At 68.9% G+C, this 55,014-nt stretch carries 56 protein-coding genes, 3 tRNA genes and 1 pseudogene (2 of these 60 only partly in view); 33 read left to right on the forward strand and 27 right to left on the reverse strand.

Going from position 1 to position 55,014, the window contains the following annotated elements:
* A protein-coding gene (locus tag ACZ3HL_RS18790; protein ID WP_465532502.1) for an alpha/beta hydrolase family protein crosses the window boundary here: on the forward strand, window positions 1–4 show its final stretch. 1,085 nt of this gene lie to the left of the window's left edge; only the last 4 of its 1,089 coding nucleotides appear in the window; its start codon lies off the left edge, out of view; the stop codon is at window positions 2–4.
* Here ACZ3HL_RS18790 and ACZ3HL_RS18795 read toward each other — a convergent pair.
* Window positions 1–957, reverse strand: a complete 957-nt coding sequence (locus tag ACZ3HL_RS18795) for an SDR family NAD(P)-dependent oxidoreductase (protein WP_465532504.1) — start codon at window positions 955–957, stop codon at window positions 1–3. The genes ACZ3HL_RS18790 and ACZ3HL_RS18795 overlap by 4 nt on opposite strands.
* A 57-nt stretch (window positions 958–1,014) precedes the next feature.
* Between ACZ3HL_RS18795 and ACZ3HL_RS18800 the strand changes: the two genes are divergently transcribed.
* Together ACZ3HL_RS18800 and ACZ3HL_RS18805 are read left to right on the forward strand one after the other, a co-directional pair.
* The gene (locus ACZ3HL_RS18800) at window positions 1,015–1,407 is read left to right on the forward strand and encodes a MerR family transcriptional regulator (protein WP_465532506.1); all 393 of its coding nucleotides are present in this window, start codon (window positions 1,015–1,017) and stop codon (window positions 1,405–1,407) included.
* 222 nt (window positions 1,408–1,629) lie between these two features.
* On the forward strand, window positions 1,630–2,616 hold the full coding sequence (locus tag ACZ3HL_RS18805; RefSeq protein ID WP_465532508.1) for an MCE family protein: 987 nt from the start codon (window positions 1,630–1,632) through the stop codon (window positions 2,614–2,616).
* Between the two features lie 250 nt (window positions 2,617–2,866).
* Here ACZ3HL_RS18805 and ACZ3HL_RS18810 read toward each other — a convergent pair whose 3' ends face one another.
* A complete protein-coding gene (locus ACZ3HL_RS18810) occupies window positions 2,867–3,277 on the reverse strand; it encodes a hypothetical protein (protein WP_465532510.1) in 411 nt (136 codons plus the stop codon).
* Entirely contained in the window at window positions 3,270–3,635 is a 366-nt protein-coding gene (locus ACZ3HL_RS18815; protein WP_465532512.1) for a hypothetical protein, read from the reverse strand. Before ACZ3HL_RS18815 ends, ACZ3HL_RS18810 begins: the two co-directional genes overlap by 8 nt.
* 426 nt (window positions 3,636–4,061) lie before the next feature.
* Between ACZ3HL_RS18815 and lanKC the strand changes: the two genes are divergently transcribed.
* The 4 genes from lanKC (at window position 4,062) to ACZ3HL_RS18835 (ending at window position 10,301) form a co-directional block, all read left to right on the forward strand.
* Entirely contained in the window at window positions 4,062–6,605 is a 2,544-nt protein-coding gene (gene lanKC, locus ACZ3HL_RS18820) for a class III lanthionine synthetase LanKC (protein WP_465532514.1), read from the forward strand.
* Window positions 6,606–6,644: 39 nt separating this feature from the next.
* Window positions 6,645–6,788, forward strand: a complete 144-nt coding sequence (locus ACZ3HL_RS18825; RefSeq protein ID WP_091598068.1) for a SapB/AmfS family lanthipeptide — start codon at window positions 6,645–6,647, stop codon at window positions 6,786–6,788.
* 112 nt (window positions 6,789–6,900) lie between these two features.
* Window positions 6,901–8,568 (forward strand): ABC transporter ATP-binding protein, encoded by a 1,668-nt coding sequence (locus tag ACZ3HL_RS18830; RefSeq protein WP_465532516.1) that lies wholly within the window; start codon window positions 6,901–6,903, stop codon window positions 8,566–8,568.
* Window positions 8,565–10,301: an ATP-binding cassette domain-containing protein gene (locus tag ACZ3HL_RS18835; protein WP_465532518.1), complete on the forward strand. Its 1,737-nt coding sequence runs from the start codon at window positions 8,565–8,567 to the stop codon at window positions 10,299–10,301. Before ACZ3HL_RS18830 ends, ACZ3HL_RS18835 begins: the two co-directional genes overlap by 4 nt.
* On the opposite strand, the gene ACZ3HL_RS18840 is transcribed toward ACZ3HL_RS18835, so the two are convergent.
* Together ACZ3HL_RS18840 and ACZ3HL_RS18845 are read right to left on the reverse strand one after the other, a co-directional pair.
* Window positions 10,257–10,676: an acyl-CoA thioesterase gene (locus ACZ3HL_RS18840; RefSeq protein WP_465532520.1), complete on the reverse strand. Its 420-nt coding sequence runs from the start codon at window positions 10,674–10,676 to the stop codon at window positions 10,257–10,259. The two genes, ACZ3HL_RS18835 and ACZ3HL_RS18840, sit on opposite strands and share 45 nt — an antisense overlap.
* Complete coding sequence (locus tag ACZ3HL_RS18845) at window positions 10,670–11,902, reverse strand: hydroxyacid-oxoacid transhydrogenase (RefSeq protein ID WP_465532522.1); 1,233 nt, start codon at window positions 11,900–11,902, stop codon at window positions 10,670–10,672. Before ACZ3HL_RS18845 ends, ACZ3HL_RS18840 begins: the two co-directional genes overlap by 7 nt.
* 171 nt (window positions 11,903–12,073) lie before the next feature.
* Here ACZ3HL_RS18845 and ACZ3HL_RS18850 point away from each other — a divergent pair, with 171 nt between their 5' ends.
* From ACZ3HL_RS18850 to ACZ3HL_RS18865, 4 genes are all read left to right on the forward strand, one after another.
* Window positions 12,074–13,735: a thiamine pyrophosphate-binding protein gene (locus ACZ3HL_RS18850; protein ID WP_465532785.1), complete on the forward strand. Its 1,662-nt coding sequence runs from the start codon at window positions 12,074–12,076 to the stop codon at window positions 13,733–13,735.
* Window positions 13,736–13,991: 256 nt separating this feature from the next.
* Window positions 13,992–14,162 carry a hypothetical protein gene (locus tag ACZ3HL_RS18855; RefSeq protein ID WP_192747631.1) on the forward strand — a complete coding sequence of 57 codons (171 nt, stop codon included), beginning with the start codon at window positions 13,992–13,994 and terminating at the stop codon, window positions 14,160–14,162.
* A gap of 249 nt (window positions 14,163–14,411) precedes the next feature.
* On the forward strand, window positions 14,412–14,615 hold the full coding sequence (locus ACZ3HL_RS18860; protein WP_005163378.1) for a cold-shock protein: 204 nt from the start codon (window positions 14,412–14,414) through the stop codon (window positions 14,613–14,615).
* 212 nt (window positions 14,616–14,827) lie between these two features.
* The gene (locus ACZ3HL_RS18865; RefSeq protein ID WP_465532524.1) at window positions 14,828–15,538 is read left to right on the forward strand and encodes a hypothetical protein; all 711 of its coding nucleotides are present in this window, start codon (window positions 14,828–14,830) and stop codon (window positions 15,536–15,538) included.
* Here the strand turns inward: ACZ3HL_RS18865 and ACZ3HL_RS18870 are convergent.
* Complete coding sequence (locus tag ACZ3HL_RS18870; RefSeq protein ID WP_465532526.1) at window positions 15,508–16,170, reverse strand: response regulator; 663 nt, start codon at window positions 16,168–16,170, stop codon at window positions 15,508–15,510. The two genes, ACZ3HL_RS18865 and ACZ3HL_RS18870, sit on opposite strands and share 31 nt — an antisense overlap.
* A complete protein-coding gene (locus ACZ3HL_RS18875) occupies window positions 16,167–17,426 on the reverse strand; it encodes a sensor histidine kinase (protein WP_465532528.1) in 1,260 nt (419 codons plus the stop codon). Before ACZ3HL_RS18875 ends, ACZ3HL_RS18870 begins: the two co-directional genes overlap by 4 nt.
* A 132-nt stretch (window positions 17,427–17,558) precedes the next feature.
* On the opposite strand from ACZ3HL_RS18875, the gene ACZ3HL_RS18880 reads away from it, so the two are divergent.
* From ACZ3HL_RS18880 to ACZ3HL_RS18915, 8 genes are all read left to right on the forward strand, one after another.
* Window positions 17,559–18,242: a DUF998 domain-containing protein gene (locus tag ACZ3HL_RS18880; RefSeq protein ID WP_465415856.1), complete on the forward strand. Its 684-nt coding sequence runs from the start codon at window positions 17,559–17,561 to the stop codon at window positions 18,240–18,242.
* Entirely contained in the window at window positions 18,193–19,065 is an 873-nt protein-coding gene (locus ACZ3HL_RS18885; RefSeq protein WP_465415853.1) for an ATP-NAD kinase, read from the forward strand. Before ACZ3HL_RS18880 ends, ACZ3HL_RS18885 begins: the two co-directional genes overlap by 50 nt.
* A 71-nt stretch (window positions 19,066–19,136) precedes the next feature.
* Entirely contained in the window at window positions 19,137–20,396 is a 1,260-nt protein-coding gene (locus ACZ3HL_RS18890; RefSeq protein WP_465532530.1) for a GAF domain-containing protein, read from the forward strand.
* Between the two features lie 67 nt (window positions 20,397–20,463).
* Window positions 20,464–20,586: a hypothetical protein gene (locus ACZ3HL_RS18895; RefSeq protein WP_255432088.1), complete on the forward strand. Its 123-nt coding sequence runs from the start codon at window positions 20,464–20,466 to the stop codon at window positions 20,584–20,586.
* An 8-nt stretch (window positions 20,587–20,594) separates the two neighbouring features.
* Window positions 20,595–21,722 (forward strand): sensor histidine kinase, encoded by a 1,128-nt coding sequence (locus tag ACZ3HL_RS18900; protein WP_465532532.1) that lies wholly within the window; start codon window positions 20,595–20,597, stop codon window positions 21,720–21,722.
* Window positions 21,719–22,357 (forward strand): response regulator, encoded by a 639-nt coding sequence (locus ACZ3HL_RS18905; protein ID WP_465532534.1) that lies wholly within the window; start codon window positions 21,719–21,721, stop codon window positions 22,355–22,357. Before ACZ3HL_RS18900 ends, ACZ3HL_RS18905 begins: the two co-directional genes overlap by 4 nt.
* Window positions 22,358–22,463: 106 nt before the next feature.
* Window positions 22,464–23,858 (forward strand): hypothetical protein, encoded by a 1,395-nt coding sequence (locus ACZ3HL_RS18910; protein WP_465532536.1) that lies wholly within the window; start codon window positions 22,464–22,466, stop codon window positions 23,856–23,858.
* Complete coding sequence (locus ACZ3HL_RS18915) at window positions 23,858–24,823, forward strand: glutamate ABC transporter substrate-binding protein (RefSeq protein ID WP_465415842.1); 966 nt, start codon at window positions 23,858–23,860, stop codon at window positions 24,821–24,823. The genes ACZ3HL_RS18910 and ACZ3HL_RS18915 overlap by 1 nt, the downstream gene beginning before the upstream one ends.
* A 43-nt stretch (window positions 24,824–24,866) precedes the next feature.
* On the opposite strand, the gene ACZ3HL_RS18920 is transcribed toward ACZ3HL_RS18915, so the two are convergent.
* The 4 genes from ACZ3HL_RS18920 to ACZ3HL_RS18935 form a co-directional block, all read right to left on the reverse strand.
* The gene (locus ACZ3HL_RS18920; protein WP_465532538.1) at window positions 24,867–26,345 is read right to left on the reverse strand and encodes a hypothetical protein; all 1,479 of its coding nucleotides are present in this window, start codon (window positions 26,343–26,345) and stop codon (window positions 24,867–24,869) included.
* Window positions 26,346–26,364: 19 nt separating this feature from the next.
* On the reverse strand, window positions 26,365–26,919 hold the full coding sequence (locus tag ACZ3HL_RS18925; RefSeq protein ID WP_465415838.1) for a DUF3558 family protein: 555 nt from the start codon (window positions 26,917–26,919) through the stop codon (window positions 26,365–26,367).
* An 11-nt stretch (window positions 26,920–26,930) separates the two neighbouring features.
* Window positions 26,931–27,347 carry a hypothetical protein gene (locus ACZ3HL_RS18930; RefSeq protein ID WP_465415836.1) on the reverse strand — a complete coding sequence of 139 codons (417 nt, stop codon included), beginning with the start codon at window positions 27,345–27,347 and terminating at the stop codon, window positions 26,931–26,933.
* A gap of 94 nt (window positions 27,348–27,441) precedes the next feature.
* Complete coding sequence (locus tag ACZ3HL_RS18935; RefSeq protein ID WP_465532540.1) at window positions 27,442–28,194, reverse strand: ESX secretion-associated protein EspG; 753 nt, start codon at window positions 28,192–28,194, stop codon at window positions 27,442–27,444.
* A 134-nt stretch (window positions 28,195–28,328) separates the two neighbouring features.
* On the opposite strand from ACZ3HL_RS18935, the gene ACZ3HL_RS18940 reads away from it, so the two are divergent.
* Window positions 28,329–31,004, forward strand: a complete 2,676-nt coding sequence (locus ACZ3HL_RS18940) for a serine/threonine-protein kinase (protein WP_465532542.1) — start codon at window positions 28,329–28,331, stop codon at window positions 31,002–31,004.
* Between the two features lie 66 nt (window positions 31,005–31,070).
* Here ACZ3HL_RS18940 and ACZ3HL_RS18945 read toward each other — a convergent pair whose 3' ends face one another.
* From ACZ3HL_RS18945 to ACZ3HL_RS18970, 6 genes are all read right to left on the reverse strand, one after another.
* A complete protein-coding gene (locus tag ACZ3HL_RS18945) occupies window positions 31,071–31,655 on the reverse strand; it encodes a PaaI family thioesterase (protein WP_465532544.1) in 585 nt (194 codons plus the stop codon).
* A gap of 9 nt (window positions 31,656–31,664) precedes the next feature.
* Entirely contained in the window at window positions 31,665–33,080 is a 1,416-nt protein-coding gene (locus ACZ3HL_RS18950; protein WP_465415828.1) for an MFS transporter, read from the reverse strand.
* A gap of 213 nt (window positions 33,081–33,293) precedes the next feature.
* A complete protein-coding gene (locus ACZ3HL_RS18955; RefSeq protein ID WP_465415826.1) occupies window positions 33,294–33,746 on the reverse strand; it encodes a hypothetical protein in 453 nt (150 codons plus the stop codon).
* A 4-nt stretch (window positions 33,747–33,750) separates the two neighbouring features.
* Window positions 33,751–34,308, reverse strand: coding sequence for a SigE family RNA polymerase sigma factor (locus ACZ3HL_RS18960; RefSeq protein WP_465415824.1), 558 nt, complete (start codon window positions 34,306–34,308; stop codon window positions 33,751–33,753).
* Window positions 34,309–34,662, reverse strand: coding sequence for a hypothetical protein (locus tag ACZ3HL_RS18965; protein WP_465532546.1), 354 nt, complete (start codon window positions 34,660–34,662; stop codon window positions 34,309–34,311).
* Between the two features lie 257 nt (window positions 34,663–34,919).
* On the reverse strand, window positions 34,920–36,158 hold the full coding sequence (locus ACZ3HL_RS18970; protein WP_465532548.1) for a L,D-transpeptidase: 1,239 nt from the start codon (window positions 36,156–36,158) through the stop codon (window positions 34,920–34,922).
* A gap of 421 nt (window positions 36,159–36,579) precedes the next feature.
* On the opposite strand from ACZ3HL_RS18970, the gene ACZ3HL_RS18975 reads away from it, so the two are divergent.
* Complete coding sequence (locus ACZ3HL_RS18975) at window positions 36,580–36,783, forward strand: cold-shock protein (RefSeq protein ID WP_003097368.1); 204 nt, start codon at window positions 36,580–36,582, stop codon at window positions 36,781–36,783.
* Between the two features lie 118 nt (window positions 36,784–36,901).
* Here ACZ3HL_RS18975 and ACZ3HL_RS18980 read toward each other — a convergent pair whose 3' ends face one another.
* Window positions 36,902–37,321 (reverse strand): hypothetical protein, encoded by a 420-nt coding sequence (locus tag ACZ3HL_RS18980; RefSeq protein ID WP_034310430.1) that lies wholly within the window; start codon window positions 37,319–37,321, stop codon window positions 36,902–36,904.
* Between the two features lie 537 nt (window positions 37,322–37,858).
* Here ACZ3HL_RS18980 and ACZ3HL_RS18985 point away from each other — a divergent pair.
* From ACZ3HL_RS18985 to ACZ3HL_RS19000, 4 genes are all read left to right on the forward strand, one after another.
* Window positions 37,859–38,116, forward strand: coding sequence for a hypothetical protein (locus ACZ3HL_RS18985; RefSeq protein WP_020633070.1), 258 nt, complete (start codon window positions 37,859–37,861; stop codon window positions 38,114–38,116).
* 234 nt (window positions 38,117–38,350) lie between these two features.
* Window positions 38,351–38,423: transfer RNA gene (locus ACZ3HL_RS18990), tRNA-Glu, on the forward strand.
* Between the two features lie 28 nt (window positions 38,424–38,451).
* A tRNA-Asp gene (locus ACZ3HL_RS18995) sits at window positions 38,452–38,525 on the forward strand.
* Window positions 38,526–38,556: 31 nt separating this feature from the next.
* Window positions 38,557–38,630: transfer RNA gene (locus tag ACZ3HL_RS19000), tRNA-Phe, on the forward strand.
* Between the two features lie 136 nt (window positions 38,631–38,766).
* Here ACZ3HL_RS19000 and ACZ3HL_RS19005 read toward each other — a convergent pair.
* Window positions 38,767–39,546, reverse strand: coding sequence for a S1 family peptidase (locus ACZ3HL_RS19005; protein WP_465532550.1), 780 nt, complete (start codon window positions 39,544–39,546; stop codon window positions 38,767–38,769).
* A gap of 157 nt (window positions 39,547–39,703) precedes the next feature.
* On the opposite strand from ACZ3HL_RS19005, the gene ACZ3HL_RS19010 reads away from it, so the two are divergent.
* A complete protein-coding gene (locus ACZ3HL_RS19010; RefSeq protein ID WP_465532552.1) occupies window positions 39,704–40,525 on the forward strand; it encodes an arylamine N-acetyltransferase family protein in 822 nt (273 codons plus the stop codon).
* A 4-nt stretch (window positions 40,526–40,529) separates the two neighbouring features.
* On the opposite strand, the gene ACZ3HL_RS19015 is transcribed toward ACZ3HL_RS19010, so the two are convergent.
* Window positions 40,530–40,829, reverse strand: coding sequence for a GNAT family N-acetyltransferase (locus tag ACZ3HL_RS19015; RefSeq protein WP_465532554.1), 300 nt, complete (start codon window positions 40,827–40,829; stop codon window positions 40,530–40,532).
* Window positions 40,826–43,603, reverse strand: coding sequence for an EAL domain-containing protein (locus ACZ3HL_RS19020; RefSeq protein ID WP_465415796.1), 2,778 nt, complete (start codon window positions 43,601–43,603; stop codon window positions 40,826–40,828). The genes ACZ3HL_RS19015 and ACZ3HL_RS19020 overlap by 4 nt, the downstream gene beginning before the upstream one ends.
* A gap of 246 nt (window positions 43,604–43,849) precedes the next feature.
* Between ACZ3HL_RS19020 and ACZ3HL_RS19025 the strand changes: the two genes are divergently transcribed.
* Window positions 43,850–44,371 carry a serine/threonine protein kinase gene (locus tag ACZ3HL_RS19025; RefSeq protein WP_465415794.1) on the forward strand — a complete coding sequence of 174 codons (522 nt, stop codon included), beginning with the start codon at window positions 43,850–43,852 and terminating at the stop codon, window positions 44,369–44,371.
* A gap of 144 nt (window positions 44,372–44,515) precedes the next feature.
* On the opposite strand, the pseudogene ACZ3HL_RS19030 reads toward ACZ3HL_RS19025, so the two are convergent.
* Window positions 44,516–45,866, reverse strand: a pseudogene (locus ACZ3HL_RS19030) (nucleobase:cation symporter-2 family protein).
* An 88-nt stretch (window positions 45,867–45,954) separates the two neighbouring features.
* Between ACZ3HL_RS19030 and ACZ3HL_RS19035 the strand changes: the two are divergent.
* Together ACZ3HL_RS19035 and ACZ3HL_RS19040 are read left to right on the forward strand one after the other, a co-directional pair.
* On the forward strand, window positions 45,955–47,169 hold the full coding sequence (locus tag ACZ3HL_RS19035) for an NAD(P)/FAD-dependent oxidoreductase (protein WP_465415790.1): 1,215 nt from the start codon (window positions 45,955–45,957) through the stop codon (window positions 47,167–47,169).
* Window positions 47,170–47,202: 33 nt separating this feature from the next.
* Window positions 47,203–47,922, forward strand: a complete 720-nt coding sequence (locus ACZ3HL_RS19040) for a Clp protease N-terminal domain-containing protein (protein WP_465415788.1) — start codon at window positions 47,203–47,205, stop codon at window positions 47,920–47,922.
* Between the two features lie 92 nt (window positions 47,923–48,014).
* Here ACZ3HL_RS19040 and gndA read toward each other — a convergent pair whose 3' ends face one another.
* Entirely contained in the window at window positions 48,015–49,454 is a 1,440-nt protein-coding gene (gene gndA / locus ACZ3HL_RS19045) for an NADP-dependent phosphogluconate dehydrogenase (protein WP_007030805.1), read from the reverse strand.
* Between the two features lie 424 nt (window positions 49,455–49,878).
* On the reverse strand, window positions 49,879–50,787 hold the full coding sequence (locus ACZ3HL_RS19050) for an MBL fold metallo-hydrolase (RefSeq protein WP_465532557.1): 909 nt from the start codon (window positions 50,785–50,787) through the stop codon (window positions 49,879–49,881).
* 219 nt (window positions 50,788–51,006) lie between these two features.
* On the opposite strand from ACZ3HL_RS19050, the gene ACZ3HL_RS19055 reads away from it, so the two are divergent.
* Genes ACZ3HL_RS19055 through ACZ3HL_RS19065 form a run of 3 tightly spaced genes read left to right on the forward strand, consistent with a single transcriptional unit; the run spans window position 51,007 to window position 53,544 of the window.
* Window positions 51,007–51,864, forward strand: a complete 858-nt coding sequence (locus ACZ3HL_RS19055) for a helix-turn-helix domain-containing protein (protein WP_465532559.1) — start codon at window positions 51,007–51,009, stop codon at window positions 51,862–51,864.
* A 1-nt stretch (window position 51,865) separates the two neighbouring features.
* Window positions 51,866–52,699 carry an SAM-dependent methyltransferase gene (locus ACZ3HL_RS19060; RefSeq protein WP_465532561.1) on the forward strand — a complete coding sequence of 278 codons (834 nt, stop codon included), beginning with the start codon at window positions 51,866–51,868 and terminating at the stop codon, window positions 52,697–52,699.
* Window positions 52,696–53,544 carry an SAM-dependent methyltransferase gene (locus ACZ3HL_RS19065; protein WP_465532562.1) on the forward strand — a complete coding sequence of 283 codons (849 nt, stop codon included), beginning with the start codon at window positions 52,696–52,698 and terminating at the stop codon, window positions 53,542–53,544. Before ACZ3HL_RS19060 ends, ACZ3HL_RS19065 begins: the two co-directional genes overlap by 4 nt.
* A 119-nt stretch (window positions 53,545–53,663) precedes the next feature.
* Here ACZ3HL_RS19065 and ACZ3HL_RS19070 read toward each other — a convergent pair whose 3' ends face one another.
* Together ACZ3HL_RS19070 and ACZ3HL_RS19075 are read right to left on the reverse strand one after the other, a co-directional pair.
* On the reverse strand, window positions 53,664–53,936 hold the full coding sequence (locus ACZ3HL_RS19070; RefSeq protein WP_465415778.1) for a hypothetical protein: 273 nt from the start codon (window positions 53,934–53,936) through the stop codon (window positions 53,664–53,666).
* The gene (locus tag ACZ3HL_RS19075; RefSeq protein ID WP_034310462.1) at window positions 53,933–54,205 is read right to left on the reverse strand and encodes a hypothetical protein; all 273 of its coding nucleotides are present in this window, start codon (window positions 54,203–54,205) and stop codon (window positions 53,933–53,935) included. Before ACZ3HL_RS19075 ends, ACZ3HL_RS19070 begins: the two co-directional genes overlap by 4 nt.
* 350 nt (window positions 54,206–54,555) lie before the next feature.
* Here ACZ3HL_RS19075 and ACZ3HL_RS19080 point away from each other — a divergent pair, with 350 nt between their 5' ends.
* On the forward strand, window positions 54,556–54,810 hold the full coding sequence (locus ACZ3HL_RS19080; RefSeq protein WP_465415776.1) for a DUF397 domain-containing protein: 255 nt from the start codon (window positions 54,556–54,558) through the stop codon (window positions 54,808–54,810).
* A gap of 80 nt (window positions 54,811–54,890) precedes the next feature.
* Here ACZ3HL_RS19080 and ACZ3HL_RS19085 read toward each other — a convergent pair whose 3' ends face one another.
* Window positions 54,891–55,014, reverse strand: the 3' end of a protein-coding gene (locus tag ACZ3HL_RS19085; RefSeq protein ID WP_465415774.1) for a hypothetical protein. Its footprint extends 416 nt past the window's final position; 124 of the gene's 540 nt are visible here — the last part of the coding sequence; its start codon lies off the right edge, out of view — the gene reads right to left on this strand; its stop codon occupies window positions 54,891–54,893.

Raw genomic sequence — 55,014 nt, forward strand, 5'->3', positions numbered from 1 at the left:
CTAGCCGAGGGAGGTCCCGGTGAGGTTCTCGGAGAGCTTCCAGAGCCGCGCGGCCTCGCCGGGATCGACCGCGTACGGGCGCACGCCGACCCACTCGCCCTCTTCGGGGGCGAGCTCGGCGATGTCGCAGTCCTCGCAGTAGAGCCCGCCCATCCCGTCGAGCAGCGGCGACGTCGCCGCCCAGACCTGGGTGGCCGCGCCCTGCCGCGGCGATTTGAAGTCCGGGTCGGCCTGGTCGCCGTGTTCGTCGATCCAGCCGCGCTCGACCATCTCCTCCTGTCGCAGATGCCGTTGCAGGGGAGTGAGGATGGCGCCCGGATGCAGACTGAACGCGCGGATCCCGTGGTCGGCGCCGAGCATGTCCAGCTGTACCGAGAACAGTACGTTCGCCGTCTTGGCCTGGCCGTAGGCGAGCCAGCGGTCGTAGCCGCGCTCGAAGTGGACGTCGTCCCAGCGCATCGGCGAGGAGTGGTGACCAGAGGAGGCCACCGTGACGACGCGGGCGCCGCCGGCCGCCTTCAGCGCGGGCCAGAGCCGGCTCACCAGGGCGTGGTGGCCGAGGTGGCAGATCGCGAAATGCGACTCCCAGCCGGGGCCGACCCGCCGCTCCGGCGCGGCCATGATCCCGGCGTTCGCGATCAGCAGGTCGACCGGACGGCCAGTGCCGAGGAACCGCCTGGCGAAGGCCTCGACGCTCGCCAGGTCGGCGAGATCGAGCTCGTCGACCTCCGCGCCGGTGATCCCGGCGAGCGCGGCCTCGGCGTCGGCCGGGCGGCGCGCGGGGACGACCACGTGCGCGCCCGCGTTCGCCAGCGCGCGCGTGGTTTCCAGGCCCAGCCCCGAATATCCGCCGGTGACGAGGGCGAGCCTGCCGGAGAGGTCGATGCCGTCCAGTACTTCCCCGGCGGTGCTGCGCGCGCCGAAACCGGAGCCGATCTTGTGTTGTGCGTTGGTCATGCGGCGGACGTTAGGAGCTAGAGGGCTCTCTAGGTCAAGGACGCTATCGTCGGCGAGGTGACGGAACTCGCGATCGGCCAGGTCACCGCCCGGACGGGCCTCAGCGTGCACGCGCTTCGCTTCTACGAGAAGGAAGGGCTGCTCGCGGCGCCGGTGAAACGGGACGCGAACGGCCGCCGCGTGTACACCGAACAGGATGTCGATTGGCTGGTGAACTGCACGAAGTTCCGGGCGTCGGGAATGCCGCTGGCCACCATCCGCGAATTCGCCGGACTCGTCCGGCAGGGGCCGGGAAACGAAGAAAAGCGGCTGGAGCTGCTGCGGGAACACCAGAACACCGTCCGGGCCCGGATCGCCGAACTGGCCGACTGCCTAGAGCTGATCAGCCGGAAGGTCGAGGTCTACGAGGAGCATGTGGCGCGGGGGACGGCGGACGGGCTCTGGCGCTAGCCGTCACGTTTCGCGCGACGCAGTCGTCTCAGGGGTATGACAACGCGACTCAGCCGGGGAAAGAAGCACGGCGCGCGGCCGTCCTCCTGACCGGGATCTTCGCCCGGCTCGATCAGAGTCCACAATGGACAGACGCTGCCACCCGATCGGTGCAACGTTTCGCCTGGCGATGGGCGGGAGCGGGCCTTAAGCTTTGCCGCTCGTGACCTGCGAGGTGAGGCGATGAGGTCCTTCGGCGCGGTGGATCCGGTGAAGCTGGCGCTCGCCGGGCTCACCACGATGGCCCTCGGGATGGCGGCGGCGCTCAACGCCGACGCGCTGCCGGTGATCGGCGGCGGCACCACCTACTCCGCCGAATTCTCCGACGCGGGTGGACTGCGCGCGGACAACGACGTCCGGATCGCCGGGGTGAAGGTCGGCAAGGTGTCCGAGATCGACCTCGAAGGCGATCGCGTGCTGGTGTCCTTCCGGGTGAAGGACGCGTGGGTGGGCGACGCCACGAGCGCGTCCATTCGGATCAAGAACGTCCTGGGGCAGAAGTACTTGGCGCTCGACCCGCGGGGCGGAGCGGTCCTCGATCCCGGCGACCCCATTCCGCTGCGGCGGACCACCGCGCCGTATGACGTTCTCGAAGCGTTTCGGGATTTGTCGAAAGCCGTCGACGCCATCGATGTCGGTCAGCTCGCGAAAAGCTTCGACACGATTTCGGCGACGTTCGCCGATACGCCCGCCGACGTCCGCTCGGCGCTGGACGGGATTTCGAGGCTCTCCGGCACCATCGCCTCCCGCGACCGGCAGCTCCGGACGCTGCTCGCGAACACCCGGCAGGTGTCGCAGACCCTCGTCGACCGCGACACCGAGGTCCAGCGCCTTGTCCAGGACGGAAACGCGCTGCTGCGCGCGATTTCGACCCGGCAGCAGGCGATCAAGGACCTGCTGGACGGGTCGAAACGGCTCGCGACCGCCCTCGACGGCATCATCGCCGACAACGACGGGCAGCTCGGGCCGGTGCTCGAACAACTCGACCGGCTGACGTCGATGCTCCAGCGCAACCAGGATTCGCTGGCCAAGGGGATCGCCGCGTTCGCGCCGGCGATCCGGGTGCTCACCAACGTCGCGGGCAACGGGCGCTGGATCGACGGCTACCTGTGCGGGCTGGTCCTGCCCACGTTCGGGCCGCTCAACGAAAAAGGCTGCTTCGACTCGTGAGTGGTAAGGACGGTTCTCGCCGAGGGCGGCTACTGGCTTCCGGCCGTCGTTGATCCCGGGGGGTCTGGAGCCGGCGTTGCGAAAGCCACTTTCGCAACCTTCAACGTTGCGAAAGCCACTTTCGCAACCCGTCGGCCAAGCCAAGCCCGGCAGGCACCCAGCAGAACCCTGGTACCGGGTGGGTCTGGTCTCGTGAGTGGTAAGGACGGTTCTAACCGTCCTTACCACTCACGAGACCCAACGCGCTCCGCTACCCCTTCGTCCGCCGCAACCAGTACAGCCCGATCACCGGCAGCACCAGCGGGATGAAGAGGTACCCCTGGCCGTAGACCGACCACACGGTGGCGTGCGGGAAGGCCTCGCGGTCGAAGAGGCTGAACGTGCCGATGGTCAGCACGCCGAGCAGTTCGACGGCGCAGGCGGCCAGCGCGACCCGCCACCAGCCCGCGCCACGGCGGGCCAGCGCGACGGTGGCCAGAAGGTAGACGACGGCCGCGAACGCGGAGAGGGCGTAGGCCAGCGGGGCCTCGTGGAACTTGGTACTGATCTGCACGGCGGCGCGTGAGGTCGCGGCCAGCGCGAAGATCGCGTACACGGCGACCAGGATCCGTCCCGGGCCGGAAGCCTTGTCCACCGTCTTCTCCTCGGTTTCTTCACGCACTGGCGCCCGCCCACACCTCGTGCAACCGCAGCACCATCACCGGGATCGCGAGACAGGCGATGCCGAGGATCACGGTGCTCGACCGGGTGCGCTCGGCCAGCGCCCAGAAGGTCCCGATCGGGAGCACGACCAGGCAGCCGATCAGGTAGGCGAGATAGGTGGCCATGCTGCCGGGGTTGCCGCCGCCGATCAGCAGTACGACGCCGATCACGAGCTGGGCCACCAGCAGGAGCTCGACCACGGCGAGGCCGGTGAGCAGTGCGTTGTCGGGCAGTTTCCCCCGAGCGGCCTGGACGAAACTCCACGCCGCGACCAGCGTCGCGCAGATCGCGACGGTCACCGCGAAGCCTGTGATCACGTCGGCCTCCTTACCTGCTCCACCGGCGACAACGTACCTCCGGCCGGATCACCGCCGACGGGCGACCGGTGGGGTGCGTGGCGGGCGCCACGGTGGGGTGCAGTGGTCCAGACCTCAGGTGAATAGATCACGAAGCGCGTTCGGTTGGCGCCCTGTCAATTCGGTGGCGCGTTATTGTGATCGCCGCCTGGACCAGGGAATACGCCGCCGGTTCGCTCCTGTTACACACCGACCGGGTGGTTGAAATAAGAGTTGATCTCACGCTGGGTACCCCTACCATTCGGTAGATTTCGAATTCACGTCCCTGAACAGCCGATCCGAACCCCCGATATGGCGGATTGGCCGTTCGGTGTCCGGCGGGTGGAATATTCTCCATCGCGATGGTGCACATGGCCCATCCGATTGGTGCCAAGGAGGGGGCGCTCGATGGACGTCCGGTACGAAGCGTATTGCTTCGCCGATCCACTGTTCTTCGATGAACAGCGGGAAACGGGGGACGCCGCCGACGATTTCGCCGCCCTGCTGCCCGCTCCCGAGTCGGGCTGGCGCACCGGAGTGCGCGGAGTGTGGCGGTTGTTGCACCCTATTGCTCGAAACCTTCCCTTGCAGGGCTGGAAAATCCACGTTTCGGCAGGTCTGGGCAACGCCGAGCGGGTGCTCGTGAAGGTGCACGAGCACTGTGTCGAGCACGCCGTGTCCTACAAGCATCTGCGCTCGCGGAGCACCCTCCTCGCAAGGAATTCGAAATACGCTCCGCGTGACGGGAGCGGTAAGTTATTGACTCTTTATCCGGCTGACAACAACGAGCTCGAGCGCGTTCTCGCCGAGTTGTCGGCGAAGCTCGACGGCGAAGCCGGGGCGTACATTCTCAGTGATCTCCGGTATGGTGCCGGGCCGCTCTACGTCCGCTACGGCGGATTCGCCGAGCAATGGGTCGAACTCGACGGCAAGCGGGTCCTCGCGGTGCGTAAACCGGACGGGACGCTGGTCCCGGACAAACGCGAGCCGACCTTCTCCGTACCCGACTGGGTGACGATTCCGGAGTTCCTCGCGCCTCATCTCGCAGCTCGCAAGAGCGGTGGCGCGGATCAGTTCCCCTATCAGGTGAAAAGCTCGCTGCACTTCTCGAACGGCGGCGGCGTGTATCTCGCCGACCGGAAGACCGACGGGGAGCGGGTGGTCCTCAAGGAGGCCAGGCCGTTCGCCGGCCTGGACCGTGACGAGGTCGACGCCGTCGAACGCCTCCGCCGCGAGCACGAGGTGCTGGAGCGGTTGAAGGGTATCGACGGCATCCCCGCCACCTACGACCGCTTCACCGTCTGGGAGCACCACTTCCTGGCGATGGAGTACATGCCCGGTGTCTCGCTGGGCAACTGGCTCGCCCGCAACTACCCGCTCACCCGGCGCGACACCACCGAGGCCGACATCGCCGCGTACACCGAACGCGCGCTGGCGCTGGTCCGGCGGGTGGAGGCGATGGTCGGCGAGGTGCACGGCCGCGGGATCGTCTTCGGCGACCTGCACTCGCTGAACATCCTGGTCGACGAGGACGAAGAGACGGTCTCGCTGATCGACTTCGAGATGGCGTCCGACATCGAAAGCGGCAAACGGCCCGCCCTGGGCGCGCCCGGTTTCCGCGCCCCGCGGGACCGGAACGGCTTCGAGGTCGACGAGTACGCGCTCGCCGTCCTGAAGCTGTGGATCTTCCTGCCGCTCACCACGCTGCTGGAGCTCGCCCCGGCGAAGCTGCGCGGGCTCGCGGACTTCGTCCAGCGGCGCTTCGACGTCCCGGAGGGCTACGCCGACTCGATCGTCGCCGAGCTCGCGCCCCGGAACACCCCGCCGCCGCCGAGCGCGACCGAGCTGGATCAGGCCAAGCCGGACTGGGCGCTGGTGCGCAAGCAGATCACCGAAGCGATCCTCGCCAGCGCGACCCCCGAGCGCACGGACCGGCTCTTCCCCGGCGACATCGAACAGTTCCGCGTCGGCGGAGCCTGCTTCGGCTACGGCGCGGCCGGCGTCCTCCACGCGCTGAAAACGGTCAGCGGCGAGCGCCACCGGGAACACGAGCGCTGGCTGCTGGACTCGATCCGCCGCGAACCGCCGGGACGGCCGGGGTTCTACGACGGCTCGTACGGGATCGCGTACGTCCTCGAAGAGCTCGGATACCGGGACGAGGCCACCAAGCTGCTGACGGCGTCGGCGACGCTGGTCGAGCAGACCACCGACCACGGTCTGGAAGGCGGCCTGTCCGGGATCGGGCTCACGCAGCTGCACTTCGCGGTGTCCCGTAAGGACAACGAGTTCGGCAGGCAGGCGCTGGCCACCGCGGTCCGGCTCGCCGAAGCGCTCGAAACCGCCGCCCCGCCCGGCGACTTCGGCAGGGCCGGGTTGCTCAACGGCTGGTCCGGTCCGGCGCTGCTGTTCGTGCGGCTGTTCGAGCGCACCCGCGAAGAGGGCTGGCTGTCCTTCGCCGACCAGGCGCTGGAGCGGGACATCGAGGAGTGCGGCGAGTCGGACGACGGCTCACTGCAGGTCCGAGACGGCGAGACCAGGACGCTGCCGTACGCGGGTGTCGGCAGCGCCGGGATCCTCATGGTCGCCGAGGAACTGGCGAAGCACCGTCCCGACGCGAAGGCGTTGAAGAGCCTTCCCGGCCTGCGTGAAGCATGCCGCGGCGAGTTCGTCATCCATCCCGGTCTGCTGTTCGGCCGAGGCGGGCTGATGACCGCGCTGGCCATGGGCGCCGAACCGGATCAGCGGGTCCGCGACGCCATCGACCTGCATCTTTCCCGGCTGGCCTGGTACGCGGTGCCGTACAAGGGCGGCCTGGCGTTCCCCGGCAACCAGCTGCTGCGGCTGTCGATGGACGTCGTCACCGGCGGCGCGGGCGTCCTGCTCGCACTGGCCGCCACCTTGGACGGGAAGGCCGCGCTGCCCTTCCTGTCCTCCCGAACTGCTGTCCAGTGAGGACGGCGGACCAAGAGATAACTAGTGAAAGGGAACACCATGGAACTGGTTCTCGACCTGCAGGCCCTGGAAACCCCCGAGGTCCTCGAGGGCGGCGGCGGTGGCAGCCACGGCGGCGCGAGCAACCTCAGCCTGCTGGCCTCCTGCGCCAACAGCACCGTCAGCCTGCTGACCTGCCACTGAGTGACGGCTGATCACTGACGGGCGCGGGAGCGGCACAGGCCAAGTGCGCCGCTCCCGCGCCTTCATTTTGCCGTCTGGTTCATCTCGTTGGGATCACGTTGTAAGGAGTGGGATGGCGGGTTCGGCCGATCGCCTGCTGGTCACCGTGACCCTGCTCGATCGCCCCCGCCTGATCGCGCTGATCCTCAGCGCGCTCGCCGGGACGGCGGCGGGACTGCTGCTGCCCGGCGCGCTCGCCGCCGCGGTGGACGCCGTGGTGGCCGGGCGGCACAGCCTTCCCGAGGTCTCCTGGCTGATCGTCCTCGGGGTCACCGAAATCGCCGTCGGCCTGATCGGCGGCATCCTCACCGCACGGATGACCGCGTCCGCGACCGCCTGGCTGCGCCGGAAACTCGCCGACCGCTACCTCGCGCTCGGCACCCGATCGACCTTCGCCGACGGCGACGCGATCAGCAGGCTCACCGGTGACTGCACCGGCGCGGGACTGGTCGCCTCGGTCGTCGTCCAGCTCGGGTCGACCACCCTGATCTCCGGCGGGGCTGTCGTCCTGCTCGCGCTGATGGACTGGCGGCTCGCGCTCGTCTTCCTCGGCAGCATCCCGTTCGGCCTGATGCTCGCGCGCACCCATCTGAGGAACACCGCGGACGACGTCCTGACCTATCAGGAGGTGTCCGGCGAACTCGCGGCGAGGATGGTCGACGCCGTCGCCGGCCTCCGCACGATCGCCGCGTCGGGCACCGCCGACCGCGAGGCCGAGCGGGTCTTGCGGCCGCTGCCGAAACTGAGCCTCGCCGGCCGCGGGATGTGGCGGACGCAGGCCAGGATGGTGTGGCGTTCCGGGCTGCTGCTGCCCGCGGCGGAAATCGCGGTGCTCGCCGCCGCCGGTTTCGGTGTGCTGGAAGGCAGGCTGACCGTCGGCCAGGTCCTCGCGGCGCTCGGCTACGTCGCGCTCGGCATGGGCCTGATCACCCAGATCCCCTTGCTCACCACACTTTCCCGCGCGCGGTCGTGCGCGCGGCGGATCAACGAGGTGCTGGACTCGCCGGTCCCCGAACCTGGCGAACTCGGTGTCGTCCCCGGCCGGGGCACGCTCGAACTGCGCGGCGTCACCGTCGACGGCGCCTTGCGTGACGTCGACCTGCTCGTGCCGGGCGGCCGGTTCACCGCGGTCGTCGGGCGCTCCGGGGCGGGGAAGTCCGCGCTGGTCAACGTCCTCGGCGGACTGCTCACCCCGGACGAAGGAGCGGCGCTGCTCGACGGCCGCCCGCTGGAGCGGCTGCGGCCGAACGAACTCCGCGCGGTCGTGGGATTCGCCTTCGAGCGGCCCGCGCTGCTCGGGGCGACCATCGGTGACGCCGTCGGCTACGGCTCGTGGGCCGGTGAGGCCGCCGTGCGCGCCGCCTGCCGGTCCGCCCAGGTCGACGACCTGATCGTCCGGCTGCCGGACGGGTACCGGACGCCGCTTTCGGAGACCCCGCTGTCCGGCGGGGAGGCGCAGCGGATCGGGCTGGCGCGCGCGATCGCGCACGCGCCCCGGGTGCTCATCCTCGACGATGCCACCGCCAGCCTCGACACGGTCACCGAAGCCGCGGTCGAGGAGGCGATCGAACGCACGCTCCCCGGCCGGACCCGGGTGGTGGTGACCCATCGCGCGGCCACCGCGTCGCGGGCGGACACGGTGGTGTGGCTGGAGGACGGCCGCGTCCGCGCGGTCGGCGCGCATGACGAGCTGTGGCGGAATCCGGCTTATCAAGCCGTCTTCACCGAGGGTGCGCAATGAGCGTCTGGGGGCTCTACCGCTCGGCACTGGCCGGGCAGTGGCGCGGCGGGCTGGTCCTGCTGGCCTGCTCCGTACTGGAAAGCGCGCCCGCGTTCTTGTCCGGTCGCCTGGTCGAACTCGCGGTCGACGAGGGGTTTGCCGCGGGTCGGCCAGGCACCGGACTGCGTTGGCTCGCGATCTTCGGGCTGGTCGCCGTGATCGGCGCGTTCGGTTCACGGCTGGTGTGGCATCAGCTCGGCAAGGTCGTCGAGCCGCTGCGCGACGCGCTGGTGACGGCCGTCGTGCGCGGGGTCCTGCACGATCCGGCGCCGCCGCGCAATCAGCCGGACGCCAGCGGCGTCGCCCGCATCACCCAGCACGTCGAAGTCGTCCGCGACGCCACGGCCGGCCTGCTGGTGCAGGCGCGCGGGATGATCGTGACGACGGTGGCGGCGCTGGCCGGGCTGTTCACCGTCGCCGGTTCGCTCGCGCTGATCGTCGCGATCCCGGTGGTGGTCGCGGTCGGCGTGTTCGCCTGCCTGCTCCCGTCGCTCGCCCGCCGTCAGCGCGCGCTGGCGCTGGCCGACGAGCGGACCGCCGAGGTCGCGGGCGCGTCGTTGTCCGGGATGCGCGACGTCGTAGCCTGCGGCGCGGAACCACTGGCCGCACTGGAGCTCTACGACGCCATCGACACGCAGGCCGCGGCGGCCGTGCGGGTGGCGCGGTCCGGGGCGGCCAGGACCGTGGTGATCGCGACCGGCGGGTTCGTGCCGCTGCTCCTGGCGTTGCTGGTGGCGCCGGGCATGGTCAGGGACGGGGTGCTCACGGCCGGCGCCGCGCTCGGCGCGCTCGTCTACCTCGCGACGACGATGCAGCCGGCGTTGCGCGGGCTGGCCGCGACCGCGAGCACCGTGGTGCTGCGGCTGATCGTCGCGCTGCGGCGGCTCGCGGAGACCGCCGAGGCCGAACCCGAGCCCGACGGCACGGCCGAACCCGACGGGACCGCGATCTACGTGCGCGACCTGACCTTCAGCTGGGGCGCGGCGGCGCAGCCGGTGGTGCGTGGGCTCGACCTGCACCTGCGGCCCGGCGAGCGGCTCGCGGTCGTGGGGCCGAGCGGTATCGGCAAGTCGACCTTGGCCGGGCTCCTGACCGGAATGCTCGAACCGCAGGGTGGCCGGGTGCTGCTCGGCGGGGTGCCGGTCCGGGAGGTCCCGGCGGCGCTGAGGCACCGGATGGTCGCGCTGATCCCGCAGGAGGCCTACGTCTTCGCGGGGTCGGTGCGGGACAACGTCGGCCTGTTCGCGCAGACCGCGATGGACCGCGAACTCCTGGCGGCGGTGGCGGCCGTCGGCGCGGAACCGCTGGTCACGCGACTGGGCGGGCTCGACGGCGAGATCGGGCACGGCACGCTGTCCGCCGGAGAGGCACAGTTGATCGCGCTCGCCCGCGTCTACGCGAGCGAAGCGGGCGTCGTCATCCTCGACGAGGCGACGTCGCACCTCGACCCGCCCGCCGAAGCCCGCGCGGAACGGGCGTTCGCCGAGCGGGGCGGGGTGCTGGTGGTGATCGCGCACCGGCTGTCGTCGGCGTTGCGCGCGGACCGGGTCCTGGTGATGGACGGCAAGGAGACCGCGCTGGGCACCCATCTCGAACTCATGGACCGGTCCACGCGCTACGCCCAGCTCATGCACGCGTGGTCGCCGCGGCTACCCCAGCCCAGTGCGCAGTTCTTCCAGCGCGCTCCGGAGTAGACCTTCGACGGGGACCGGCCGCCTGGACTCGCGATCGACGAAGACGTGCACGAAGTGGCCCTCCGCGATCATCGTCTCCTTCGAGTACATCCCGACCTCGTAGCGCACGCTGGACCGGCCGAGGTGTCCCACCCGCAAGCCGACTTCGAGTTCTCCCGGGAACGACACCGAAGCGTGGTACTTGCACTGCGATTCCACGCACAGCCCGATGACCGCACCGGTCTCGATGTCCAGGCCGCCTCGTTCGATCAGCCACGTGTTGATCACGGTGTCCATCACCGAGTAGTGGACGACGTTGTTGACGTGCCCGTAGACGTCGTTGTCCTTCCACCGCAACGGAACCGTCTGCCAGTGCGGGTACTCGGCGTTCACCACAGCGTCACCGACTCCCGCAGGATGACGGCGAGGTCCGCTTCGGAAGCCTCGCGCGGCGCCGTCGCCAGCAGCCGTTGTTGTTTCACCGTGCCGGAAACCAGCGAGTCCACATCGGACTCGGTGTAGCCGACGGCACCGATCCCGTTGGGGATCCCGATCTCCCGCATGATCTGCCCCAGCGCCGCGGGCAGGTGGTCACGCAGATCACCCGGCCATTCGTAGTCCGGCGCGAGCAACCGGGCCACCCGGATGTGCCGGTCCGGCGCGGCGTCGAAGGTGAACCGGAACGCCGCGGGCGCGGTCAGCGAGACCGCCATCCCGTGCGGCACCATGGCTTCGTCGCCCGGATACCCGGGCGGGTGGAAGTCACGGACCTGTCCGGCGATCGGATACGCGTTGGCGTGCGGGATGTGCACACCGGCGTTGCCGAACCCGAGCCCGGCGAACGTCGCCGCGAGCGCCATCGCCTCGCGCGCCTTCATGTCGGAGCCGTCCCGCACGGCCGCGGGCAGCGCCCACGACAGCAGCCGCAGCGACTGCTCGGCGAACATGTCGGCCAGCGGATTCGAGCCACAGTAAGGGACCCGGTCCTCCGGGCGCTTCCGGTCGAACTCGGTGTACGGCTTGGCCGTGTAGCTCTCCGCGGCGTGGCAAAGGATGTCCATCCCGCTCGCGGCGGTCACCTCCGGCGGCTGCGAGACCGTCAGCCGCGGGTCGACCACGGCGAGACTCGGCCGCATCCGGAGATGGCTGATGCCGCTCTTCACCCGCAGTGACAACACGTCCAGCACGCAGACCGTGGTGCTCTCCGAACCCGTCCCGGTGGTGGTCGGCACCGCGACCAGCGGTTTCAGCGGCGAGCTCGGCGCGCGGCCGCCGCCGACCGGCGCGTTGACGTAGTCCATCAGGTCGCCGTCGTTGCTGGTCAACAGATTCACCGCCTTGGCGGTGTCGATGGCGGACCCGCCACCCACGGCGACGAAGGCGTCCCACTCGCCCTGCCCGCGGGCGAAGTCGACGGCCTTCCGCATGCTGACGTCGGTCGGCTCGACGTGCACGCCGTCGAAGACGACGGCTTCGATGCCATAGGTCTCGATACCTTCGGCGATCCGTTGTGGCCAGCCCGTCGCGGCGACGCCCGCGTCGGTCAGGACGAGCACCCGGCGCGCGCCGTACTGGGTGAGGTCGTAGCCGATCTCGTCGCTCGACCCGGTGCCGTATTTCAAGGCCGGCGCCCCGTAAGTGAAAACTGTTTCACGTCCGGCGGTGGCTGAGGTCACGTTTTCGTGCTCCCTTGCTCGAACACGTTCCGAATTTCGGACATTCCGCCGTTCCGGGGTTGCCGGAATCGGAAGATCGCTTGACGGCACCGATCACCGCCCGCCTAAGCTCTTCTCATTAGATACCAACCGGGAGCGTCCGTCGCCCAGACGGCCGTGCGGATCCTGACCGAGGCGCAGATCCACCGCGTGTACGCGGTGGTGGGTGAGTCCTTCCTGGATCTGCTCGACGCGCTGCAACGCGAACGCTCGATCACCTTCGTCTCGGCGAGGCACGACTCCGGCGCGGCCTTCATGGCCGAGGCCGAAGGCAAGCTGACCGAGCACCCCGCGGTACTGCTGGCCGGCCGCGGCCCGAGCGCGGCGAACCTCGCGATCGGCGTCTCCACGGCGTACCAGGACGAGAGCCCGATGGTCGTCCTCCTGGAGAACCCACCGCAGGATCCCGGCCCGACGAGCGAGCTGCCCACCGCCGATCTGACCGCGATGTTCGAGCCGATCGCCAAGTGGACCGGCCGCGCGGAATCGCCGGACGAGGTCCCCGGTCTGCTGGTCGAGGCGCTGACCCGCTGCCGGGAAGGGCGGCCGGGGCCCACCGTCGTCGCCGTCCCCGCCGACTTCTGGGGTGTCCCGTTCGATTCGGCCAAACCGGTCGCCGCCGTGCGGCCGCCCGCCACCGGTGCGCTCGGCCGGACCGCCGAGGCGGTCGCGCAACTCGTCGACGAGGCCCGCTACCCGGTGGTGATCGTCGGCGGCCGGGCCCGCGCCGCGCGGGACGAGCTGATCGCCGTCGCCGACGAGCTCGCGTTGCCGGTGTACAACGCGTTCCGCCGCCAGGATGCCTTCCCCGAGAACCACGCGCGCTACGCCGGCCACCTCGGCATCGGCATCCCCGCGCGGCAGCTGGACGCGCTGGAGCGTGCGGACCTCGTGCTCGCGCTGGGTACACAGCTCGACGAGGTCACCACCCAGTCCTTTCGCTACCCCACGCCGTCGCAGACGCTGGTGCTGGTCGGCACGGGGATCGAGCCCGCCCGCCGCGGCGGGCTGACCTTCCGGGTCGACTCCGAGGTCGAGCCCTTCCTGCGCGAACTGCGCACCGTCGCCTCACCACGGCAGCGGCGCGCGTCGGCCGCGAACGCCGCCGTGCACACCTTCATGACACCGCCCGACACGAGCGGCGCCACCCGCGTCCACCCCGCCGACGTCATCCGGGCGGTGCGCAAACTCGCGCCCGAGGATGCGATCGTGACCAGCGACGCGGGCAACTTCGCCCAGTTCATGCACCGCTATTGGTGTTTCACCGCGCCGCGCAGCCAGCTCGGGCCGAGCAACGCGGCCATGGGCTACGCGGTCCCCGCGGCGGTCGCGGCGAAACTCGCCGAACCGCGCCGGACGGTGATCGCGATGGCTGGCGACGGCGGCGCGCTCATGACCGGGCAGGAGATCGAGACCGCCGTCCGCTACCGCGTCCCGGTGACCGTGCTGGTGTTCCAGAACGGAGTGCACGGCCCGCTCGCCGTGCACCAGGCGCGCAAGCACGGCCGGCTCTCGGGCGTCACCGTCCCCGTCACCGACTTCGCGTCGTGGGCACGCGGGCTCGGCGCCGCCGGGTACACCGTGGACGATCGTGAAGAGCTGGAGCCGATCATCGCGAGCGCGCTGGTGCGGCAACGGCCGTGCGTGATCGACGTCAGGACGGATCCGGACGTGGTGACCCCGGACATCCGGCTGACGAGCCTGCTGGGCGCCGCGAGGTCGCAGCAAGGAGGCCAGTAGGGGCCGCCGCGCCGGCTACCGGGCGGTACTTTTTCTCAGGGGATACACAGAAACCCTTGTGCGGCCGCCTTCACCTGCTCCAAAGGGTGGGAAACCGGTGACGACTCGGCCGACTTTCGGTCGCGGAGACCGGATTTTGTCGGTCGGCCGTGGCACAATCGCCGCAACACCGAGGGTCCGATATGGACCGGAGCGATCACCGGTGAAGTTGTTGGCACGCAGTACTTAGAGCGTTGTGTTGACACTGGGAGAAAACATGGCTGACGAAACGAAGCCACAGGACAAGTCCGTTTCCGGCGTGGTGCCGGTGCTGTTCAGCGCGGACGCCGAGACCCACGACATCGCCGTCGTGGCCACGAACCGGGAGGCGTTGCGCCGTTCGCCGTTCGGCACCGAGGTACCCCTGCGCGCCGCCAGCGGCGAATAGCCCGGGCGGCGGAGGCCCCGGCGGGAGAGGGTACAGTGCGGCTGCGCACACCAGGGTGAAGACGCTTGTCGGCCTCCGTGAGGTGTGCTTTACTGATTCAGGTCTCGTTTTTTGTGTTCGTGTTGGTTCACGCTCGCAGAACTCAGCGGGCGTAGTGTCTCCTCGTGTTTCCGGGGAAGCAAACCGTCTGGTCATGACCCGGGCTGCCGACGTGGCTTCCTGTTTGTTTGTGTTGCATATGGAGATTTTATGACTCAGGGCACTGTGAAGTGGTTCAACTCCGAGAAGGGGTTCGGCTTCATCACTCCCGACAACGGCGGCGGCGACGTCTTCGTGCACTACAGCGAGATCAAGGGCAACGGCTTCCGTACCCTCGAGGAGAACGCCCGCGTGGAGTTCGAGATCGGGCAGGGCGCGAAGGGTCCGCAGGCCACCTCGGTCACCGTGATCTGATCCAAGCTTTCCAAGCAGGGCCGTCTTCCCCTCGGGGAGGCGGCCCTGCTGCTTTTTCCGGGTGCCGTCCGTCGGATCACGCGTGTCGTCCATCCAGTCACGCGTGTCGTCCATCCAGGCTCACCCGCCGCCCTCGAACCTGACGAAAGTCGAGGCTCTCGCCTGACCTTCGCCCGCTGCCCCGCGCGGCCCCGATCGGCGACGCTTCCGCCATGAACGGCAAAACCGGCCGATGGATCGGCGGAGTGGCACTGATTCTCGCCCCGCTCGTGTGGTGCGCGGGCCTGTTGCTGCGGCATCTGGTGCTCAAGGACTTCACGCCGGAGCAAGTCGCTTGGTTCGACCAGCAGCCCTTCGCCGCGCCTGGACAGCTCGCTGCGTACGCCGCGAACCCGGGCTTCGTGACGGCCGCGTACTCGCTCTTCCTGCTCGGAGCGGTCCTCCTGCTGCCGGCTTTCCTGATGCTGGCGAAAACCGTCGCGGCGAAGGCACCGGCGTTGGCCGCGTGGGGATTCCTGCTGCTCGCGTTCGGTTTGTTCGCACGGGTCTACTTCGCCGGCGTCGAGCTGACGGCCTTCGAGCTCGTCGACAAGCTCGGCCTGGACCACGCGACGAAGCTGGTGATGGACGACTACGTCGACCTGTCCTACGGATTGTGGCGGATCCCGGTCACCGCGTCGGTCGGCCAATACGCCGGCGGGCTGCTGCTGGCCATCGGGGCGTTCCGGGCAGGCACCTTCGGTATCGCACGGGCACTGCTATTCCTCTGGCCGTGCACGCTCTGGATGGGGGTGCTCAAGGAAAGTGTGCTCCTGAGCGTCTTCACCGCGGTGGCCCTCGGCCTGGCGCTCGTCCCGCTCGGGGTCCGTGTCCTGACGAGGCACGCCGACCGTCAGGTGGGGGAGACGAGTCCCGCCTCGTAGGCGAGCACGATCGCCTGCGCCCGGTCCCGTAACCCGAGTTTCGCCAGTATCCGGCCGACGTAGGTCTTGATGGTCTGTGCCGAGAGCACCAGATCCGCGGCGATCTCCGGATTGGACCGTCCTTTCGCGATCAAGCGCAGCACTTCCCGTTCGCGTTCGGTGAGCACGTCGAACCTGGCCGGGGACGGCCGCGGAACCGGTGCGCTCGCCACGAAGTTCGCGATGAGCCGCTTCGTGACCGCGGGGGAGAGCAACGCGTCACCGGCGGCGACGACTTCGATGGCGTTGATCAGTTCCGCCGACGGCGCGTCCTTCAACAGGAACCCGCTCGCGCCCGCCCGCAGCGCCTCGTAGACGTAGTCGTCCAGATGGAACGTCGTCAGGACGAGCACTTTCGGCTTCTCGCCGTCGCCTTCGAGCAGCCGCCTGGTCGCTTCGAGACCGTCCATCACCGGCATCCGGATGTCCATCAGGACGACGTCCGGTGGCGCGGCCAGCGCGGCGAGGCTCGCGAGCGCCGCGATTCCGTCGCCTGCCTGGCCCACCACGTCCAGCCCCGGTTGCGCGTTCAGCAGGCCGGCGAAGCTCTCCCGCACCAAGGCCTGGTCGTCGACGATGAAAACGGTCGTCACGCGTCGTCCACCCCCGGGAGAGCCAGCTTGACGGCCACGCGGAAACCGCCGTCTGCCCGCGGTCCTGCCGCGTAGGAACCGCCGATCAGCGTAACGCGTTCGGCGATCCCGGCGAGGCCGGTGCCGTCGCCGGCCGAGGGCGCGGCAGGCCGTGTCGGCGGCCCGTTCTCGACGAGGATCTCGAGCCCGTCGGGTTCCCGCCGCACCTCGACGTCCACTTCCGCCCCCGGGCTGTGCCGTGCCGCGTTGCTCAGCGCCTCCTGGAGAATGCGGTACGCGGCGAGTTCGATCATGGCGGGAACGTCGTCCCCGCCGGAGATCTCCGCGCGGATCCCGATCCCGGAGGCCCGGCACCCGTCGATCAGCGACGGCACCTCCGCGAGCCCTGGCTGCGGTTCGTGCTCGGGCTCGGCCTCCGTGTCGCGCAGTACGCCGACCAGCCGCCGGGCCTCGTCGAGCGCTTCCCGCGCCGCGACCCCGATGGCGCGGAACTCCTCCTCCGCGGCCTCGGACACGTCCGGGACGCGGTAGCGCGCGCTGTCGGTCCGCAGCGCGATCAGGGAAAGGTGATGGCCGATGATGTCGTGCAGTTCCCTGGCGATCAACGCGCGTTCCTGCAACGAAGTCCGTTTCGCCCGCTCCTCGACCGTCGTGCGCTCGGCCGCGTCGGCCTGCTCCAGCGCCCGGCGGCGTTGCTGCATCCCGTATCCGGCCGCGATGGTCGCGGCCACCACGATCAGCGACCACACCAAGGTCTTCGTGCCCGCGCGCGGTAGCTGCGCGATGCCGACCCCGACGGCCAGCGTCACGGCGATGATCGAGATTCCTCTGCCCTGCCCGGGTTTCGTGCGGGCGAGCGTCATCGCGAGCACCGGGAGATACGGCAGGACGTGGACCTGCAACGGCCAGTCCGACAGGGTCGGGCCGAACAGCGGGGGTTCGGCGGGGAAAAGGACCGCGATGATCGCGCTGACCACCCCCGCCGCCGCCACCCGGACGGCGGTCAGCGGGCGCCTGACGACCAGCAACGGCGGCACGATCTGCAGGATCAGCAGGAAGAAGACCAGCGGCGCATTGGTGCCGCCGAGGTAACGCGCCCAAGTGCCGTAGGTCAGGCCGGCCAGCACCGCGAGCGCGGATCCGGCGAGGAGTGTCTTCACCCAGACCGGGCCGCGCCACCAGGCCGACGGCGGTTCCAGATCGGCGTCGCGTCCGGTGAGGAGCGCCCACCCCAGGGAGCCGCCGTACGAGTCCATGGCTCGACGCTAACGACGCCGCGGACCGGGCACATCCCCTCGTGGGGGACACCGGGAGTCCCCCACGAGGGGACGCGGACTGCTCGCCCGGGCGGGATGTGCCCGACGGTGACCCGAGGTCAGGCTCGGTTCATGAACGACATCAGAGGGCTGATCAGGCTGTCCGCGTTCGCGTGGCTGGCCGTGGGGGTGGTCATCGCGGTCTACGTCGAGATCGTCGACGCCGGCGCGGTCGATCCGCTCGCCACCACCTTCAGCGAGTACGTCCACGTCGGCCAGGGCACGCGGCTCGTCGGGGTCGCCATGCTGGCCGTCGGCTTCGGCGCGCTGACCATCGCGGGCGGCGTCCGCCTGTCCGGCGCGGTGTGGGCGGCCAGGCTCGTGGCCCTGTTCGGCGTCGGGCTGTGCGTGCTCGCGGTGTTCCCGCAGGAGCCGATGGACCAGCCATTGACCTGGCACGGCGCGATCCACCGGCATGCCGCGCTCGTCGCTTTCGCCGCGTTGCCGCCGGCAGGGCTGGTCCTCGGGACGGCACGACGGTTGTCCTACGCCGCGTCGGCCGCCCTGGTGGTCTTCGTCGCGACGTTCCTGGTCGACGCCCGCGCGGTGAGCGGATTGGCCGAACGGGTCCTGCTGATCCTCGAACTCGCGCTGCTGGTCGCCCTCACCCGCCGTGGTGGGTTTGCGATGCAACCTCGTGCAACCCTTTCTTTCGCGGCCCGGACGTCGTTTCCTTGTAGGGACTTGGCGTGGCAGCGGAGGACATGTGGGCGAAGCGGTTGCGGGGATCGTGGCGAACCCCGCTTCGGAGCGTGACATCCAGGGCCTGCGTTCGGCACTGAGAGTGGCCGGCGTCGGCCGCGTGATGGTATGGACCGACGCGGGGAAGATCATCGGCACCGTCCGCCGGATGGTGGACGCGGGTGCCAGCGTGCTCATCTGCCTCGGCGACGAGACCATGATGCGTGCGGCGGCGGCCGCCTGCGGCGACGTGCCGCTGCTGATGCTGCCCGCCGGAGGCGCCGACGAGTCCACCGTCGCCGGGCTCGCCGCCGGGCTGGTGGCCACCCATCAGGTGGACACGGACCTGGTCACCAACCGCGCGACCGTGCTCGAAGTCGTCACGAAGGCCCGGCGCGAGATCGCGCTGAACGACGTCAGCGTGTGTTCGGAGAGCCGGTGGGATCCCGCGTCGCTGACCGAGCTGTACTGCACGTTCGCCGTTCCGGACGGGGTCGGGCTGTCGAGTATCCCCGGGCGGCTGTGCCCCAGCCCTAAGTCCACTGTGGACGGTGTCGCCGTCTCGCTCGGGCCGGTCGACGAGACGCCGTACGTCGTGCAGGCGCCGATCGCCCCCGGCGACGTCCGGGCGGTGGGCGTCCGGGGCTGGAGCGTGCTGCACGCCGGGGTCCGGGTCGACCTCGCCGCCGCCGGAGGCTCCATCGCGCTCGACGGCCAACCGCATTTCGTGCTCAAGCCGGGAGAGAGCGCTTTCGTGGAACTGAAGCCCGACGGCCCGTGGTGCGTCGACGTCCGCGCCGTGATGGCCGAGGCCACCAGGACCGGCCTGCTGCTGGGCCGGAAGCCGGCGGAGGTCCTTCCCCGGCCCCGCCTCGCGGACGCACCCTTCCCCGGGTAAACCCGCCCAGGTCACAGAGACCTTTCGCTCCTCGGGACGTCCGGGCACACTGGCCTGAACAGAGCAAAGGAGTGGGCCAGGTGCAGCTGGAGGCGGCGCTGCCGGTCGGGGCGGACCCGCGGCGGCACGCGCGCGCCCTCGCCGAGGTACGTGAGGCGGCGCTGGCCGGGACCACACTTCCGAGTGCTCCGCGCGCGGTCATCGGCGCGTCCTGGCAACGGATGCGGCGTCTCGGCCTGGACCCGGATCGCGGCTCGCCGTCGTCCGTGCTCACCCCGGACCAGCTGGAGATCCGCCGCCGGGGGAGCGGCCTCGCGGCCGCCCTCCCCGTTCTGCGCGGTGGCCTGATCAGCCTCGCCGAGCAGGCCGCGCACATCATGGCCGTCGTCGACGCCGACGGCCGGGTCCTCTGGCGCGACGGCAGCACCGCGGTCCGCCGCCGCGCCGACGGGCTCGGGTTCGTCGAAGGGGTCGACTGGCACGAGCGCGCCGCGGGCACCAACGCCATCGGGACGGCACTGGTCGCCAGGCATCCGGTCCAGGTCTACTCGGCCGAGCACTACGTCAGCAACCAGCACGACTGGACCTGCGCCGCCGCGCCGCTGCACGATCCGAGGGACGGCAGGCTGCTCGGCGTCGTCGACCTCTCCGGACCGGCCTCCACCGTGCACCCGACGACCCTCGCCCTGGTCGACACGGTCGCGAAGCTCGCCGAAGCGCATCTGCGGACCACCCATCTCTCGGATCTCGAACGGTTGCGCGGTCTGGCCACACCGCTGCTCGCCAAGGTGAAGGGCCGGGCGGTCATCGCCGACCCGCACGGCTGGATCGCGGCCTCGGCCGGTCTCGTCCCGGTCGGCCGGATCGCGCTGCCGAACGACGCCGTGCCCGGCCGCACCTGGCTGCCGGCCTACGGCGAATGCCTGCTAGAGCCGCTGCCCGGTGGCTGGCTCGTCCGGTTCACCGAGGAGGAGGACGCGCCGCCGACGCGGGTCGTGCTCGACCTGAGGTCTTCGCGGGAAAGCATGCTGCGCGTCTCGGGCGCGGCGGGAACCTGGTCGCATCGGCTGAGCCCCCGGCACGCGGAGATGCTGTACGTCCTCGCGCGGCATCGCGAAGGCAGATCGGCGTCGGAACTGTCGCGCGATCTCTTCGGCGACGCCGGCCGCACCGTCACCGTCCGCGCGGAGATGTCCAGGATGAGGCGGCATTTCGGCGGGTTCCTGCTGGCCAGGCCGTACCGGTTCGGTGACGACGTCGAGGTCGTCGTCGAACGGCCGCCCGAGGGCGAGGTGCTCCCGTACTCGGTCGCGCCCGCCGTCCGGGGTTGAATCTCCACCCCTGGCTCAACCCGGCGACGGTCCCGGTCCACCCCGGCGCGTGCCTAACGTCCGTGGCATGGGAAAGATGAACGTGAAAGGCCTGGTGGCGCTGGTCGTGGTGGGTGTCGTCGTCCTGCTCGGATTCCTGGCCTACCGGCTGATCCTGGTGGAGATGATCACGCGGTTGAGCGAGCACTGAGGGGGGCCATGGGGAAGCGGGGCAAGCCGCTGCTGCCGGACACGATCGCGCCCAGCTGGCTGGTCGTCCAGCTGCTCGGCACGGCCGCGGTCGTGGTGGTGCTGCTGACCGCCCGCGAGTCCAGCGCGTGGATCTGGACGGCGTACGGCGTCTGCGGGGGCTGCTGGCTGGGTTTCGTGGCGGCCTCCCCGCGTTTCCCCCGGGTGGCGACCGTCCTGCTCGCGGTGGCGAGTGTCGCGCCGTCGATCGCGCTCGGCTGGGCGGAGGACTCCTCCGCCATCGTGCTGGCGGTGGTCACGGTCAGCCGGTTCGCCACCCTGACCGAGCCGTCGGTGGCCGCCATCATGGGGGTGGTGGGGCTCGACGCGAGCCTCGCGGCGGTCACCGGCCTGGTCGCGGGCGCGGCCGAACCGCTGGTGTTCGGCAACGTCGGCGTGCTGCTCGTGCTGATGCTGCTGGGCCTGAACCGGCGGCAGTACGAGGTGCAGGCGGCGCAGGCGGCCGCGTTGCTGGAGCAGACCAGGCTGGCGCAGAAGGAACACGCGCGGGCCGCCGCCCTCGACGAGCGCACGCGGATCGCCAGGGAGATCCACGACGTCCTAGCGCATTCGCTGGGGGCATTGGGAGTCCACCTCGAGGTCGCCGAGGCCCTGCTGGCCGAGAAGTCCGATGTGGACGGTGCGCTCGGCAGGGTCCGGTTGTCGCGGCGGCTGGCCGCGGACGGGCTCGCCGAGGCACGCGACGCGGTCGCCGCCCTGCGCAGTGATGTCCCGTCGCTGGCCGACGGCTTGCGGCGGCTGGCGGACGCGCACCACGGCGGAGCGTCTTTCGAAGTCGAGGGGGAACAACGGCCGCTGCCGTCAGCCGAAGTGGTCTCGCTGATGGGCGTCGCGCGGGAAGCGTTGACCAACGCGGCGAGGCACGCTCCCGGGCTGCCGGTGTCGCTCCGGCTGCTCTTCACCCGGACGGAGGTTCGCTTGCGGGTGTGGAACGAACTCGGCGAAACCGCCCGATCGGAGAATGACGGCGGGTTCGGTCTCACCGGGATGAGGGAGCGGCTCGCGCTCGCCGGTGGCACGCTGACCGCGGGCCCCGACGACGGGCGCTGGACGGTGGAGGCGGTGGTGCGGGCGTGATCCGGGTGGTCGTGGTCGATGACCAGCAGGTCATGCGCGAAGGGCTCGTCGCGTTGCTCGGCTTGATCGACGGGATCGAGGTCGCCGGCTCCGCGGGCGACGGGCGGCAGGCGCTCGACCTGCTCCGCCACACCGCGGCCGACGTCGTGCTGATGGACCTGCGCATGCCCGTCCTGGACGGGGTGGCCGCGACCAGACTGCTCAAACGCGATCACCCGGAGGTCGCGGTCGTCGTCCTCACGACGTACGCGGACGACGCTTCGATCGCCGACGCGGTGCGTGCCGGAGCCCGTGGCTACCTGACCAAGGACGCCGGGCGTGCCGAGATCGGAGCGGCCGTCCGCTCCGCGGCCAACGGGCAGGCGATCTTCGCCGCCGCGGTCTCCGACAGGCTCGTCACCGCGATCGAATCGAGAACGGCCACCAGGGTCAAGGCCGAGCTCCCGGACGGGCTCACCGCACGCGAAGCCGAAGTGCTCGGCCTCATCGCGCGCGGGCTGTCCAATCCGGAGATCGCCGCCGAACTGTTCATCGGCGAGGCCACCGTGAAAAGCCACATCAACCACGCCTTCGCCAAGATCGGTGTGCGCAATCGTGCGGAAGCCGTGCGGTACGGCCTGGAAAAAGGCCTCTGACACCGCTGGGAGATCACGTGCCGATGACACACGCCGGTGTCACTGGCTGCGCTGATCCCGACTCGGATACCTTCTTTGCGGGTAGAGCCAATGGGGAGGATCGGCGATGACGAGCACAGTGACCCGGCCGGGGCCACCGGGGAGCCCCGAGCCACCCCCTGCGCCGGGAGGCCGCGGAGGGATCGCCGGGCTGCTCGAACTGCCGGGCAACGGGATCCGCGCGGTCGTCCGGTCCGCGGCGACCACGCCGGGCAGGCTGTCGGTGATCGCGGTCGGGCTCGTCCTGCTGTCGCTGGTCGCGGGCCTGTTCGGCACGCTGGCCGCGCAGGACAAGAAGGACACGATCAACGGCCTGATCGACCACCGCGAACCGCTCGCCGCCGCAGCGCAACAGGTCTACCGCGCGCTTTCGGACGCCGACGCGACGGCGGCCAGTTCGTTCCTCTCCATCGGTACCGAGCCGCTCGCGATGCGCCAGCGGTACGAACGCGACATCGCGGAGGCCGGGGCGGCGCTGGCGAAGGCGGCATCGGACTCCTCCGGCGTCGGCAAGGCGGCAGAGCAGATCAACATCCTCGGCCGCGAGCTCCCCGTCTACACAGGACTGATCGAGACCGCGCGCACCTACAACCGGCAGGGTTTCCCCGTCGGTGCCTCGTATCTGCGTGAGGCATCGGAGCTGATGCGGTCGAAAATCCTTCCCGCCGCACAGGAGCTCTACCGCACCGACACCGACCGGCTCGCCGCCGAACAGGACGACGCGACCGGATTCCCTTGGCTGGCTACGGCTTTGATACTCGCCCTGCTCGCCGCGCTGATCGTCACGCAGGTGCACCTGACCCGGAAGACCAACCGGCTGCTGAACGTCGGGCTGGTCGTCGCGACGGTGTCGGTGGTGGTGGCCCTGCTGTGGGGCGCGGTCGCGCTGATCGTGCAGAGCTCCCTCGTCGGCAGCGGTGAAGAGGACGGCACGCACCAGGTGGACGTCCTCGTCCGCGCCCGGATCGCGGCGCTGCAGGCCCGGGCCAACGAAACCCTGACCCTCGTCGCCCGAGGTGACGGCGCGGCGTACGAAAAGGACTTCACCGATCTCGCCGGGCAACTCGGCGGGACGGACGGCCAGAGCGGCCTGCTGGGTGAGGCCCGTGGTCTCGCCGCGGGCGGCGCGGCCGCGGACAAGGTGGACGCGGCCATCCAAGCGGCGTCGGCCTGGTTCAAGGCACACGGTCAGGTGCGGCGGCAGGACGACGACGGCTCCTACCAGGACGCCGTCGACACCGCCATCCGTGACGACAAGAAGGACGGTGCCGCCGCGGCGTTCCTGCGGCTCGACGAGAACCTGGTGGCCGCGATCAACGTGGGACGACAGGAATTCCTCGACGACACCCGCGGCGCCGACCGCGCGCTGACCCTGCTCGCGCCGGGCATCGCGGTACTGGCACTGATCGCGGCGGCAGGGGCCGCGTTGGGAATCCGTGAACGGCTGAGGGAGTACCGGTGATGCGGAACGGTCTGCGAACGGCCGTGCTCGGCGCGGTCTTGGTGCTGGCGACGGCTTGTGGCAGCGCGGGGACGCCGGTCGACCCGGCTCCCGTCGGCGAGGTCGCGCCGCCGCTGCCCGCGAACGTCGGCGGTGCCGACAACTCAGGCGGTGGCGGAACGACCGACACGAGCTGCAACCCGTTGGCCAGCCTGCGGCCGACCAACGGCACGTCGATCACCAGTGGTTCGACCATGGCGAAGATCAAGGAGAACGGCAAACTCGTCGCGGGCGTCGACCAGACGACGTTCCTGTTCGGGTTCCGGAATCCGACGTCGGGCCAGCTCGAAGGCTTCGACATCGACATGGTCAACGAGATCGCGAAGGCGATCTTCGGCAGCGCGGAAGGCCATGTGCAGTTCCGCGCGATCCCGTCGAAACTGCGGGAAGAAGTGCTCGAGAAGAAGCAGGTCGACATCGTGGTGCGGACCTACAGCATCACCTGCAGCCGGCTGAAGAAAGTCAACTTCTCGACCGCGTATTACCAGGCGGGCCAACGGATCCTGGTCGAATCCGGTTCGAAGGTCGCGAACCTGGCGGACCTCGGCGGGCGGCGGGTGTGCGCGACCAAGACGTCGACCTCGCTGACGAAGATCGCGGCGGATCCGTCGAAACCGGTGCCGGTCTCGGTGGACAACTGGTCGGACTGCCTGGTGATGCTGCAGCAGAAGCAGGTCGAGGCCGTGTCGACGGACGACGTCATCCTCGCCGGGATGCTCGCGCAGGACCCGACGCTGAAGATCGTGGGCAGCCGGTTCACCGAGGAGAACTACGGCATCGGTGTCCCGAAGGAGAACGAGGACATGGTGCGGTTCGTGAACGCCGTGCTGGAGAACGTGCGCGGCGGCGCGTGGCAGGAGAGCTACGCGAAATGGATCGGGAACAAACTCGAGGGCGGGACGCCGCCTCCAGCCCAGTACAAGTGAGAACGGGCCGTCCGGGATTCGCTCCCGGACGGCCCGTTTCGGCTCAGGGGGATTTCTCGCCGATCACCGGCGGCACCGGCTTCATTTCGCCTTCGTGGCCGCCGAACAAGACGTCGGCGTCTTCCTCCTGCAGGTAGTTCGGGGCCTTCTTTTCTTTGTCCTCTTCCTTCTGGCCACGGCCACCGGGAGCTCCGCCGGCACCCATCGCGCCCGGCCCGCCGGTCTTGCCCGCGGCGGCCGCGCCACCCCGGGTGATCCGCTCCTCCGGCAGCTTGCCCGCCCCGGACCCGCCGCCCTTGCCGGCGAGCTTTTCGGCTTCACCGGCCGAAACCTTGCCGCCCGCGAGCCGCTCGGCGACGTTGCCCGAACCGCCGTTGCGCCCGAACCCGCCGCCTCCGCCACTGGTCAACCGGCTCGCCGCGCTACCGCCCGGCCCACTCGTCGTCCGGCCCGGCTTGCCGCGGTACTGCTCGCTGCCCAGCCGCCCGAGACCGGTGGGACCGGGCGTGTTCAGCGCCGCCAACCCCGGCGCCGGCCCCGGCCGGAACGTCGACGGCTGCCCGCCGACCGGCTGACCCGGCGCCGGTACCCCGGTGTGCCCGCCACCCGTGGTGATCCCGGGCGCCGGCGCATTCGGGCCACCTGTTCCGGGCATCCCCGGCCCAGGCCCGCTGTTGGGCCCCGGCCCGCCGCTGAAGCCCCGGGCTTCCGTACCCCCGGAGAACCCGGACGCCGTCGTCGACTCGCCCATTTCCGGCGGCGGGGCGAACGTGGGCTGCTTGGAGTTGACGTCGAAGAGCGACTGGTCGTAGGTGTGCATCACCTGCGCGGCCTGCTGATGCGCCTGGAACGACTGCTCCTGCTTGGCCGAAATGTTGCCGACCGTGTCCACCGCGCCCGCGAGATTCCCCGTCGCGAGCTGGTTGAGGGCGTTCTTGTACTCGGCGTTGCGGTCGAAGGGGACCTCTTCGGGCATGGAGTTCTTCGCGGTGGTGGCCGCGGCGGCGGACTGGGAGAACCGGTTGGACGCGAGATACGCGCCGTCGCCGGCGGTGTCGGCCCACTTGCCCAGATTCTTGAAGAACCCGTGCGCGGCCTCCGCGGAAGGCCCCTGCCAGTGCGCGCCTTCCTTGTTGGCGGCGGAACTGAGGGCGTTGCTGAAGGTGTTCAGCGCGTTGCCCTGGTTGTTCCAGATCTCGCCCTTCTGGTCGATCTTCTCGGCGGAAAGATTGTTGGTGACCATGCCGATCAGGTCACCGTGCGAGTTGCCCTCGTAGCGCTGACCCGACGGCCCGAGCCCGGCCCGGAACTGCTGGCCGCGCGCAAGAAGCTCTGCCTGCTCGCCCGAATACTGGCCGGCCTTGGCCTCGGCCGTCATGCGAGCGGTGACCGAATTGCCACCGGGGCCTTGGTTGACCTCGTCGTAGGTTTCCGCGTAGCGCTTGCCCTCGTACGTCCGGTGCGCCTTGCCGTCGGCATTCGCCAACGAGCCGACTATTTCCTCTCCGACGTTTTCCGCCATGATCCCCTCCCTGAGCTGGTCAGCTTCCTTGGGGAAGCTTCGATGCGACAGCTTCGGCAACCGTTTTGGCTTCTGCGCAGGCGTCTGCGGTCGAACCGGTGGAAAGGGTGAGGTTCACCGTCGCTCGTGACGAGTCCGTGACCGCCAAGCCGATGAAGCAACTTCCTTCGCCACCCACCGAAGCGACTTCGACTGCTTTCCTGCCCCCGATCTCGACCGGGGCGATAGTCCCGCGCCCTGGCTTGATGCCCTCGATTCCTGCCTCTTTTACCAGGTAGAGCGCAATATTTCCGTGCCTTCGCTTCTCTGCTCGGCAGCCGTTGTCGCTCTCCAGCGTCTCAGGGGTGGGGGATTCATAACCCATCGGCTGAGTGATCGGGTTCAGAATTTCGCAGGATACGAGGTTGTCGAAGACGCCTTGCCCGGCCGGAGACGACGACGGCCCACCTTTCGACGTTGACGAGGCCGGTGTCGGGATCGCGGTCCCGTTCTTGTCAGGAGAGCATGAACTGACCGAAATGGTTGCGAGGACCGCCGATGCGGCGATTAAGAGCAGTTTTGGGGCAGAGCGCATTCGTGGCCTCGTCAGTCATGGTGAATTTTCAGTAACGTTTCTTTGTTCTGATCGTCAGAGTTCTGATAATTGGTCATCGCGGTATTGATCGCGTCCAATGCCCTGGTGACGACCTCGCGTAGCGCGTCGAGTTGTGTCAGAGCGGACTCCTCGTCACCCTCCGCGACCAGCGCGGCGTGTTTGCCTACTTCTAAGGCGTAGGGACTGGTGCCGAGTTCGGGTGCCTGGGCCAACTGGATGAACATGTTGTTGTTCTTGCCCCAGCTGTCTGCGTAATCCTGCAGCGCGGCCTTGTACGCGTTCCCCGCCTCCTCGCTGACCGCGAACCGCCCCTCCTTCGCCGCCGTCACCATCCGGTCGGCCTGCGCCGAGAAGTCGCCCAGGATGTCCGAGAAGTTGCCCGGCGGTCCGCCGGCGCCGTCAGTCATGGTCTCTCCCCTGCACCAAGTCCCGGTTACTCGTTGCGCTCGTCAGGTCACGATATCAGCGGAAACGGCCTCGAAGCCCGCCTTCCGGCGAGGATCACGCGCTGCCGACGCGGGCGGCTTCGACCAGTTCGTGGACCCATCGGGCCAGGTGGGAGCCACTCGTCGGGGTGAACGTGCGGCGGACCTCGCCGTCGGGGAAGCGGTCGGTGGCGAGCATGAAGCGGCCCTGGACGCTGTCGAACCACTGGACGCTCTTCTGCTGCGGTTTGCCCCGGTCGTCGCGCAGGGTGACGCTGACCGTGCCCAGTCGCGCGAGCGGGTGTTCGAAGAAGCGAGCGGCGGCGCCCAGGCGGAGGTTGTCCGGGTCCTCGTCGAAGGGGTCGTCCGGTCGTTTGGACGGGGGGAGTGTGCTGGAGGTCGTCACCCGTCCGGGGAACGGCTGCAGTGACGGCAGATAACCGAGGAGCGTCGCGACGACCTGTTCGGGGTACACCGGCTCGAAGAGGATGTCGAATCCGCGTTGCTGGCTCACGACACCCAGGCGGCTGTTCCAAGCGCCTCGGTAGAGGTACTCGGCGTCCTGCTCGACCTCGTGCGCCTCCATGGTGAGAACGAAGTCCCCGGTGGCCCAGAGACGGAGGGTCTGTTCGTAGTCGCGCAGCAGTTCGCGCTCGCGGGCGAAGCCTCGATCGGCCAGCCCGGCCCAGATCTCTTCGCAGTGCCGCTCGCGTTCGGAGAGGGTGGTTCCGACGGTCGGGATCTCGAACGGCAGCACGAATCTGCCGAGCCCGAGATCTTCGAGTACGACGTCGAGCTGGGCCGTCGACATCGAAAATGACGCAGGCACCGGTTCCTCCCCCTCATCACCTGCTGAATCGGTTCTCCACCGCACCGTAGCGGGTTCGACCCGGCGCGGACACGACCTGCCTGCTCACGGCTAGGATCAGAGGGACGCTGTCGCGGGGATTTCGGGAGGTACCAGTGTCGGAAGAGCCGCGCCGTCCTCGGCACGCAGCGCCGGAGGACGTCACGCCGGACCGTGAGGCGGAGTCCGCCTCCTGGACGCCGCCGGCGCCGGTCCGCTGGGAAACGCCCGAACCGTCCATTTCCGGCAGTCTCGATCTCTCCGAGCCGCCGCGGCCCAAGCGGGAGCCCAAACCCGAGACGGACGCCGAGCGCACGGCCATCCACGCGCCTGTCGCGCGTCCGCAGACTCCGCCGCGCGGTCAGCAGCGGCCGATCCCCGGCGCCGAGGACCCGACGCGCCCGCCTGGCGACATGGCCCCGGTGAGCCCGAGGACCCAGGTCGTCCGCCCCGACCGGCAGGCACCCGCCGACGCGCCGCAGCCGACCAGCGTGCTCGCCTCGCCGGCGCCGGAGACGCAGAGCATCATGCCGCCGACACCGCGTGTCGACAACGGACCCGGTCTGCTCCCGGACCCGGGTACGGAAAGCGTCCTCCCCGAACGCTCCAGCGAAAGCCGCGGAACAGGCACCGGGACCGGATCCGGCAGCCGGGGCACCGGCACGGGCACCGGAACCGGCTCGTTCCCCGGCACCGCGCGCCGGACGTCGTCCCGCACGTCGCGCCGCGGCCGCCTCGGCGCCGGGCTCGTCGACGTCCCGCAGGTGCCGTACCGCGACCCGGCGTCCGCGGTCCTCGAAAACCCGATGGTGTCGGAAGAGAAGCGCTTCTGCGGTAGTTGCAGCGCCAAGGTCGGCCGCGGCAAGGACGGCAAGCCCGGTTCGCCCGAGGGCAACTGCGAGAAGTGCGGGAATCCGTTCTCCTTCGTCCCGAAGCTGCGGCCGAACGAGATCGTCGGCGGTCAGTACGAGGTCCTCGGCGCGCTCGCGTACGGCGGTCTCGGCTGGATCTATCTCGCGCAGGACCACAACGTCAGCGACCGCTGGGTCGTCCTCAAGGGCCTGATCGACACCGGCGACGCCACCGCGATGGCGGCCGCCGCCAACGAGCAGCGGTTCCTCGCCGAGGTCGAGCATCCCAACATCGTCAAGATCCACAACTTCGTGCAGCACCCGGACGGCGACACCGGCAACTCGGTCGGGTACATCGTCATGGAGTACGTCGGCGGCCAGTCGCTGCGCCAGCTCGCGCTCGCGCACCACCGCGAGACGAAGCGTCCGGAGCCGCTCCCGATCGGCCAGGTGATCGCCTACGGGCTCGAAATCCTGCCCGCCATGGGCTACCTGCACGGCCAGAACCTGCTGTACTGCGACCTCAAACCCGACAACGTCATCCAGACGCACGAACAGCTCAAGCTGATCGACCTCGGCGCGGTCCGCCGCATCGACGACTACGAGAGCCCGCTGTTCTTCACCACCGGCTACAGCGCGCCCGAGCTGGCGACACATGGCGCTTCGGTGGCGTCGGACCTGTACACGGTCGGCCGGACGCTCGCCGTCCTCAGCTTCGAATTCTCCGGCTACACCACCAAGTACAAGACGACCCTGCCCGGCCCGGACGTCGTCCCGTTGTTCGCGCTCTTCGGTTCGTACTACCGGTTCCTGAAGCGCGCGACGCATACGGACCCGGATCGCCGGTTCATCGCGGCCGAGGACATGGCCGACCAGCTCACCGGTGTACTCCGCGAAATCATGGCGCTGGGTACCGGGAAGCCGCGTCCTGGCGCTTCGACCGTGTTCGGCCCGGAGTCGCGCACGTTCGGCGTGGACATGGTCGTCCCGGAGCACGGCGGGAGCGTGCCGCTGCCGGATCCCGGCGAGGTGGTCGCGGGTCTGCCGATCCCGCAGGTCGACACGGACGACCCGGCGGCGGGCGTGCTCGCGTCGACGGTCGCGCTCGACCCCAAGGGCGCGATCGAGTCGCTGGCCGGGGCGCCGCGCGAGTCGATCGAGGTCCGGCTGCGGATCGTCCGCGCCCGGATCGAGCTCGGTGAGCTGGTCGAAGCACAGCGGCAGCTGCAGGCCGCGCAGTACCTCGCGATCAAGGCCGGTTTCCCGCACGACTGGCGGATCGACTGGTATCGCGGCTTGATCGAGCTCGCGGGCGGGCGGTCCCGCGTCGCGCACGTCGCGTTCGAAGCGGTGTACGACGACCTGCCCGGTGAGATCGCGCCGAAGCTGGCCTTGGCCGTCAGCGCGGAGGGGGTCGGAGACTACTTCGGCGCCGCGCGCTACTACGAGCTGGTGTGGCGAACGGACCGGTCGTACGTGAGCGCCGCCTTCGGTCTGGCTCGCGTGTACCTCGCGCAGGGCGCCAGGGCGAGCGCGATCGAGGTGCTCGAGGCCGTCCCCGCGTCGTCGTCGCACCACGTCGCCGCGCAGGTGGCCGCGATCAAGATCAAGACCAGGATCAACGGCGGCGGCAAGGACCCGGTGATGGTGTCCGAGCGGGATCTCGTCGACGCCTCGACCAGGCTGGAGCGGCTGCAACTCGACGCCGAACGTCGCACGCGTTTGTCGGCGGAGGTCCTCGAAGCGGCGTACGGCTGGCTCAACTCGCAGAACAAGCCGACACCGGGCGCGAAGGTGCTGGGTTGTGCCCTGGACGAACGGGATCTGCGGTTCGGGCTCGAGCGCTGCTACCGGACCTTGGCCCGGTTGGCCGGATCGGTCGACCAGCGGGTCGAACTCGTCGACAAGGCGAACGCGATCCGGCCCCGCACCCTCACCTAGCACGCATTTCGTCCTCTGAATGCGGTAGTTCGGCCTACGAACCACCGCATTCAGAGGACGAAATGCTCAGGGGTTGATGTCCCACTCGCGTTCGCGCTTGGCCTTCTCGTGCGCGGCGGCGAGCTTCTGCAGCGCCTCGGGATCCCCGTGGGTGCTGAAATGCTCGAATTCGACCCGCACGAACAGCGCCCGCGCGCGCACCGCGACCGGGCCGTCTTCGGCGTCGAGCCGTCCGTCGGCGCTCACGTAGATCTTCCGGCCGGCGACGCCGTCCAGTTTCGTGGCGATGTACAGCGTCGAGCCGACGGGGACCGGCCGGAGGAAGTCCGTCTCCAGCTTCCCGGTGACCGCGGGGCGACGCAGCAGGTTGCCGACGGTCGAGCCGAGCGCCTCGTCGAAGGCGCAGGCGAGGAGACCGCCGTGGGCGAGGCCGGGCGCACCCTGGTGGGCGGAGGTGACGGTGAACTTGGAGTACACCGTCGTCCCTTCGCCCACCGTCGAATGCAGGTGGAGCCCGGCCTCGATCTCGTCGCCGCACCCGAAACACTCACCGAAGTGGATGCCGAGGTGACTGCCCGGCTGCGGGGCTTTCGGGTGAACGGTCGCCGGTTCGACTTCGACCGGCGGCCACGGCTGCGAGATACGGCTCATGGAAAGACGTTAACTCGCCGGTAGCTCCGGGGTGCTGCCGGGAGTGGCCGTTTCCGGCTTCCGGCGCCGCGCGATCCGCGAGTTCACGATGCCACGCAGCGACACCCCGGCCGTTTCCGGCAGCAGCAGGATCGGGATGGCCGCGATCGCCGCTGCGCCCATCAGGTAGTACGCGGGCCACAGGTTGTCGCCCGTGTTGGTCACCAGGCTGCCGATGATGTACGACGCCGTGCCGCCGAACGCCGCGGTGGAAACGCTGTAGCCGATGGAGAAACCGCTGTAGCGTTCCTGGGTCGGGAACATCGCCGGCAGCGTCGCCGCCAGCACGGCGAGGATCAGCACCAGCGGCACCGCGATCATCACCAGGCCGAGCATGAGCTGCCAGGCGTTCTGGTCGTCCGCGGCCGCGCCCATCAACGAGAACGCCGGGATCGGCAACACCAGGAAGCTCGCGCAGCACGTGATCAGGATCGGTTTTCGCCCGATCCGGTCGGACAGCATGCCGACCGGCACGATCAAGATCAACATCAACCCGATGGTGGCCAGGATGATGAGCAAGGGCGTGTGCCCGCTGAAGCCGACCACGTCCTTGAGATACGTCTCCAGGTACGTGATCACGATGTAGTCGGCGACGTTCAGCATCACCACGATGCCGATCAGGTGCAGGATCGACGTCCAGTGCTTCTTGAGCAGCGCCTTCAGCGGCGACTTCTCGACCTGGTTCTTCTTCTCGATCTCCTGGAACAGCGGGGTGTCCTCCAGCTTGTTCCGCAGGTAGAGACCGACGATCCCGAGCGGGCCCGCGATCAGGAACGGCAGGCGCCAGCCCCATTCGCGCATGGCCTCGTCGCCGAGGACGACGGTGAAGATCGTGACGAAGCCGGCGCCCATCGCGAAACCGACGAGCGTGCCGAACTCCAGCCAGCTGCCCCAGAAACCCCGGCGCCGGGCGGGCGCGTACTCCGCGATGAACGTCGCCGCGCCGCCGTACTCACCGCCAGCCGAGAAGCCTTGGATGGTGCGCAACAGGATCAGCAGGACCGCGGCTGCCGGGCCGATCGTCGCGTAGGACGGCAACAGGCCGATGATGAACGTCGACCCGGACATCAGGATGATCGTCAGCGCGAGCACCTTCTGGCGCCCGATCTTGTCCCCCAGCGGACCGAACACGAAGCTGCCGAACGGCCGCACGATGAAGGTGATCGCGAGGACCGCGAAGGTCGCCAGCGCACCTTCCGAAGTGCTCGAAGCGTTGAAGAAGACCTGCCCCAGGATGGCGGGCATGAAGCCGAAAACACCGAAGTCGTACCACTCGATGCAGTTACCCATCGCCGCTCCGGCGACGGCCTTTCTGATCTGCTCAGGTGGGGCCTCCGCCGGTTCCCCTTTTTCCTGATGTGACGCGCTCAGCGCCTCTTCGGCCATGGGTTTGACCTCCCGACCCACCCGTTTACTTACCCATCGTCGAGGGTTTGTTCCCTCGACCGTAGGGGTTCAAACGCCCGGGTTCAGCGCTTTGGATCGGTCGATCGAACGCCGTTCCGCCGAATCGGTGACGAAGCGCCAGGTGAAGCCGATGTCGGAGAATTTCCGATTACTTTGGGTCACACTTCAGGAATCGGACGTTCCGGGCGGAGATCAGCGGGTCGTCGTCGGTGGCTCGCTCGGCTCCTTCGTCGGCAAAGGAGCGCGAGGAGGAACGGCCGTCGTCGTACGTCCAGGCTGAACGGTCCTCGGTGTCGAGCGTGGCTGATCGGCCTTCGGGGTCGTCGCGGGTGGGGGTGGCTTCTCCGGGGTGACTTCCGGCCGCGGCGTCGACTCGGAGGGCGAGGGTGAGACCGATGCCGGCGAGATGGTCGACAGACCCGGGCCGGCGGGCTGCACCGGCGCGGAACCCTCGCCGCCGCGACCACCCACGGCGATCGCGCCGAACACGATCACCGCGACCGTCGCCAGCGAACTCCCCGCCACGGCCAGCCGTTTGCGTCGACGCCGGATCCGGCCACCCCGCTCGATGATGTCCGCCGCCCGGATGCCCAGCGGGGGACCGCTCGCCCCGTGCGACAGCACGCCTTTGATGTCCTCGTCCATCTCCTCACCTCCCAACGTCGTGTGCTCCGCTCATGGCCAGTTCACTGAAATGCGGTCCGAGCCGCTTGCGCAGGGTCGCCAGACCCCGCGCGGCCTGGCTCTTCACGTTCCCGGTGCTGCAGCCCAGCGCCGCGGCCGTCTCTTCGACGCTGAGATCTTCGAAGTAGCGCAGCACCAGTACGGCCCGCTGCTTCGGGGCGATACCGGACAGGGCGTGCCTGACCAGCATCTCCTGTTCCGCGCCGGTCGTTTCGCCGGGGACGTCGGGAAGGGCGTCGGTGAGCTTCTCCCGTTTGCGCCACACACGCCGATGCTCGGAGAGGAAGGTCCGAAGCACGATCTTGCGCGCGTAGCCGTCGAGCGCGTCGTGCCGGGAGAGCCTCGGCCAAGCCAGATACAGCTTCAGCAGCGCGGCCTGGGTGACGTCCTCGGCCTGGTGCCAGTCCCCGCACAGGAGATACGCGGTGGCACGCAGGCTGTGCGCGCGCTCGTCGAAGTACCGGGCGAACTCGCCGTCCCACGGCGAGCCCGTCCCGGTCTTCGACGAGCGGCTCAACGACACCTAGTTACCGGCTCCTTCGACGATGGCGGGCAGGCGCAGATCACCGGTCGGCCCGGCGGGAACGGCCTTGGGCACGCGGTGCTCGCCCGGCTTCACGACACCGGGACGGGTCGTCGGCGGGGCAGGCTCCGGACGCGCCGACTCGGTGGCGCGGGGCGGCTCCGCCGGTCGCGTGGTGGTGGGCGCCTTGATCGGCGGCTGGGGCGCCTGAGTGGCCGTCGGCGACGGCGCGCTCTGATCGGCCGACGCCAGCGACGTGGTCGCGAAGGCGGCGCCGCCCGCCAGCAGCAGCGCGCCGAGAGTGAGAGCGATACGAGTACGCAAGAGTGTCTCCTCGATCCGGGCGCCGCTCATTGGCCGCGGCGCCTTACGTCGTTAGACATGCGCCCCGCCCACTCCGGGGTTGCATCGAGTTTTCGTCGGAACCACGCGGCCGACTGAACCGGCAAGGTGACCGGCAGACTGTCTCCCGGGAGCGCGTCAGCGCGACGGGAGACTTCACCGCTCTGCGCCCTCTCTTGGGCCGAAGGCCCCCGGAAACGTTTTTGCGGGGCGCCCCGCACGGGAAACGTGAGCTTCCTGTGGCCGGGCGCCCCGCGGGAACGTTTCCGTCAGCGCAGAGCAGATAAACGCAGCCACTCGTCCCAGGAGTAGGTCCAGTCGCTGTAGTCGCGCGCCCGGTTGATCTTCACCGTGCTGCCTTCGATCTCGACGGGGTCGCCGACCAGGGCACCGTCCATGTACGCCTTCGCGTTCGCCGGCGCCAGGTTCACACAGCCGTGCGAGATGTTCTTCTTGCCCTGCGCCCAGATCGAGGGCGCGTAGCCGTGGATGAACTCGCCGTTGGTCGAGAACCGGACCGCGGACGGGACGACGATATTCTCGTAGTTGTAGCGCTCGTTGGTCATCGAGTACGTGTCGTGCTTGGACATCACCACGTGCGTGCCGGTCGGCGTGACGCGGCCCGGGTCGGCGTCGAGGCCGTAGCTGGCCGGGTAGTCCGCGATCTGCTGCCCGTCGCGGATCACCACGAGCCGGTGGGTCTGGGTGTTGCCCTTGACGATCTGCGAGCGGCCGATCTTGAAGCTCGCCGAGCGGTCTTCCTTGCCGTACACACCTTCGCCGATCTTGACGCCGTAGATCTTGGCGTTGAACTTCACCGTGGTGCCGGGCTGCCAGTAGGCCTTCGGCCGCCAGTGCACCGAGGTGTCGTCGTGGACCCAGGCCCAGGACCCTTCGGTCTTCGGTGTGGTCTCGACCGACAGCGCCTTCTCGACCGACGCCTTGTCGGTGACCTTGCTCGGGAACGTCAGCGTGATCGGCATGGCGACGCCGTACGTCTGCCCGTCGAAGACGTTGATGTTCGCGCCCACCTGCTTGCGCGGCTTGACGGTGGTGAAGGTGCCGCCGATCTCGACGGGTTTGCCGTCGGTGCCGGTGGCCTTGCCGGACCACGTGTAGGCCTTGCCGTAGCCGAGTTGTTCGGTGGTGGCCCAGCTCTTCTTGTCCTCGGACGGCTGGCCGGCGACCTGCTTGCCGTCGGGATTGGTCAGCACGACCTGGTCGAGCGTGCCGTCGGCGACGCTGACCTTGATGGGCTGGCCCGGCGCGACGTCCTGCGCGCCCGCCGCGGGCTCGTACGTCAGTTTGGCTGGCGCGGGCGCCTGCCCGCCGGTGTCACTGCTGACCGGCCCGCCGCCGTCCGGCCCGCTGGCCGAGACGGTCGGCTCGCTGCTGCACGCCCCCAGCGTCAGAACGGCCACCAACCCCAGTGCCGCGATCGCCGCCCGGCGGCGCGCGGTTTCCGTGAACCTCAAAGCATCCCCTTTGCTCCCCTGTACACCGACCATGACGTCCGGACCGCCCCTTAAGTTGATCCCACGGAGAGTGATGCGAGTCACAATCGGGTGGGTCGTGGTTCACGATCGGGGCATGACCGACTTCGGTCCGTGTCCGGCGATGACCTGAGGTCGGCGTGCGGCGACAGGGTAGCGACGGGGTCCGACAGAACCCGGAACGGCGTACGACGTTCCGGTGACCTTGGTACTTGGGGGTGCCCAGAGTCCGATCACGGGCTTCAAATATGGCCAGATCCCGGTACGCTGCCATCAGGCCGTCGTTTTGCGTGTTCGTGGCTTCACACTCGCGGAACTTCTGACGCGAGCCATGAGCCGGTGACGCGCTCTTCGCTCGACTCGTTGGAACCGCCCGGGACGGTCTGGGTGTCGCTTCGGAGGCACTCGAAGCGGATGTGCAACGAGGAGTACAGCGGTGGCGCAAGGCACTGTGAAGTGGTTCAACGCGGAGAAGGGCTTCGGCTTCATCGCGCAGGATGGCGGCGAGGGCGACGTCTTCGTTCACTACTCGGAGATCGAGGGTCGCGGGTTCCGCACGCTCGAGGAGAACCAGCGAGTGGAGTTCGAGGTCGGTCAGGGCCAGAAGGGCCCGCAGGCCCAGAAGGTCCGCGCGATCTGAGTCCGCCCTTCAGGCGTTGCTCAGACTGATCAGAAAAGCCCCCGGCGATCTCGCCGGGGGCTTTTCTCTTGCCGTGAAGCTTCTTCTGTTGTGCTGTTCCGTTCCGCGGCGGCGGAGGTCAGCGAGGGACGGGCTGCTCCCACGCGTTGGCGTCGAAGCGGAATTCGTCGGTGTGGGCTTCTTCGTGGCGGCGCTGCTGGGCCGAGTTGGCCTGCGATTCCCACGAGAGGCGCTCGAGGATCCATTCCTGCGCCAGCGCCTGCGGTGACAGGTTGCGCTCGGCGGCGGCGTCCTTGAGCTGTTCGCAGGCGATGAGGTTCATCCGCAGCTGGAAGACCTGCGCTTCACCGAAGCGCTTGCCGGTGCCGGTGCTTTCCGGGTCGTTCTCGGGGGCGAGGGCACGAAGGTAGCTGGTGAGCTCCGTGTCTTCGACGACCGCTTCGGCCTCCTTGGAGGCGGAATTGCGGTGACGACCGGGGTTGACCGGCTTCAAGTTCGTGCGGCTGCCGCTACGACGGCTCAGGGAAGGAAGGGGCACCGGGCCACGATAACGGTTCGGTCTCGGCAAACCAACCACAGTGAGCCACGACACACCCTTTTATTTTTCCGAACGGCCCAATCCCCACAAAGACGACCACCTGAACGATCACCGCCCGCGATCAGAAACCCTCCCGCGCAGCGTCACCCGGCCACTCAACGGCCACCGGCCCGGGGCCCGCCAACCGCCGCCTCAAGGAACCTGGGGGTCTGGGGGGTGGCCCCCCAGAAAACGGAGCGACCCCCGCGCCAGGGGGAGGAACGCGGGGGTCGGAGGGGATCTCCACAGGCGCTGACCGGGGGTGTGTCAGCAAATCGATTGTTGCACGGTTTGCTGAGAAGGGCGAGTGGGCGCGGGCAGAATTCCGGCCAGGGAGCCATCTCTGGTTCGCCTGGGGTTCATGTGGTGCGGACGTACGCGTGATCGCTCTGCGTTGTGCGGAGCGTGGCGACAGGTTCACTCTCCGGGGGGCTGTGTGTCGCGGCCGGCTCTGGTTAGCCTCGCGGCCAAGCTGTTCGTTGGCCGTCTGGAGGAACCATGGGTGGGTCTGTGGAAGTTCGACAGTTCCTCCTTCGGTACGAAGGTGCCGATGGGGGAAGCTCGACGACGTTGGCCGGTGGTCTGCCGGCGCAGCGCACGGGTCAGGGGGACGCGCAGCGCGTGTCCGACGACCAGGTGCGCCGTGCCCGGCTGGCGGTGGCCAACGGGGCGTTGGGTGTCGATGACTGTGTCCAGCTGCTGGACATGCTGGGGTTGACGCTGGACGAGGACGGGCAGGCGCCCGTTCAGCGCTGAGTTCGTTCACGAAGCCCGGTCGCGCGGGGTGTGCCGCGCGACCGGGCTTCGTTGTACGCCCGGGCGGCCGCTCGGGCCTGATATCCTGAACTCACCGCGTTCTCGCAGGTCCCAGCCCTGTGAACAACTAGGGGACCCCCTGTGCGAAGGCGGAAAAGGGGGTGTCCTATAGTTATGTTCGCTCCCGGGGACACCGGAGAGCGCGGGTCGGTCGGTTCGCCGAAACCGAACCGGGCTCCCATCGTCCAGCGGCCTAGGACTCCGCCCTTTCAAGGCGGCAACGCGGGTTCGAATCCCGTTGGGAGTACGCAGTACAGTTACAAAGCAGTATGCAAGGCCCTGTGGCGCAGTTGGTTAGCGCGTCGCCCTGTCACGGCGAAGGTCGCGGGTTCGAGTCCCGTCAGGGTCGCAAGATCGTTCGGCTCCTTGCCGGCGTTCCCGGCCAGGTAGCTCAGTTGGTACGAGCGTCCGCCTGAAAAGCGGAAGGTCGCCGGTTCGACCCCGGCCCTGGCCACCGCTCAACGAACCGCCTCGATGCATTTCGAGGCGGTTTTTTCATGCCTGCGGCCGGTTTCGGTCCACAGCACCGCGCGGTGGCGGCCGATGTCGCAGGTGCATCGGGCGCCACCGCGCGGGGCGGGGTCTGGCGTCTACCGACCGGTCTGCTGCTTGATCCAGTCGCCGAACGCGGTCACGTCGGTGTAGATGCCCGGCATTTCCGGGCAGCTGGCGGTCTGACCGCGGCTGGTGGCGCCGACCAGCGTCCATTTGTCGCCCGACTTCACCACGGCGGGGCCGCCGGAGTCGCCGTAGCAGGCGCTCGCCTTGCCGCCCTGGTTGTCCATGCACAGCTCGGTCTGCGCGTCGTAGGCACCGGAGCCGGAACATCCGGAGTCCTCGGCGACCTTGGTGTCGAGCTGCTGGAGAACCACAGGTGCCTCGCCGCAGCCGCGCGTGGGACAGGTCAGCCCCCAGCCGATCTCCCGCACGTCGGTGCCCGCCGCCGGCGACTGGCCGATCTCGATCGGCGCCGCCTCCGCCGGCTTGGCCAGGTGCACCAGGGCGATGTCGTACGGACCGGAGCCGTCGTACTTCTCGTGGACCACGAACTTGTCGACCTCGGCGACCTCGCCGCCCTTGGTGTGGTCGGTGGTGTTGAGGCGGTACTGCCAGTTCGACGGCTGCTCACCCTCGACGCAGTGCGCGGCGGTCACCAGCCACTCCGGTGCGATCAGGGACGCGCCGCAGTTGTGGTCACCGCTCTTGGTCTGCATCGACGCCATGAAGGTGTAGGTCTCGGTCGCGTCCACACCACCCACGATCAGCGGCTGAACGCCCGAGGGCGGTTCGGCGGCGGAAGCCGGCATCGCCAACCCGAGTACGGCGGCCGCTCCGGTCAGCAGACCGGCGACGAGGGAACGAGTCCTCATCTGCTTTCTCCTTCCACACCGGTGTGTTTCACCGGCTCACTCCGGAAGGGTGGCCAATCGTCACTCGTTCGTGAAAGTGACGAAAGTCGGTGGCCGTTGCCAGTTACCAGTTGGCCGACCTTGACTTCGAGTTAGGTGGAGGTGTCAATCTCGGAGCATGACAATCGCAGCTGAGCAGGCCGACGAATGGACCGTCGGCACCCTCGACCTCGACGCGTACCTCGGCCGGATCGGCCAGGATCGCGCGGAGCCTTCCGGCGCCGCGTTGCGTGAGCTGGCGAAGGCACACGTCCTCGCCGTTCCGTTCGAGAACGTCGACGTCGTTTTGGGGCAGCACAAGGGAATCGCGCTCGAAGACGTGATCGGCAAACTCGTCGGCCGTGATCGCGGTGGCTATTGTTACGAGCACGGAAGCCTTTTCGCCGCGGCCGCCGAGCAGCTCGGCTACCCCGTACGCCGCCTGGTCGCGCGGGTGCAGCCGCAGAAGAACGGGCCGTACACGCATATGACGCTCGTGGTCGAGGCGGACGGCGTCCCGCATCTGGTCGACGTCGGATTCGGCGCCGGGATGCTGGTGCCGATGCCGCTGGCCGACGGCGCCGTGGTGGATCAGGCGGGCTGGCCGCACCGGCTCGTCGCCGACGGCGACTGGTGGCGCCTGCAGAAACAGGAGGGCGACGACTGGACCGACCTGCACGCCTTCACGCTCACGCCGATGCACCGGATCGATTACGAGGTCTACCACCACTACACGTCGACACATCCGCGGTCGCCGTTCACCGGGCAGCTGGTGGTCATGCGGCTGGAGGAAGGGCTCAGCCGCAAACTGGTCGGCGAGGAGTTCATCGTCGAACGACCGGACGGGGTCAAGGAGACCACCACGGTCCCGCCCGAGCGGCTCGACGCGACACTGCGCGAGCTGGGCGTCGTCCTCACCGAGGGCGAGCTCGCGAAACTGCTGACGATCTACCCGGGCTGAGGGCTCAGAGTTCGAATTCGGCGCGCTTGTCCTCGGGGACGAGGTCCTCGTATTCACGGTGCTTCGCGATGAACGAGCGCACGTACGGGCAGTAGGGGAGGACGGACCTTCCCTGCGCCCGGACGTCGTCGAGCGCCGCGGTCACGAGCTTGCCCGCCAGGCCCTGTCCCGAGAAGTCGTCCGAGATCTCGGTGTGCAGGAACAGGATCGCGTCCGGGCGGGTGCGGGTTTCCAGGAACCCGGCGGTCTTCCCGTCCACGACGATGTCGTAGCGGTCTTCTCCGGTTTTGATCTCGACACTCATCCCGCGGCTCCGAAAAGTTCGTCCGGTGGCGCGGGGCGACCGAGATGGAAGCCCTGCGCCTGGTCACAGCGCAGCTCGCGAAGGATCGTGAGCTGCTCTTCGTCTTCGACACCTTCGGCGACGACGATCAGGTCGACGGCGTGCGCCATCGCGATGATGCTCTTGACGATCGCCGCCGCGTCGCGCGATTCCGCGATGCCGGTGACGAAGGTGCGGTCGATCTTGAGCGTATCCAACGGGAGCCGTTGCAGCTGGGCGAGCGACGAGTAGCCGGTGCCGAAGTCGTCGATCGCCAGTGAGACACCGAGATCGCGCAACGACGTCAGGACTTCGGCGGCCGCGGCTTGGTCCCGCATCAGCGCGCTCTCGGTGACCTCCAAGGTCAGCGCGTGCGGCGGGAGCCCGGTGGTCTTCAGCGCGTCCTGCACCCCGGCGACCAGATGCGGGTCGTCCAGCTGCCGGGCCGAGAGATTGACCTTGAGGTTGAGGTCGATGCCGAGTTGCTCGCGCCGTCTGGCGATCTCGCGGGTGGTGGTGCGCAGGACGTACTTGCCGATCAGGTTGATCAGGTCGCTCTCCTCGGCCAGCGGGATGAACTCGGCAGGCGAGATCGTGCCGTGCGCCGGATGTTTCCAGCGCAGCAACGCCTCCACGGCGACCATCTCGCCGGATTCGATGTCCACGACCGGCTGGTACGCCGTCCAGAGCTCCTCGTTCTGCAACGCGTCGCGCAGGTCCTGTTCCATCCGGAGCCGCCGCTGCATCCGCTCGCGCAGCTCGACGTCGAAGAACTCGTAGCGCGCCCGGCCGAGCGTTTTCGCTTGGTACATCGCGACATCCGCGTCGCGCAGCAGATCTTCGGCGGTCCGGGTGTCGTCGTTGGCCGCGGTGACGATGCCGATGCTGGCGTCGATGTGCAGCTGCCTGCCGTTGACGGTGATCGGTTCCGTCAGCGCTTCGCGCAGATGCTCGGCCAGTGCCTTGATCTCGTGCGGCTCGGTGATTTCCGCGGTCACGACGACGAATTCGTCGCCGCCGAGCCTGCCGACGAGATCGCTCTCGCCGATTCCCCGGCGCAGCCGTTCGGCCGCGATGCGGAGCACCTTGTCCCCGACCGAATGCCCGAGGGAATCGTTGATCACCTTGAACTTGTCGAGATCGATGAACAGCAGCGTGGTCAGCTCGGCGCGGCCCGCGCCGGAGAGCGCCTCGGCGAGGCTGTCCAGCACCAGCGTCCGGTTCGCGAGTTCGGTGAGCGGGTCGTGCGTGGCCTCGTGGGCGAGCCGTTCGCCGATGGCGCGGCGTTCGGTGATGTCGGTGAACGAGGCGACCACCGCCAGGGCCGACGGATCTTCCGGGGTCAGCAGCCGCGAGGTCAGCGAGATCCAGACGTCGTCACCGGCGGGCCTTCGCAGCCGCAGCACGAGACCGGTCAGCGTGACCCCGGTGCGCCGGGTCATCACCGACGGCATCCGGGCGGGCGGGATCCGGCCCTGTTCGTCGTACAGCTCCAGCGTCACGCATGGGACGCCGATGAGGTCATCGTGGTCGACGCCGATGATCCGGCACGCCGCGGGGTTGGCCGATTCGATGAGGCCGCCGGGGCCGATCACGACCACGCCTTCGTCGAGGGACGCGACCACCGTGCTGTAGTGCTGTTCGGCGCGCCGCCGGGCGGTTTCGTCGGCGCAGACGAGGACGAAGCCGTCGTTCATCTCCGCGGCCGAGATGCGGATGGCCAAGGTCGAACCGTTGCGATGACGGTGGGTCGTCTGCATGACGCCACCCCGGCGCAGCACCGTTTCCGGATCGAGCGCGGCGCCGACGAGGTCGCTGACCGTGCGGCCGATCGCCTCACCGGCCGTCCAGCCGTAGACGTTCTCGGCGGCGGGGTTCCAGCTGGTCACCACGCCGGTGCCGCTGGTCGCGATGATCGCGTCGCTGACGTGGCTGATCAAGGCGGCCTGGTAGCGCAGGGTCGCTTCGGCGGCCTTCTGCGCGCTGATGTCGCGCATGATGACCTGGAACGCGGGCCTGCCTTCCCAGGTCGTGCGCACCGAAATGCTCTGGACCAGGTACTTCGTGCCGTCGAGCCGGAGCATGACGGTGTCGGCGGGATCGGTCGACGCGCCCTGGCGGTGGAGCGACGCGATTCTGTCCAGCAGGGCCGGGAGCGACTCGTCGGCGACGAAGTCCATGATCGGCCGCCCGATCAGCTCGGCCGTCGAAGACGCGCCGAGCGCGGTGACGGCCGCTCGGTTGACGTAGATGACAACGCCGGCTTCGTGGACGCAGACCGCGTCGGGACTGAGTTCCACCAAGAGCCGGTAACGGTCAGTGAGATCTTCGAGTGCTTGCCGGTTCTCGCGGACGTCGGTCACGTCGGTGGCGATGCCGAGCAGCCCCGTCGAACCGTTGTCGTCACCCATGGTGCGGGCCCGCAGCCGGATCCAGCGGACCTCGCCCGCCGGGTTCCGGAACGACTGCTCGAGTTCGAACTCGCGCCACGGCGGGGAAGTGCGGGTGCCGGAGGTCAGCGGGGCCACCAGATCGGCGAGCCTCGACTCGATCTCGGCTTCCGTGAGGACGCCGCCACCCAGCAGGTTCTCCAGCCCGGGCAGCCAGGACAGGGTCTCGTGCTCGAAGTCGTACGACCAGATGGCGGCGTGGTCGCCCGCGAGGCCGAGATCGCCGACCGGCCCGTTTCCGAGCGGGGCGCCTGCCGGGCGACCGGAATTACCGGCTCCGGGCACGGCGAGGGCGTCAGCCTCCATGATCCGTCCGAACCCCCTCTTCCGGTGCTGGCACCGTCGATTACACCACCCGCCGGGGGCGCTGTATACGCGAACCGAAGGTCGGTCACCGCCGATATACGCGGGAGCAGATGAATACACGCTGTGTGACTGGCCTACGCTGGCGTGTTCCATCGGGTGAATAATTTTTGGTTAACTTCACCCGTTCGGCGGTGAGTTGCGGTAAAACTACTCTTCGCTCGTTCCCGGTGCGAAAGGTTTCAGCTGGTGGATGACGACGACGTTTCGGTCGCCGACCTGCTTATTCGCGAGGGCTGGGACGACCACGAGGAGTCACGGGCAAAGTCACGCTGGAGAGTCGTCTCGGTCGTGATCGCCGTGGTCGTCGCCTGCGGCACGGCCGCCGTTCTCGTCGGGTTCGATTCGGACCCCGAACCGAACGCGGCACCGAACCAGATGAGCGTCATCGAGATGCCGAAGCGGCCTTCGGAAAACGGGGGAGCGGGCGTGACGTCGGCGGTCCCGTCCACCGAGACGGTCGTAACCGGCGACGGGGAACCTACGTCGCGCTCCAGCCGGACGACCTCCAGCCGCCGCACGTCGAGTTCGGCCGCGTCGACGTCCGACTCCCCGGATCCCACCACGCCGACGACGTCGAGTGGTCCCGCCGATCCGCCGAGGACGACCGGGTCGACCGTCGTTCCGCAGCCACCCAACCCCACCCCGCCGCCGCCCTCGACGACGCCGACCGAAGAGTGCAAGCTGTGGCCGAAGTGGCTGTTCTGTTAGGAAGTGCCTCCCGGCTGGAGATCGCACGTGAGGTGAGGGCACGCGCGCGCGTTTCTTGTCGGCCCGCCGACGCGGCTGAGTGAGTAGCAAGCTGCTGCCTCGGCCCGGCCACGGAAATCCGGAAGCGCGCCTTGAGAAACACAGCTAGGGCGCTTGCAGTAGATCCGGCTCCCGGCGCTTGCCGAGGTGGTTGAACAGCAGGTTGAGGGTGAAGGCGACGATCGCGGCGACCGTGATCGGGCTGCCGCAGATGGTCTGAAGCCACGCCGGGAAATGCTGGAAGAAGATCGAATTCCCGGACTGGTTCGTGGCGAACGCGGGCAGCAGCCCGACCCCGATCGACACCGCGACGATGAAGGTGTTGTGGTTGCCGGAGAACTCCACCTTCTTCAGGTTCTGCACGCCGACCGCGGCGACCATCGCGAACATGACCACCGCGACCGCGCCGATCACGGGCTCCGGTACGGCCGCGACGAACGCGCCGACCTTCGGCACCAGGCCCATCAGCACGAGCAGGCCGCCCGCCATCGCGACCACCCATCGGCTGCGCACCCCGGTCATCTGCACGAGGCCGACGTTCTGCGCGAAAGCCGTGTCCGGGAACGAGTTCATCGCGCCGCCGAGGATGGCCGAAAGACCGTCGGTGGCGAGGCCGCGCGCGAGGTCGGAGTCCGTCGCGGGCCGTCCGGTGATCTCCCCGACGGCGACCAGGTCGGCGGTGGATTCGGTGTAGGTCACCAGCATCACGACGCACATCGAAAGTACGGCCGCGACCGGGAAGGTCGGCGGGCCGAAGTGGAACGGCGACGCGAGGCCGAACCAGCCGGCGTCGGCGATGCCCTGGAAGCTCACCAGGCCCATCGGGATGGCCGCGACCAGGCCGATCAGCAGTGCCAGCAGCGGGCCGATCTGGCTCGCGAACCCGCGCAGGACCCGCGTGAACAGCACGATCACCGCGATCACGCCGAACGCGAGCGCGATGTTGGCGGGCCTCGCGTAATCCGGCGATCCGGTGTCGTGGCCGGCGATCAGGCCGACGCCCGGGCCGATGAGCGAAATACCGATGACCATGAGCAGCGTGCCCGAAACCAGCGGCGGGAAGAACCGGATCATCTTCGCGAACGGTTTCGCGATGAGCAGGCCGAAGACACCCGACGCGATCATCGCGCCGTAGACGGCCTGCATGCCGTACTGGGACGCGATCATGATCATCGGGTTGACCACGGTGAACGTCGCACCGGCCACCACCGGCAGGCGGATGCCGAAGATCTTCCCGATCCCGACCGCCTGAATCAGCGTCGCGATGCCCGCGACCAGCAGATCCGCGTTGACCAGCAACGCGATCGTCGCCGCGTCCAGCTTCAGCGCGCTGCCCACGACGAGCGGGACGGCCACCGAACCCGCGTACATGATCGTCATGTGCTCCCACGCCGAGCAACGTCAGCTTCGGCAGCGGCGGCCGGGCGTCGACCGGGTGGACCTCGGGCCTGCTCATGGAACCGACCGTAGCGCGTCCCCTCGTGAGGATCATGTCGCGCAAGGGCGGTGTTGAATGGACATCGGGCACAACGGAAGGAGCGCCGATGGAGACCGTCCTCGTCGTAGGGGCCGGGCAGAGCGGGTTCGGAGTGGCGACCTCGCTGCGGGACAAGGGGTTCGACGGCCGGGTGGTGCTGATCGGTGACGAACCCGGCCTGCCGTACCAGCGGCCGCCGCTTTCGAAGGGCTACCTCGCCGGGACCGCGGGCGACGCCCAGTTGCGTTTGCGGCCCGAGGACTTCTTCGCGGAGAAGGACATCGAGCTGATCCCCGGCCGCGTCACATCGGTGGATCGCGATGACACGCAGGTGGTACTCGAGGACGGGAGCGCCCACCAGTACGACCATCTCGTCCTCGCGACGGGAGCGGACAACCGCGTCCTGCCGGTGCCCGGATCCACTTTGGACGGTGTGTTCACCCTGCGCACCAAGGACGACGCCGATGTGTTGCGTGCCGCGCTGGAAAGCGCGGCGAACGTGGTGGTGGTCGGGGGCGGGTTCATCGGGCTCGAATTCGCCGCGCACGCCGGACGGCCCGTGACGATCGTGGAGGCGCAGGACAGGCTGATGGCCCGTGTCGCGACTCCGGAGGTCTCGGCGTACTTCGCGGCTCTGCACGAAGGGGCCGGGCACACGATCCTGCTCGGCACGGGCGTCGCCGCGTTGCACGGTGACGGCCGGGTGTCCGAGGTGGAACTGAGCGACGGCAGCCGGCTGCTCGCCGACCTGGTGCTGGTCGGGGTCGGGGTAGTGCCGCGGACACGGCTCGCCGAAGAGGCGGGGCTCGCCGTGGCGAACGGGGTCGTCGTCGACGAGCACCTGCGCACGAGTGACCCGAAGATCTCGGCGGTGGGGGACTGCGCGAACTTCCCGTGTGTCCAGGCGGGGACGGCGACCCGGCTGGAGTCGGTGCAGAACGCCGTCGACCAGGCGCGGGCCGTGGCGGCCGTCATCGTGGGTGAACCCGCCCCCTACGAGAGCCTGCCGTGGTTCTGGACCGACCAGCTGGGCGCGAAACTGCAGATCGCCGGGCTGCTGACCGGGGCGGACAAGACCGTCGTGACCGGGGACCGGGAGGGCGGGAAGTTCTCGGTGCTGTCGTTCCGCGACGGCGTGCTCGCCGGGGTGGAGTCGGTGAACCGGCCGCCGGACCACATCGCCGCGCGCCGCCTGTTCGCCGCGGATCCGGAACCACGGTTCGAGAGGCTGGAGGCCAACGGCTTCGACCTCAAGGCCACCCTGGCGTCAACCCAAGGTTGACGATCGTCATGTCGTCAACCTAGAGTTGACGGCATGACGAATCCAGTCCGTCTCGACGACCTCATCTCCCACATCAAGCAACAGCATCCCGACGGTGACGTGCTCGGCCAGCTGTCCGACGCGGTCTTCCTCGGCGAGCACCTCGGCGAAGTGGCCGACCATCTGATCGGTCACTTCGTCGACCAGGCGCGCCGCTCCGGCGCGTCCTGGACCGAAATCGGCAAGAACATGGGGGTGTCCAAACAGGCCGCCCAGAAGCGCTTCGTCGACTCCAGTGGCTCTTCGCTCGAAGATCTGGTGAAGGTGTTCAGCCGCTACACCGATCGTGCGCGGCACGTCGTGGTCGCGTCACGGGACGCGGCGGTCTCGGCGAAGAGCCCACAGATCGAGCCCGTGCACCTGGTCCTCGGCCTGCTCGCGGAGCCGGCCGCGCTCGCCGCCGGGGCGATCGTGGCACAGAAGGTGACTCTCGAAGCCGTCCGCGAGGCCGCGGAGGCGAAGTTGCCGGAACCCGCCGACGAACCGGTGGAGGCGGCGAAGATGGCGTTCGGCGCGCAGGCCAAGAAGGCGCTGGAACTGACCATGCGGGAGTCGCTGCGGCTCGGGCACAACTACATCGGCACCGAACACATTCTGCTGGCCCTGTTCGAACTCGGCGACGACCTGTTGACCGGACTGGGGCTCACGAAGGAGATGACCGAAAAGCTGATCCTGCAGGCGCTGTCGGAGATCGTCGCGGCGCGCGGGACATGACGCGGGTCGCGCTCGGTGTCCTCGTGTTCGTCGCTCTCGTCCTGCTGGCCGCGTGATGGCCCCCTGACGGACGGGGGCCATCACGGGGACTGTCAGGCCGAGGACTCGGGGCGGCCGTCGGCTGCCCAGGCGGTGTGGAACGAACCCTCACGGTCGACGCGGCGGTACGTGTGGGCGCCGAAGTAGTCCCGCTGCCCCTGCACCAGCGCGGCGGGGAGCCGCTCCGCGCGCAGACCGTCGTAATAGGCGAGTGCGGTCGAGAAGCCCGGGGTCGGGATGCCGAGCCGCACCGCCGTCGAGATCACCGAACGCCAAGAGTCCTGGGCGTCCTCGACGGCCTTGCGGAAGCCACCTGAAGTCAGAAGCGTCGGCAGCGCGGGCTCTTCGGCGTACGCGGCTGTGATGTCGTTCAGGAACTTCGCGCGGATGATGCAGCCGCCGCGCCAGATGGACGCGACCTTGCCGAGGTCGATGTCCCAGCCGTATTCGGCGCCGCCCGCCTGGATCTGGTTGAAGCCCTGGGCGTACGCCACCACCTTCGACGCGTACAGCGCCTGCTCGACGTCGTCCGCGAAAGTGTCCAAAGCGGACCCTGTCAGCGGAGCGCGCGAGGGGCCGCCCAGCCCGCGGGAGGCCTCGCGCAGGTTCGACGAGCCGGACAGCGAACGTGCGAAGACGGCTTCGGCGATGCCGCTGATCGGCACGCCCAGATCCAGTCCGATTTGGACGGTCCAGCGGCCGGTGCCTTTCTGCTCCGCCTGGTCCGCCACGATGTCGACGAACGGCTTGCCGGACGCGGCGTCGGTGTGGGCCAGCACCTGCGAGGTGATCTCGATCAGGTACGAGTCCAGCCTGCCCGAGTTCCAGGTGCGGAAGACCTCGGCGATCTCGGCGGGGGAGTAGCCGCCCGCGCCGCGCAGGAGGTCGAACGATTCGGCGATCAGCTGCATGTCGGCGTACTCGATGCCGTTGTGCACCATCTTCACGAAGTGCCCGGCGCCGTCCGCGCCCACGTGCGTGCAGCAGGGTTCGCCGTCGACCTTCGCCGAGATGTCCTCGAACAACGGCCCGAGCGATTGGTACGACTCCTTGGACCCGCCCGGCATGATGCTCGGCCCGTGCAGCGCGCCCTCCTCGCCGCCGGACACACCGGTGCCGACGAAGTGGATGCCCTTCTCCCGCAGCGCGGCCTCGCGGCGCCGCGTGTCCGCGAAGTGCGCGTTGCCCGCGTCGACGATCACGTCGCCCTTCTCGAGGAGCGGGACGAATTCGTCGATCACCGCGTCCGTCGGCGCGCCGGCCTTGACCATGATCACGACCTGGCGCGGCCGCTCCAGCGCATCGACGAACTCCTGCGCCGAATACGCCGGGATGAAGTCGCCTTCGTCGCCGAACTGCTCGACCAGTTCCTTCGTCCGCTGCTCGGAGCGGTTGTGCAGGGCCACCGTGTGCCCGTGCCTCGCGAGGTTCCTGGCCAGGTTGCGGCCCATGACCGCCAGGCCGGTGACCCCGATGCTCGCCTTCTTGCTCATCCGCACCCTTCCGCTTCGATTCCCGTGCCGAGCCTATCCCCGTCGAGGGATACGGCGCCGGGGCGAGAGGGGATCAACCGGGAGTTGTCCACAACCTGGCCTGCCTGTGGACAACTCGCCTCACACGCCCCGGCCCTGCGCTCGCGGCGGTACGCTGGGATCGGGGTCGCCCCCCAGGGACGGGTGGGGGCTGCGTGTGAGGTCTTCGAGGGGTTTCGGGATGGCTTGAAAGGGTCGTTCAGGACGAACGATGTCCTGAACGACCCTTTCATGACACCGGGCGCGGGGGCGGGTGCGCTAGGGAGGGCACGGGGCCAGGACGTGTTGCGAAAGCCACTTTCGCAACCTTCAACGTTGCGAAAGTGGCTTTCGCAACACGCGGCAACACGCGGCGACACACAGCAGGCGCGGAGGTGCGAGGCCGTCAGGAGAAGCAGCGGATCCGGGCACCGTTGAAGGTGACCATGTCCGCCAGCGCCGCCCCCAGATCGATCGCCGCACCCCACTCCAGCCCGTCCAGTTCGGCATAAGCCCGGTGCAGGTTCGCCGGCAGCCGTTCCTGTTCGGACAGCGCCGCGTAGGGCCCGAGATCCGCTTCGCGAGCGGCTTGAAGGGGCGTCAACCCCGCGGACTTCCCATACGAAGCGAGTTTCTGCAGGAAGCCCAGGTATCCGTCGACGACGTCGATCGCTTCGGGGCCGCACACCGGCCCGTGCCCCGGCACGATCGTCTCCGGCTCCAGCTCGCGGACCAGGTCCAGCGCCTTCCGCCAGCCGGCGGGCGAGCCCATCAACGCGAACGGGCTGCCGCTGTTGAAGATCAGGTCGCCGACGAACAGCACCCGCCGTTCCGGCAGCCAGACGAGGACGTCGTTGGTGGTGTGCGCCGCGTGTCCTGGGTGGATCAGCTCCAGCCGGACGTCGCCGGCGTGCACGGTCAGCCGGTCGTCGAACAGCACCTCGGGCGGCCGTAGCTCCAGATGGCCCCAGTCGTTCCCGGTGAACGAGTTCTCGTAGGTGTTGATCCCGGTCGCGACCATCACCTCACGCGTCTTCCGGTGCCCGACGATCGTCGCGCCGGTCGCCAGGTAGTTGCCGTTGGTGTGGTCGCCGTGGTGATGCGTGTTGACCACGGTGGTCACCGGCGCCCCGCCCACCGACTCCGCCGTCGCCAGCAGCGCCCTGGTACGCCGTTCGGTCGAACACGTGTCGATCACCACCGTGTGATCGCCCGCGGCGACGAACCCGCAGTTGTTGATCCACCACGAGCCGTCCGGCTGGACGTACCCGAACACACCGTCGGTGACCTGCCTGGCGAAGGGGGATTCGTCCACTCGGTCACTATGCCCGACCGGCGTGCCCGAAATGTGACGAGATCGCTCCGCCACCAGGGTGACGTACCAGGTGACTGGTGTTTTCGGCCGTTTCCTGGAACGCTGCGCAATGTCATCATCGAACCCCGCAAGGTGAAGTACCCTGGGTGGGTTCGAGTATTCGCGCGCAGGACCGCGGGCAGCCGCGGTCCTGGTTATGTGGTCCGGGAGAGCAAGGCGATGGCCAGCACCGTCACCTCGCGCCGGAAGCAGCTCGGGAACGAGCTCCGGCATGCCCGCAACGCCGCGCGGATGACACAGCAGCAGGTCGCCGAGGTTCTCGGCTGCACCCAGGGCAAGGTCAACAAGATCGAGTCCGGTGCCGTCGGGGTCAAGCTCGGGGATGTGCGATCCATGCTGAACGCGTTCGGGATCAACGGCGACGAGGCCGACACGTTGATGAACCTGGCCCGCGCCGCAGCCGGGCAGCGCGGTCACTGGTCCGGCTACCGATCCGTGGTGCCGCACTGGTTCCGCACCTTCACCGACCTCGAACCCGCGGCCGCGGAGATCCTCACCTGGCACGGCGAGCGCATCCCCGGCCCGTTGCAGTCCGAGCACTACATGCTCAAGCAGTTCACCGAAGCGGGCGCCACCGACGTCACCTCACTGGTCCGCAACCGGCTGGACCGCAAGGCCGTCTTCGAGCAGCAGCAGCCGCCCTACTACCGGTTCATCATCAGCGAAGGCGCCTTGCGCCGCGCCCCGGGCGGGTCCGCCCCGGCGGTGATGCTGGACCAGGTCGAGCATCTGCTGGCGCTGGACAAGCATCCGCGCGTGTACGTGCACGTGTTGCCGTTCGGCGCGCGCCTCGCCGCGGTGCCCAACGACTTCACCATCATGCGTTTTCCCGATCGCACCAGGGATTTCGTCTACATCGAACATTCCGCGGGCGGGTTGTACCTCGACGACGTCAAGGACTTCAACATCTTCGTCGACTCCTGGGACAGGCTGCGCGGTGCCGCGCTGGAGCGCCAGGAGACCCGGCAGTTCCTCAAGGAACTCGCCGAGCTGTACAGAATCCAGATGCAATCCTGAGATGGACCCGCTGTTCCTGCCCGACGGCGTCGATCTCGAGCGGCCCAACGCCGCCCGGATCTACGACTGGGCGCTCGGCGGAACCGCGAACTGGGCGGTGGACCGGGAATTCGGCGAACAGCTGGTCAAGGCGTTCCCGCTCGTCCGTGCCCTCGCCAGGGCCAACCGGGCCTTCCTCGGCCGTTCGGTGCGGTACTGCGCCGAGCACGGCGTGAACCAGTTCCTCGACCTCGGTTCCGGCGTGCCGACCGTCGGCAACGTCCACGAGATCGCCGATGACGCCGACGGCGACAGCCGGTGCGTGTACGTCGACAACGAACCGGTCGCCGTGGCCCACGCCAGGATCCTGCTGGAGAAGAACGGGGATCCCGCCAGGCACGCGGTGCTCGGCGGCGACCTGCGCGACGCGGACGACATCTGGGAACGCGCCATCGACACCGGCGTGCTCGACCCGGCGAGACCGGTGGCCCTGCTCACCGTCGCGGTCCTGCATTTCGTGCCGGGCCCCGCGCTCGCCGACGTCGTCGCGCGATACCGGCGGCTCCTGCCCGCGGGCTCCTTCTACGTCCTGTCCCACGTCACGATGTCCGACGTGGAGGGTGACGAGCTGGGACAGGTCCAGCGCGTCGTGAAGCAGTACGAGCAGTCGAGCACGCCCGTGTCCTTCCGCGACAAGGAAGAGATCCTCGGTTTCTTCGGCGATTTCGAGCTCGTGGCACCGGGTCTCGTCCCGGTCGGCGCATGGCGGCTGGACGACCCCCACTCGCCTGCGCTTAACTGCGCCATCGGCGGGGTCGCCCGCAAACCCGGTTTTCGACGAGGTGTGACGGTATGACTACGCAGCACGATCCCGAAGCTCCCGAAGGTGTCGATCTCGAACGACCCAACGTGGCCAGGGTGTACGACTGGTTCCTCGGCGGTTCGGCCAACTGGGCCATCGATCGCGAGTTCGGCTCGCAGGTGCTCAAGCAGTTCCCGGAGGTCAAGACGTTCGCCCGCGTCGGCCGCGACTTCCTCGGCCGCGGCGTGGGATACCTTGCCCGCCAGGGGATCACGCAGTTCCTCGACATCGGCTCCGGCGTGCCCACCGTCGGCAACGTCCACCAGATCGCGAGCGCGATCAATCCCGACAGCCGGGTCGTGTACGTCGACATCGAGCCGGTCGCCGTCGCGCATTCCCAGCTGCTGCTGGAACGGGAGGGGCTGCTCGGGCGGCACGCGGTCCTGCAGGGCGACGTGCGGGATCCCGCCGACATCTGGAAACGCGCCCTCGAGACCGGAGTGCTCGACCCGCGGCAGCCGATCGGGCTGGTACTGGTCGGCCTGCTGTATTTCCTCGGCCCGGAGGAGCCCGTGCACGAGATGGTCCGGCGGTATCTCGATTTCCTGCCGTCGGGTTCGTACTTCCTGTCCTCGCATCTGACCGAGGACGGCGTCACCCGCAAGGAAGGCGACAACCGGGAGAACGTCCAGGAGCTGTACAAGAAGACGAGCGCGCCGTTCCATCTGAGGTCCCGCGCGGAGTTCGCCGCGTTCTTCGACGGGCTGGAGATGGTGGAACCGGGCATCGACTGGATGGCCACCTGGCATCTCGACGAAGCGGATTCCCGGGCGAGCGACCGGTTCGCGGACGACCCGACCTTCACCGGCGGGCTCGGCGGGCTGGGCCGCAAGCCCTGAGTGTCTGTAGGTGAACCCGCGTCCGCGATCCGACGTCGGCAGGGCGTGACCTGGTCTTTCAGGTTACGAAGGTGGTGAAGCGCCCTGCCACGTCAGCTCCGCCGACAAGCCCTGAGCGATCAGGCCCGGCCGGTCAGATGCCCGATCATGGGCGTCAGGTCGAACGACCCTTCGAGCGGCCGGCCGGTCCTGATCGGGTCCCGGTGCGCGCCGGGCGCGTCGACTTCGGAGTTCCACGGCGGCTGTTTGCGCAGCGGCGCCTGGATCAGGCTGAACCCGAACCGCTGACGCAGTTCGAGCCCGATGGTGCGGTGGTGGTGCTTCGCCGAGGCCAGGCGTTCGTCCTCACGGCGGAACAGCAGCGTGGTAAGACGGACGGCCACGGCGGTCACACCCCCCGGCTCGGACGCGGCAACCGCGCCTGGTCGGCCGAACCGGCGAGGCCGAGGCAACGCTCACAGGGCATCCCCGAACCGACGGGGACCCATTCCAGGTGGTCGTACGGCATCGCCGCGCCGCAGCGGGCGTGCAGGAACTCGGGGTGCGAACCCCCGGTGTGCAAGTCGAAGAGATGCGCGGAGCGGCGGCTTTCGCCGGCCGTACCGGCCATGAGCCTGCCGACGGCCAGTACCGTCGCCGGCATGGTGTCCTGAATGATCACGCTGATCCTCCCCCACGAGGTCGGCGGTGGGTGGTCATGCGCCGCGGGGTGGATGTCCCTGCCGGTCACCTGCCGTCGGTGGCCTGCCGGAACGGCGAAACTCCCTGCTGAACGCACCCGGTGACGTCCGTCGCCGGGATGTTCGCGCGCTGCGAGCGAATCACCAACAACCGAGCCCCGGCCGCTGCGATTAATCCTACTCCTGGAATAATCTTCATGTCGAGGGTGGGCGGAGTTGATCACCCACTTGGCCGTGCGGGATAGTCCCGTTGAGGCAGGGAGAAGCCGGGACGGTGACGGTTCGCGCAGGTCGCGGCCGCACCCCCGACCGACGTTCGGAGGTACGACCAATGGCCGATTATCCGTCGGCGTCGGATTACGATCCGACCACGGCCGTGTCGCTGTTCGACGACTCCGCGTGGGAGAAGTCCTTCGCGAGTGAGCCCAACGGGGGGAACTGCGTCGAGGTCAACCTCGCCAACGAAGGCCTGGTGGGGGTCCGTGACACCAAGCTGGCCAACAGTCCCGTCTTCGTCTTCGATTCCGGTGAGTGGAACGCCTTCCTCAAGGCGGTCAAGGCCGGCCAGTTCGATTTGAGCCCATGACGAAAGGCTCGCGCGTCCGCCGGGACACGCGAGCCATCCGACCTTCGGTCACTTCGAGTCACACCGTCGCGGGGAGCCCGTCAGCGCGCGACAAAGAGGCTAAGCCTGGATCTGGTCCTTCGCCAGGCGACGGCGATCAGCACGGCGAGGACGATCAGCGGGATCAGGCTGATCGACCAGCTCACCGCCATTGGCGGCCCCGGC

The organism is Amycolatopsis sp. NPDC000009 (genome assembly GCF_055563465.1).

Coding starts and splice junctions, on each gene's coding strand:
- ACZ3HL_RS19040 (WP_465415788.1), top strand. CDS start 47,203: ATGACGAATCCAGTCCGTCTCGACGACCTCATCTCCCACATCAAGCAA.
- ACZ3HL_RS19055 (WP_465532559.1), top strand. CDS start 51,007: ATGGCCAGCACCGTCACCTCGCGCCGGAAGCAGCTCGGGAACGAGCTC.
- ACZ3HL_RS19035 (WP_465415790.1), top strand. CDS start 45,955: ATGGAGACCGTCCTCGTCGTAGGGGCCGGGCAGAGCGGGTTCGGAGTG.
- ACZ3HL_RS18860 (WP_005163378.1), top strand. CDS start 14,412: ATGACTCAGGGCACTGTGAAGTGGTTCAACTCCGAGAAGGGGTTCGGC.
- ACZ3HL_RS18920 (WP_465532538.1), bottom strand. CDS start 26,345: ATGGCGGAAAACGTCGGAGAGGAAATAGTCGGCTCGTTGGCGAATGCC.
- ACZ3HL_RS19080 (WP_465415776.1), top strand. CDS start 54,556: ATGGCCGATTATCCGTCGGCGTCGGATTACGATCCGACCACGGCCGTG.
- ACZ3HL_RS18910 (WP_465532536.1), top strand. CDS start 22,464: ATGACGAGCACAGTGACCCGGCCGGGGCCACCGGGGAGCCCCGAGCCA.
- ACZ3HL_RS18900 (WP_465532532.1), top strand. CDS start 20,595: ATGGGGAAGCGGGGCAAGCCGCTGCTGCCGGACACGATCGCGCCCAGC.
- gndA (WP_007030805.1), bottom strand. CDS start 49,454: ATGAGCAAGAAGGCGAGCATCGGGGTCACCGGCCTGGCGGTCATGGGC.
- ACZ3HL_RS18875 (WP_465532528.1), bottom strand. CDS start 17,426: ATGGACTCGTACGGCGGCTCCCTGGGGTGGGCGCTCCTCACCGGACGC.
- ACZ3HL_RS18955 (WP_465415826.1), bottom strand. CDS start 33,746: ATGGACGAGGACATCAAAGGCGTGCTGTCGCACGGGGCGAGCGGTCCC.
- ACZ3HL_RS18965 (WP_465532546.1), bottom strand. CDS start 34,662: ATGAGCGGCGCCCGGATCGAGGAGACACTCTTGCGTACTCGTATCGCT.
- ACZ3HL_RS18895 (WP_255432088.1), top strand. CDS start 20,464: ATGGGAAAGATGAACGTGAAAGGCCTGGTGGCGCTGGTCGTGGTGGGT.
- ACZ3HL_RS18930 (WP_465415836.1), bottom strand. CDS start 27,347: ATGACTGACGGCGCCGGCGGACCGCCGGGCAACTTCTCGGACATCCTG.
- ACZ3HL_RS18825 (WP_091598068.1), top strand. CDS start 6,645: ATGGAACTGGTTCTCGACCTGCAGGCCCTGGAAACCCCCGAGGTCCTC.
- ACZ3HL_RS19065 (WP_465532562.1), top strand. CDS start 52,696: ATGACTACGCAGCACGATCCCGAAGCTCCCGAAGGTGTCGATCTCGAA.
- lanKC (WP_465532514.1), top strand. CDS start 4,062: ATGGACGTCCGGTACGAAGCGTATTGCTTCGCCGATCCACTGTTCTTC.
- ACZ3HL_RS19005 (WP_465532550.1), bottom strand. CDS start 39,546: ATGAGGACTCGTTCCCTCGTCGCCGGTCTGCTGACCGGAGCGGCCGCC.
- ACZ3HL_RS18950 (WP_465415828.1), bottom strand. CDS start 33,080: ATGGCCGAAGAGGCGCTGAGCGCGTCACATCAGGAAAAAGGGGAACCG.
- ACZ3HL_RS18855 (WP_192747631.1), top strand. CDS start 13,992: ATGGCTGACGAAACGAAGCCACAGGACAAGTCCGTTTCCGGCGTGGTG.
- ACZ3HL_RS18830 (WP_465532516.1), top strand. CDS start 6,901: ATGGCGGGTTCGGCCGATCGCCTGCTGGTCACCGTGACCCTGCTCGAT.
- ACZ3HL_RS18805 (WP_465532508.1), top strand. CDS start 1,630: ATGAGGTCCTTCGGCGCGGTGGATCCGGTGAAGCTGGCGCTCGCCGGG.
- ACZ3HL_RS18945 (WP_465532544.1), bottom strand. CDS start 31,655: ATGAGCCGTATCTCGCAGCCGTGGCCGCCGGTCGAAGTCGAACCGGCG.
- ACZ3HL_RS19015 (WP_465532554.1), bottom strand. CDS start 40,829: ATGAGTGTCGAGATCAAAACCGGAGAAGACCGCTACGACATCGTCGTG.
- ACZ3HL_RS18985 (WP_020633070.1), top strand. CDS start 37,859: ATGGGTGGGTCTGTGGAAGTTCGACAGTTCCTCCTTCGGTACGAAGGT.
- ACZ3HL_RS18970 (WP_465532548.1), bottom strand. CDS start 36,158: ATGGTCGGTGTACAGGGGAGCAAAGGGGATGCTTTGAGGTTCACGGAA.
- ACZ3HL_RS19010 (WP_465532552.1), top strand. CDS start 39,704: ATGACAATCGCAGCTGAGCAGGCCGACGAATGGACCGTCGGCACCCTC.
- ACZ3HL_RS19060 (WP_465532561.1), top strand. CDS start 51,866: ATGGACCCGCTGTTCCTGCCCGACGGCGTCGATCTCGAGCGGCCCAAC.
- ACZ3HL_RS18925 (WP_465415838.1), bottom strand. CDS start 26,919: ATGCGCTCTGCCCCAAAACTGCTCTTAATCGCCGCATCGGCGGTCCTC.
- ACZ3HL_RS18865 (WP_465532524.1), top strand. CDS start 14,828: ATGAACGGCAAAACCGGCCGATGGATCGGCGGAGTGGCACTGATTCTC.
- ACZ3HL_RS18795 (WP_465532504.1), bottom strand. CDS start 957: ATGACCAACGCACAACACAAGATCGGCTCCGGTTTCGGCGCGCGCAGC.
- ACZ3HL_RS18880 (WP_465415856.1), top strand. CDS start 17,559: ATGAACGACATCAGAGGGCTGATCAGGCTGTCCGCGTTCGCGTGGCTG.
- ACZ3HL_RS18915 (WP_465415842.1), top strand. CDS start 23,858: ATGCGGAACGGTCTGCGAACGGCCGTGCTCGGCGCGGTCTTGGTGCTG.
- ACZ3HL_RS18835 (WP_465532518.1), top strand. CDS start 8,565: ATGAGCGTCTGGGGGCTCTACCGCTCGGCACTGGCCGGGCAGTGGCGC.
- ACZ3HL_RS19020 (WP_465415796.1), bottom strand. CDS start 43,603: ATGGAGGCTGACGCCCTCGCCGTGCCCGGAGCCGGTAATTCCGGTCGC.